The organism is Clostridium sp. UBA7503 (assembly GCF_002477055.1).
Classification (GTDB): domain Bacteria; phylum Bacillota; class Clostridia; order Clostridiales; family Clostridiaceae; genus Clostridium_J; species Clostridium_J sulfidigenes.
The window spans coordinates 115,344-161,212 of the sequence record NZ_DLNT01000006.1; the positions used below are offsets into that span (position 1 = coordinate 115,344).

Genomic DNA, 45,869 nt, shown 5'->3' on the forward strand with positions numbered 1-45,869 from the left:
AGCTCTTAAATTTCCCCTTTTCCTTACGTCTTTCCACTATTGATTCTATAACATTTATTCCAACATTTTTTATAGCTGAAAGACCAAATCTTATAGTGTTACCTTGTACTGTAAACTTACTAAAACTTTCATTTATATCTGGTGGAAGTACTTTTATTCCTATTTCTTCTGCAAACCTAATGTAGTATGCTACCTTTTCATTGTTTCCCATTATACTATTAAGCATGGCAGCTATAAATTCTGCTGGGTAATAATACATTAAATATGCTGTTTGATATCCAACTACTGCATAAGCTGCAGCGTGACTTTTATTAAAAGCATAGGATGCAAAATCCATCATCTGATCAAATATCTTATTAGCTGCTTCTTCTGTAATTCCATTTCGAATACATCCAGGTACTACAATCTTCCCTTCTTCATCTACTATTCCATGAACAAAGTTTTTTCTCTCTTCTTCCATAACCTTATGTTTCTTCTTCGACATGGCACGTCTCACAAGGTCACTTCTGCCTAGGGAATATCCTCCAAGATCTCTAACTATTTGCATTACTTGTTCCTGATAAACCATTACCCCATATGTCACATCCAGTATACCTTCTAATTGTGGAGTGACATACTCTACTTTGTCTGGATTTCTTTTTCCTTCAATGTATTTTGGAATTTCTGCCATTGGGCCTGGTCTATAAAGACTTATTCCTGCTATGATATCTTCAAGACAGTCTGGTTTTAAATCTCTCATGAAGGAAGTCATTCCTGCAGATTCTAGCTGGAATACTCCTACTGTTTTCCCTTCGCCAACCATTTGATAAACTTTTGAATCTTCAAAATCTATATGGTCTATATCTATTTTTATACCTTTATTTTCCCATATATTCTTAATAGCTTCATCCATTACTGTAAGGGTTCTTAACCCTAAGAAATCCATCTTTAAAAGTCCCAATTCCTCTAATGTACCCATGGTAAACTGAGTTACTATCATACCTTCATTTTTTTGTAATGGAACATATTCTACCAAAGGATGAGATGCTATAACTACTCCAGCAGCATGGGTAGAGGAGTGTCTTGGTAAACCTTCTAAATCTCTAGCTACATCTATAAGTTCACGTACTCTCTCATCTACATCATAAAGCTCTTGTAACTCACTATTCATTTCCAGTGCTTTATCTATAGTTATATTTAATACTGAAGGGATCATCTTTGCAATTTTATCTACCTCAGCATAGGAATAATTCATTGCTCTTCCCACATCCCTGATACATGCCCTTGGTGCCATGGTTCCAAAGGTAATTATCTGTGATACATTATTTTCTCCATACTTATCAACTACATAATCAATTACCATTTGACGTCCTTCATAGCAAAAGTCTGAGTCAATATCAGGCATACTTACCCTTTCTGGATTAAGAAATCTCTCAAAAATTAAAGCATACTTTATTGGATCTATTTTGGTTATTCCCAAGGTATAAGCAACTATAGCTCCTGCTGCTGAACCTCTTCCCGGTCCTGTAGGAATTCCATTTTCATTAGCATATTTTATAAAATCCCAAACAATTAGAAAATAATCAACATATCCCATTTTCTTGATTATTCCTAACTCATAATCTAATCTATCGCACAGAAGTTTTCCTTCTTCATTTTCTTCTCTTATTTTATTTACTTTTTCTTCATCCAATACTCCATTTAAAGCTGAGAATACCTCATATCTTTCAATAAGTCCCTTATAGCAATTTTCCCTAAGATATTCAAATGGATCTATCCCCTGAGGCAAAGGGAATTTAGGTAACTTAGATTCATGAAATTTATAATCAAAATCACACTTTTCTGCTATCTTTAGCGTGTTTTCCATAGCCTCTGGTATATAAGAAAAAGTCTCATACATTTCTTTAGATGACTTAAGATAAAATTGATTTGAAGGATATCTCATCCTAGTTTTATCTTCTACGGTTTTACCTGTTTGAATACAAAGTAATACATCGTGTGATTTACTATCTTCTTCATTTATATAGTGAGTATCATTAGTACATACTAATGGGATATCACATTCCTTAGACAACTCTAATAGCATTTCATTCACTTGTAACTGCTGGGAAATTCCATGGTACTGTAATTCTAAATAAAAATCATCTTTAAATATTTCCTTATATTTTAAAGCAACTTCCTTGGCCTTTTCTTTATTATCTCTAAGTAAATTTTTTTGAACCTCACCACCTAAGCAAGCACTAGTAGCAATTAATCCTTCACAATTTTCCTTTAAAAATTCATAGTCTACTCTTGGTTTGTAATAAAACCCCTCTATAGAAGCAGTAGATACTATTTTCATTAGATTTTCATAACCTACCTGATTTTTAACTAACAAAACTAAATGATAGGTATCATTGTCTTTTTGAGGTTCTTTAATGTACATTGATTTTCCTGCCACATATATTTCACATCCAATTATGGGTTTTATCCCATTTTCTATAGCTTCTTTATAAAAATCTACTACACCGTACATAGTTCCATGATCAGTAATAGCAATAGCTTTCATACCTAATTCCTTAGTTCTTTTAATAAGTTTAGATATTTTCCCTGAACCATCTAAGAGACTATACTCTGTATGCACATGCAGATGTACAAAATCCTTCATATTTTCACCCCCTGTATCCTTGGTAACAAAACTAATTTCTTTTAAAATACTTATTTTTATATTATCTTTCTAACTTACCTCTTACTATTAATCTGTCCTTACCATCATAAGTACATGTTACAAGAGTTATTGTTGCATCCTCACTTTTATCTAAAACATAGGTGTCTTCTGGAGCAACTGTAAAGCTCTCTGTAACTTTATAATTAAAGGTCTTATCATGAGTAGATACTATTATATCATCATTAACTTCTAATTTGTTTAGTCTTAGAAAAAATTCTCCTGTATCATAGTTTCTATGTCCTGCTAGTACAAAATTACCCATTTCACCTGGCATAGCAGTATCCTTAAAATGTCCTACTGCATATTTTATAATTTCATCCTCAGTGCCTTCTGCTACTACTACTTTCAAATTTATTTTTGGTATTTCTAAAACTGCAATTGGATTTACCATATCTATATAGGGAAGTTTTTCTTCCTTACTTTTCTTATTTTTTTCATGATTAACTTCTTGCTTTTCTTCTGATACAAATTTGTCATAAAGCTGATCTTGAACTTTTTTTGTTTCCCACTTTCCTCTAAAAGCAAACAATAATAATCCAATCCCCACTAAAATTAAAAGTATACTTATAATGTTTCTAATCTTCCCCTTCATTAAGACACCTCTTTACTTAAAATTATAAACTATTAAGTAATTATACACACATATGTTTTGTAACATTCTCAAAAATGGAATGTCTTATATAATTAATCTTTTTAGTCCCAGTAATTTATCTATAAAACTGAACTAAAAATTAATGATTTTGAGACATTCCATGATAAACAGAGTTGCTTTTTATCTTTAATATAGCACTTTATTTAATATAGTCAGCCACTTTAGAAACCTCAATATAAGGCTTAATTTTACCTAAAACTTCATTAACATGATATGGATGAATCTTATATTCATTCATATCATCTACAGAATCAAATCTAGTTATAAGACATACATCAAAAGATCTATCCGTATAAAGTTCATCTATTCCTACTTCTATCTCCTTAAGTTCAGGTATTTTTCCATCCATAGCTTTAAGAGTATTTGCTACAAACTTTACGTTTTCCCTTGTATTTTCTTTTAATTTAAATAAAACCACATGTGTAAACAAATTTTCCCCCCCTATACATTAACCTATTTTATTTAATTATTTTTTAGTACCTTAGCTGATAGCATAGCCTTTGCCATAATCTCTTTATTTTGATTATACATTGTTACTTCTACCTTTGAATAATATCTTCCTCTATCTATTACTTCAGAATATACATCAATTATTCTACCCATTTGAACTGGCTTAGTAAAATAAGATGTGAAACTATCTATAGCTACATTTGTAATACCATTTTGTCTTAACACCATAGTTCCCATAGTTGATAAAAGCATATTTAATGCATTCCATGATGCCGTACCTATAGAGTCAAGCATTTCAGGTACAATTTCTCCCCAGAAATGCATCTTATTTTTACTAGACTCAAATTCAAAATTCTTTAAAATTAAATCATCCATAGTATGCCCTACATGAGGCTGTCTTGTAACTATTTGTAATGCCTTTATTACATCTCCTCTGGAAATTATACCTATTAATTTCTTTTTATATACCACTGGGCATATTTGAATTCCATCCCAAGCCATGATATGTGCTGCATAGGCAACTGTGCTTGTAGGATTTAATACAATAGGATTCTTTGTCATAATGCTATTTATGATCTCATTGTCATCATGATTGTTTATTTGAGTTATACTTACAAGACCTATAACTCTAGATTCCTCATCTAAAACTGGAAATCTTTCATGCCTGGTTTTCTCTGATAATTCCCTTAATCTTTTAATCTTGTCCCATACATTTAAGTATTCTGGATTTTTATCCATAACATCTTCTACTAATACAATTTCCTTTTTAATATTATTTTCATATATAGCCTTATTTATCATGCTTGCAACAGTAAAGGTATCATAGCTACAGGATATTACAGGCAAATTTGTTTTATCTGCTAAAGTCTTTATTTCATCACTACATTGAAAGCCCCCAGTGATAAGCACAGCACATTGGTTTTCAAGTGCTAGTCTTTGAGCTTTTTCTCTATTTCCTACTATAAGTAATGAACCTGGGCTTATGTATCTCTTAATGGTTTCAACTTCCATGGCTCCTATTATAAATCTTTCAAGAAAATTACTCTCTCCGCCCTTGCCACCAATTAAGGTTCCATCTACCATGTTTACAATTTCCTTAAAGGATATCTTGTCAATATTCTTTTTTTCTAACTTTTCTACTCTTACTGTACCAACCCTAGGAATTGTATTGACAATTCCTATAGATTCACACTCCTTTATTGCTCTATATGCTGTTCCTTCACTGACACCTAATTTACTACTAATTCCTCTAACAGATATCTTAGTATTTATATCTAAGGATAGAATATATTTAATTATTTCCTCATGTTTTGACATGCCTATCTACCCTCTTTCCTAAGCTCATCAGCTATTTTTTCAATTCGTCTAAGACGATGATTTACTCCTGATTTTCCTACAGGTGGATTTAACATAGCTCCTAACTCCTTTAAGGATTCATCTGGGAAGGCAAGTCTTAATTTAGCTACTTCCTTTAAATTTTTAGGTAATCTATCAAGTCCAATTTCACTTTCAATAAGCTTAATACTTTCCACCTGTCTTACAGCTGCATTAACAGTTTTACTAAGATTTGCAGTTTCACAGTTAACAATTCTATTTACATTATTTCTCATTTCCTTCATGATTCTTATATTTTCAAGCTCTAGTAATGCATTATGTGCACCTATTATATTTAAAAGATCTACTATTTGCTCTCCCTCTTTTAAATATATTACAAAACTATTTTTCCTTTGTATTACTTTAGAATTAAGCTTATAACTGTTAATAAGATCACTAAGTTCATTGGCATAATCTTGATCATGAGTTACAAACTCCAAATGGTAAGTTTTTTCTGGGTTGCTAATACTTCCTCCCCCTAAAAAAGCTCCCTTTATATATGCTCTTTTGCAATTTTCATTTTTTATAACTTCAACAGGTACTCCGTAGTGTATATTAAATAAACCATCCTTTTCTATTATTCCCAATTCTTGAAGGAGTCCCTTTACATCTACTTCTTCTGGTATTAAAACCATATATATATTATTTTTCTTTAGCGAATTGCTTTTCTTTACCAATAATTTAGTGTGAATATCATAGAAATCTTTTAAATTTTTAAAAATCCATCTTGCTATAGCTGGATTTTCAGTTACTATCTTAAAGGTAATAGATCTGTTAAATCCAAAACCCAAGGTTCCACTTGACTTCATTATAGCTGATAATTGGGCAGCTATTTCATCTTTAGATAATTCACTATTTCTGCATACTTCATTTTTTACCTTTAGTGAAAATGACATTTCTCTACTCCCTATCCTTTTTTTCTCTTCTTAATCTCTGTGATAAATATATATATTCAAAAATTCTTTTCTCATCATTAATCATTTTTTTCTTTAATATAGTTTCTATAAGTATTTTAGCAAGTTTATCCTCATCATGTCTTATGAGCTCTTTTTTTATCTTTATCATATCAAACTCTATATACTTTACATTTAGCTTATCTTTGTCACCATGGTCAAGTTGAACAAAGGTTGAGCCTTTTTGTAAGTATCTTTCTTTTATATTTTCTTCTTCCTTTGAGAGCCCTTTATTTACAATAGCATAATCAATAGGCATACCTTGGCAGTGTTTCATTATAGCTCTTATATGATCTTGAACACTAAAGTTATCACTCTCACCTGGTTGAGTCATTATATTTGACACATAAATCTTTAACGCTTTAGTGGCCTTTACAGCCTCTCTTATATCACCTACCATTAGATTAGGGATTATACTAGTATACACACTTCCTGGACCTAATATAACTGCATCAGCATCTCTTATAGCCTCAACGGCCTCTTGAACTCCATTAGCATCTTTAGGCTCTATAAATACTCTATCTATAGGTGATTTTCTATTTAAGCTCTCAGTAGGTATTGAGGATTCTCCTTTTATTATGTCTCCATTTTTTAGTTTTGCATATAATTGCACATTTTCTAAAGTAACAGGCAGCACTTTTCCAGTTACTGCCAAAACCTCACTGGTTTTTTTAATAGCCTCTAAAAAATTATCGGAAATCCCATTCATAGCTGCTAAAAATAAATTACCAAAACTTTGATTCTCTAAAGAACCATCCTTAAATCTATACCTAAAGAGCTGTTCCATCAAAGGTTCAGTATCTGCTAAAGCTATTATGCAGTTACGAATATCTCCTGGCGGTAACATTCCTAAATCTTGCCTCAGTACCCCAGAACCACCTCCATCATCAGCCACTGTAACTACTGCAGTTATATTAGTAGTATATCTTTTTAGTCCGCTAAGCATATTTGAGAGCCCTGTTCCACCTCCAATAACTACCACCTTAGGACCCTTTACTAATATACTATTTTTAAAAAAATCATCACCAAAATTTTTCTTTCCCATAGAAAAATTCAACGCTTCAAACTTTATTATATCTATTACTTTTTTAGTATACTTCTCTAAACTTATATAGGTCAATACACACCCTAAAACTAGTATTGCTACGAAAAAGATTTTAATAGAAATACCTTCACACCATCTTCTTATAAGCTCAATTATAGAGTAGGAAATTAAAAATACACCTAAAATAATTTGACATATCCATCTCTTAATTCCCACACCAGGCATTAACCCGTCCTTAAGCTTCATCGCTTTCCAGCTCCTCTACTTACATCCTCATTTATATCTCTATGATCTATAGTTACACTATTACCATTATGATTTAAAGTCTCATATACTTTATTTGCAATAGCTACAGAACGATGTCTACCTCCTGTACAACCAATAGCAACAATCAACTGTCTTTTTCCCTCTATTTTATAATTAGGAATTAAAAATTTAAGCATATCTATAAATTTTTCTACAAATTGCTGTGTTTCAACTTTGGATAATACATAATCTTTTACTGGCTTATCTAATCCGCTAAAAGGCTTTAGATCAGCAATATAATATGGATTAGGAATAAATCTTACATCCATAACTAAATCCGCATCTAAAGGTATTCCATATTTAAATCCAAAGGATATTACATTAATAAGTAAAGGACTTTCAATTTGACCTTCATCTCCATAGGCCATAGTTATTTCTTCATTAAGCTCTTTATTAGTTAGTTTTGATGTGTTTATTATTTTACTAGCCCTTTCCCTTATTCCTTTTAGTTTTTTCTTTTCTATACTTATACCATTAATAATCCTTCCATCCGGTGCAAGAGGATGTTTTCTTCTTGATTCTTTATATCTTTTAACTAAGGTTTCATCTGTAGCTTCAAGGTATAATACTTCATATAGGTAACCTTCTTTATCAAGAGTTGACAAGCTACCTAATAAGTCATCAAAAAATGTTCTTCCTCTAATATCTACTACTATGGCAATTTTATCTATTTTACCTTCAGTTTTGAAGCACACTTCAGCAAACTTTATTATAAGGGTTGGTGGTAAATTATCTACACAGTAAAACCCTAAATCCTCAAGGGATCTTATTGCTTGTGTCTTACCTGCTCCTGACATACCTGTAACTATCAAAAATTTCATTCTATCACACCTCTTTTGCATATTTAATTCCAGTAAAACTTGTAAATTTAATCTTATTTTATTTTTAAATTATACATCTTTTAAATTAATAATTTTAATAAAAATTAACACTAATATCTATATATTATACACATTAATTATATCATATAGTAATTTATATTACTAAAAAAGATATAGGATAAATATTTATTTATCCTATATCTCTCACATAAAATTTTAAAATTAACAATATTATTTTAAATTAAAATATTTATTTTATAGACTCAATTAATGATTTAAATCCAGGTAAGGCATTTTCTATAGTACTATATGCTACACAATAAGCAATTCTAATATATCCTGGACAAGCAAAAGAAGTTCCAGGAACTATTAGAATATTATATTTTTTTGCCATATTACAGAATTCAATATCGTTCTCTATAGGTGATTTAACAAATAAATAGAAAGCACCTTCTGGTTTTATACAATTATATCCATAAGAAGTAAGTTCACTATAAAGTAGTTCCCGATTTTTATTATAAAAATCAATATTTACTTTATCATCTAAACATCTAGCTATCACTCTTTGGAAAAGTGATGGTGCATTTACATATCCTAAAATACGAGTAGCTACATTAGCAGCAGATACAACATTTTCAAAATCGGATACTTCATTTGGTATAACTAAATATCCAATTCTTTCTCCTGGTAATGAAAGAGATTTACTATAGGAATATCCAACAATTGTATTATCGTAATACTTTGTTAAATATGGCACTTGAATGTTATCGTATACAAGCTCTCTGTAAGGCTCATCTGATATTAAATATATGTCAGTTCCTAATTCCTTTTGCTTTTCTTTTAAAATATTAGTAAGTTTTATAATAGTTTCTTCTGAATAAACAACACCTGTAGGATTGTTTGGAGAGTTAATTATAACAGCTTTAGTCTTATCCGTAATTTTACTTTTAAACTCATCTAAATTAGGTTGAAAATCTATAGTGTTTGGTGATACTACTACAAGCCTTCCGTCATAGTTAGCTGCATAACTTCTATATTCACCAAAATATGGTGCAAATACTACTACTTCATCTTCTGGATTTAAAAGAGTTTTAAAAATCACATTTAAACCACCTGCTGCACCTACAGTCATAACTATATTCTTTTCTGTAAAACTTGTATTAAATTTTTTGTTAATTGAGTTGGCAATAGTTTCTCTAACATCCTCATAACCTGAGTTGCTCATGTAACCATGAACCATAGTATTAGGTTCATTATTTAAAATATCTACAATTGCCTCCTTTACAGTGCTTGGCGGTTCAAGATTTGGATTTCCTAAACTGAAATCATAAACATTTTCTGCACCATAAATTGATGCGAGTCTTTTACCTTCTTCAAACATAGCTCTGATTAATGAACTACCTTTAACATAATCAACCATTTTTTTTGAAATCATATCCCCATCTCCCTATTTTTTATATTAGGTTAAACTATCTTCACCTATAACTCTAACTTCAGTGTGTAATTCAACCTTAAATTTTTCATAAACTTTAGCTTTTACAAATTCAATAAGATCTAAAATATCCTTTGACGTTGCATTGCCTCTATTTATGATAAATCCTGAATGTTTTTCAGATACCTGTGCATCCCCAACGCTAGTACCCTTTAATCCTGAATCTTGAATAAGCTTACCTGCAAAATATCCTTCGGGTCTTTTAAATGTACTTCCTGCTGATGCATATTCTAAGGGTTGCTTACTTTTTCTTCTTTCTGCTAGATCACCCATTCTTTCCTTGATCAAAGCTTTATCTCCATGAGACAATCTCATCCTTGTTTCCAGAACTATATAGCCATACTTTAAAATTACACTATTTCTATATCCAAATTCTAGTTCCTCTTTACTCAATTCTCTAATGTTACCCTCATTGTCAATTATTAAAGAACTTTCAATTACTTTTGCCATTTCTCCGTCATAGGCACCTGCATTCATTGCAGTAGCACCTCCAATAGATCCTGGTATACCAGACGCAAATTCTAACCCTGATAAACTATTCTTTAAAGCCTGATCTGCAACTGAATATAACTTAGCTCCACATTGTGCAGATATTAAATTTTCATCTACTACTATTTTATTTATGTGTCCTAGTTTTATAACTACTCCTCTTATTCCTCCATCTCTTATTATGAGATTAGATCCATTTCCTAATATGAAATAATCCACCTTATTTTCCTTGCATATGTTAATTAAGTCTTTAACCATTTCATAATTAGAAGGATAAACTAATAGGTCAGCGGGTCCACCTACCTTAAAAGAAGTATGATTCTTCATTAGTTCATCTATTTTTACATTTTCATTCCCTGCTACATCTAAAACACTTCTTATAAAACTATCCTTTAATTTCATTGTATACCTCTTACTATATTATTATATATTAAGTATAAAATACTTACGTTATATATATCAACATTTATTATATATTTCTTTCATTTTAAGTATACTATTCTATTAATAGTATACACACTCTAATTCAATATTTTTATGCTGACATATGGTTATTAACTATTTTTCTTAAAATAATTAATTATACTTTCAGTAGCTTTCCCATCCATAGAAGGTGTAGCCATTAACTCTTCATAGGTAGCCTTTTTTATATTTTCAATACTACCAAATTTCCTTAGAAGTTCACGCCTTCTCTTTTCCCCTATTTTAGGTATTTCATCTAATATAGAATATAAAGTACGTTTATCTCTTAAAGTTCTATGATATGTAATGGCAAATCTATGAACTTCATCCTGAATCCTAGTTATTAAAAGCATAGCCTTGGAAGAGGGCTTTAATAAAATTTCTTTATTTTTATAAATAAGTCCTCTTGTTCTATGCTTATCGTCCTTTACCATACCACATACAGGTATAGTAATATTTAATTCCTCCAACACTTGAAGTGCTATATTAATTTGTCCTTTTCCACCATCCATCATAATCAAGTCAGGAAAAATAGAAAATTTACCCGACTTAAAGTCCATACCATTATTATTTATCTTCCTTATTTCTTCTAATCCATGGGTAAATCTCCTTGTTAATATCTCTCGCATAGAGCCATAATCGTCTGCACCTTCTACAGTTTTAATTTTAAATCTTCTATAATCACTATTTTTAGCTACTCCATCTTGAAATACTACCATGGTTCCTACAGAATCCATTCCCATGATATTAGATATATCATAAGCTTCAATTCTACTAGGCATATCTTCAATCCCAAGAGCCTCTTGAATTTCAGAAAGTGCCACATTATTAAGTTCCTTATCTACTTTATGTTTAATCTTAAACATTTCGAGAGCATGGCTAGCGTTTTTCTCTACCATATCAAGTGTCTTTTTCTTTTCTCCTTTATGTGGAACCTTTATAGTGACTCTATATTCCTTCTTTATAGATAACCATTGCTCTAAGATATCAATTTCATCACAATGACTTACATATACAGTCTTAGGTATAAAAGCAGTTCCACCATAAAAATTTTTAATAAATTCCTCTATGACATAGGCAGGCTCTTCTCCTCCAGTATTGTCTAAAATAAAATCTTCTCTTCCAACGATTTTGCCATCTCTTAAAAAAAATATCTGAATACAACTATCTTTTTCATCTTGAGAAATACCTATAAAATCTTCATTTTCAAAATTATTACTAATAATCTTTTGCTTTTCATTTATTTTATCTATAGCTATTAACTTATCTCTTAAAGAAGCCGCTCTTTCAAAATCTAATTTCTTTGATGCTTCTTCCATTTCAGTCTTAATATTACTTGTAATTTTTGTATCCTTACCTGTAAGTAAATCCACCACATCATTGATAATTTTTTTATATTCCTCTTTAGAAATTAATCCTTCACATGGTCCACTACATAATTTTATATGATAGTTAAGACAAACCCTTGTTTTAGGCCCATTTTCCTTTATAACTCTTCTACATGTTCTAAGAGGAAATACCTTTTTTATAAGTTCATTTATAGTATATACTGCACTTCCATCCGTATATGGTCCAAAATATTTAGATGAATCATTTCCATAATTTCTTGTAACTAATACCCTTGGAAATTCTTCGTTAGTAATTTTAATAAAAGGAAAATATTTATCATCTTTTAGCAAAATATTATATTTAGGACTATACTTTTTTATTAAATTACATTCTAGTATTAAAGCTTCTACTTCAGAATCGGTAACTATATACTCAAATTCACTTATATTCTTAACCATAGCTCTAACTTTTTCACTATGATTTTTAGAATTCTGAAAGTATTGTCTTACTCTATTTTTAAGATTTTTTGCTTTTCCTACATATATTACTTCTCTCAAAGAATTTCTCATTAAATAAACTCCAGGATTGTCTGGAAGATTTTTTAGATGATACTCAAAATTAAACATTAAATCACCTCACTTCTCATCCAAAGGTTGTTTCATCTTTAGTATAATACTTATTGAACTTCACTTTTAATGCAATGATAAATAATCATAAAGTATATTATATAATTATATTTCAAGAGTTCTAATATTAATTTGTATTAAAGTAAGATTTCATAAGCTCCTTTGCCATAGCGCTGGCATTAAAGCTATCATTTCCACCTTCTTCTGCAATTATAGCAAAGGCTATTTCTGGGTCATCATAACCTGCAAAACCTATAAACCAAGTGTGTGGCTCCTTATCTCCAGAGTCATGGTCTGCAGTTCCAGTCTTTCCTGATACTTGAATGTTCCATAACTTTGCTGCCTGGCCAGTCCCCTCATTGACTACAGCTTTCATATATTCCTTTACCAATGCTGCATTTTCAGGAGTTGTAACTGTAGCTGCTTCCTTTTGTTCATAGCTTTTAACTACTTTCCCTTCCGGACTTATGATTTCCTTTACTACATTAGGTTCCATCATTACACCATTATTAGCTATAGTACTAGCTACTAGTGCCATTTCTATTGGACTTGCTAATACTCCACTTTGTCCTATACCACTTTGAGCTATATTACCAACCTCATCACTTTTATATTTGGGGAAAATACTATTATCAATGGTAAGAGTTTCTGATGGAATATCTTTATTAAATAAGAACTTTTCCGATGTTGCCTTTAAATTATCATTTCCAAGTTCCATAGCTAAGGTACCAAATACCACATTACTAGACTTTAAAAAAGCTGTTCTAAGTCCAATGCTTCCATAAGCATACCCTTTGTAGTTTTCTAGGTATTCACTTTCATTAAAACTAATTTTCCCCTCATCATTAAAGATTCTATTGGTTATATCTGACATATTATCCAAAGCACTTATAGCTGTAATAACTTTAAAGGTTGAGCCTGGTGGGTAAAGACCTGAAACAGCTCTGTTCAAGAAAGGTGTATCCTCTTGTTGTGACAGTTTTTCAAAGTTTTCTTGTATTGTATTTGCATCAAAACTTGGTTTTGACACCATAGCAAGAACCTCTCCCGTCTTAGGATTTAATGCTACTATTGATCCCTTTCTGTTGCCTAAAATCTCAAAGGCTCTTTGTTGTAACTTAGAATTTAAGGTAGTCACTACATGATTTCCAATTTTATTCTCATCCTTTTTATTGGAAAATATATCCTTTATGGAATTCACTGATTGTCCTGAAAGTTCTTTATCAAACTTCTTTTCAATTCCACTAGCGCCATACTTAGCATCATTATAACCAACAACATGAGAAAAAGCTACTCCTCCAATATACTTTCTTGTTTGAGAAAACTCCCCTGTTTTTTCACCTGTAGTTAAAGGATTCATATCTCTGTCGTAAATAGTTCCTCTAAGAACTCTATTTTTCTCCGCCTGATTTCTTTTATTATAAACACTATCCAAAGCTATTTGATTTTTAAATAATGTACTATAACTTATATAAGAGATTAGAGCAATAAATAATAACAGAAATACAATCATTACATTTTTTATGTTCTTTTGTAGATTATTCATAATTACTACTCTCCTCTGATATTTTTTGTATTATACCTAATGAAAGATAACTTATCAGCATAGAACTTCCTCCATAACTAACAAAAGGTAAAGTTATTCCTGTAAGAGGAATAGCCCCAGTTACACCACCAATAATTACTAGAGTTTGGGATACCATCATAGTACTATATCCAACGGCTAATAGCCTTGAAAATCTATCCTTTATGTAAAGTGCAGCCCTTATACATCTATAGAATAGTAGAAAGTTTAAAATTATAACTGCAAACCCAATAAGTAACCCTAGCTCTTCACAAATAGCTGCAAATATAAAGTCAGATTCCACTACTGGAATATATCCTGGATATCCATTTCCAAGTCCTACCCCAAAGAATCCTCCATTTGCTATAGCTATAAGGGATTGAACAAGCTGATGTCCTTCATTATATCCATATTTCCATGGATCCCGCCATATCATAACCCTTATTTGAACATGATAAAATAAGTAATATCCTATGACACCACCAACTACAAATAACAGTAATGCTATTATTACATACTTTTTATTTGATGTAGCAATATAAAGCATAGTAAGTGCTATGGCAAAGAAAATTAGCGCTGAACCCAAGTCTGTTTGAGCTAACATAAATAGTAATGATATCATCATTACTATAGCAGGCTCCATTAAACTTATATATTTATATGAGCTTTCTTTCCTAAATCCAATTGCCCTTCCTATCTTAATCCAAAACTTCGAAGGCTTTTCATAGTCCTTTAATGCTGAAGCAAGGTAAGCTACTAAGGCAATTTTTCCAAACTCAGAAGGTTGAAAACCAAACCCAAATAAATTTACCCAGTTTTTAGCTCCAAACTGTTCCTTTCCAAAAAAGGTACCCATGGACATAAATAATAATGTTACTATTAGATATAAATATTTGTACTTACTAAATCTTTTTAAATCTGGAAGTATTACAACTACTAATATAAACATAGTCATACCTAAAGCAAAAAATATAATTTGCTTAGCTGTTAAAAAACTTCTAGTACCTTCCGCTATATAACTACCTCCTGATATGGGTAAATCCAACCTATATATCATAGCAATCCCTATAACAGCAAGAATATTTGAAAATAACAATATAAATTTATCCCCATCTGGATAAAATCTTCTTATTACAAAGTGGGAATAACATAATAAACCACATATTATTGCTCCTATAAATATTGCACCCTTATCAATAGTTGGAGTTAGAATTGCTACATTAAAAAACAGTGCCATTACAAGCAAATAAGTAAACCTAAGCACTCTTTTTTCTTGTTTTATACCCTTCATACTTGCCTCCTAATAACTACATAAATTTAAAGGTAGCAGTTCCCACCTTTATTATATCCCCTGACTTTAATATAAGGGAATTCTTTATTCTAATATCATTAACCTTAGTTCCGTTAGTACTCTCCAAATCTTCCAACACATACTCATTATTTCTTCTGAAAATTTTAACATGATGAGAAGAAACATATTTATCATCTAAGATTACTGTATTATCACTTTTTCTTCCCATAGTTAAGTTATCTACTATTGGTAGTATTCCTCCATTTTTTAGATTTGTATTTTCTCCAGCTACCATTATTTCTAGCCCAGAAGTAGCCTTTCTAGTTCTATTCCTTCTTTTACCCACTGATTTAGTATCTGTATACATTATTTTTAAAGCATAGATTATAATAAAATAAACTATGGCTATTATTCCTAAATTTAATGCAAATTTTAAAATATTCATAAGCAAAACTCCTTTATATATATATAACATAACTAGCATCATTATAAATTATGATGCTAGTTATAAGTAATTATATCATCTTTTTCAGGTACTGTCCCGTATATGATTTAGAACATTTAATTACATCCTTAGGATTTCCTTTAACTATAATAGTTCCTCCCTGATCTCCACCTTCTGGTCCTAAATCTATAATATAATCTGAACATTTTATTACATCTAAATTATGTTCAATCACTATTACTGTATTCCCTCCTTCTACAAGTCTTTGGAGAATTTTTATAAGTTTACTAACATCATCAATGTGTAATCCAGTAGTGGGTTCATCTAAGATATATAAAGTCTTGCCTGTACTTCTTTTAGATAATTCATAGGCAAGCTTTATTCTCTGTGCCTCTCCGCCTGATAACGTGGTTGATGGTTGACCTAATCTTATATAAGATAATCCAACATCCATAAGAGTTTTAAGTTTACTACTTATACGAGGTATATTTTCAAAGAAAGCTAACCCTTCTTCTACCGTCATATTTAAAACATCTGCAATGGTTTTTCCCTTGTATTTTACCTCTAATGTTTCCCTATTGTATCTCTTTCCTTTACATACTTCACATTCAACATAGACATCAGATAAAAATTGCATTTCTATCTTTATAATCCCATCACCTTTGCAAGCTTCGCATCTTCCACCTTTAACATTAAAACTGAATCTACCTTGTTTATATCCTCTACTTTTAGCCTCTGGAACTATAGTAAAAAGTTCTCTTATTAAATCAAACACTCCTGTATATGTAGCAGGGTTACTTCTCGGTGTTCTTCATATTGGACTTTGATCTATATTTATAATCTTATCAATCTGATCAGCGCCTATAATTTCCTCATGTTTTCCTGGTAGTTTCTTAGAACCATTTAATTTTCTATTTAACCCCTTATATAAAACCTGATTAACTAAAGTACTTTTCCCTGACCCTGAAACTCCTGTTACAGATGTAAATAATCCTAATGGAAATTCAACACTTACATTTTTTAGATTATTTTCCTTTGCACCTTTAACTTTTATAACTCTATTTTTATCCATAATTCTATATTTTCCCGGCACATCTATAGTTCTATGCCCACTTAAATATTGTCCTGTAATGGACTCTTTACACTTCATCACATGTTTTACTGTACCTGCAGCTACTATTTTTCCTCCATGCTCTCCTGCTCCTGGACCTATATCTACTAAGTAATCTGCCTCTCGCATAGTATCTTCGTCATGCTCAACTACAATTAAAGTATTTCCTATGTCTCTAAGATGCTTTAAAGTCTTTATTAATTTATCATTATCTCTTTGATGCAATCCAATACTTGGCTCATCTAAAATATATAAAACTCCCATCAAACTAGAACCAATTTGAGTTGCTAATCTAATTCTTTGCGCTTCTCCTCCTGATAAAGTACCTGATGCTCTACTTAAGTTAAGATAACTAAGTCCTACATCTTTTAAAAAGCTAAGTCTACTCTTAACTTCCTTTAATACTTGTTCTGCTACAATTTCATCCTTTTTAGATAATTTTAATGTGTCTACAAAATCAAGTTCTTCTATAATAGACATAGTACAAAATTCACTTATATTTTTACCACCTACAGTAACAGATAAAGCTTCTTTAGATAATCTTCTTCCCTTACACTTAGGACAAGGATTATCACTCATATACTCTTCTACTTCCCTCTTTATGTAATCTGAGTTAGTTTCCATATATCTTCTTTTTAAATTATTTATTATACCTTCATAAGCATAATTATATATACCAGTTTTAAATTCCTTAGTATACTCTATTCGTAATTTTTCTCCATTCGTTCCATATAAAACAGAATTTAAATTCTCTTCTGATAGTTCTTCTATAGGAGTATCTAAAGTAAAACCTCTTTTTTTAGCGAGAGATTCTAATATGGCACGAGTCCATGAATCTTCCTTTAGACTACCTTCACCTAACGTTAAAATTCCTCCACCTAATATGGATTTGCTTTTATCAGGAATTACTAAATCCTCGTCTATCTCCATTAAAGTCCCTAGCCCATCACACTCATCACACTTGCCAAAGGGAGAATTGAAGGAAAACATTCTAGGCTCAATTTCACCAATACTTATTCCACAACTTATACATGAAAACTTTTCACTCAAAAGTATATCTTCTCCATGAATAACATTTAGAATAGCTATACCTTCACCTATTTTTAATGCTGACTCTAAAGAGTCTGTAATTCTTGATTCAATTCCATCTTTAATAACTACTCTATCTATTACTATTTCAATGGTATGCTTTTTATTCTTCTCTAGTTTGATATCTTCATCTTCTAAATCTACTAGGACACCATCAATTCTAGCTCTAACATATCCATTTTTTTTAATGTTCTCAAGGATCTTTACATGTTCTCCTTTTTTTCCTGTAACTACAGGTGCTAAGATTTGCACCTTAGTTCTAGCCGGCAGAGCCATTGCCTGATCTACCATTTGATCTACAGTCTGCTGGGTAATCTCCTTGCCACATTTCGGACAATGGGGTACACCTATCTTTGCATAAAGAAGTCTTAAATAATCATAAATTTCAGTTACTGTTCCTACTGTAGATCTTGGATTTTTACTTGTAGTTTTTTGGTCAATAGATATAGCTGGTGATAATCCTTCGATATACTCTACATCCGGTTTATTCATTTGGCCTAAAAACTGTCTCGCATAAGCTGAAAGAGACTCTACATATCTTCTTTGTCCCTCTGCATAAAGAGTATCAAAAGCTAAAGAAGATTTTCCTGAACCTGAAAGTCCAGTAAAAACAACAAATTTATCTCTTGGTATTTCTAGGTCTACATTTTTAAGGTTATGTACTTTTGCACCTTTTATATAAATACTATTTCTCATAAATTTCTCCTTTACAAATTAAATTCTCTCTTCATACGTTCTATCTCATCTCTTAAAATCGCTGCTCTTTCAAATTGTAAGTCCTTAGCTGCTTCTTTCATCTCTTTTTCTAGTTTAGTAATATGCTTAGCCAACTCCTTCTTATCTAAGAGTAAATCACTACTTGCTTCACTGATATATGAAGCTTCCTCTTCTGCCACTGTAGAAATTTCTATAACATCTCTTATTTCCTTGATTATAGTCTTAGGTACTATATTATGATCATCATTATATTTTTTTTGAATACATCTTCTTCTATGCGTCTCATTTATAGTTTTTTCCATAGAGTTCGTCATATTATCAGCATACATTATTACTTTACTTTCTGAATTTCTTGCAGCCCTACCTACAGTCTGAATTAAAGATGTTTCACTCCTTAAGAATCCTTCCTTATCTGCATCTAATATAGCAACTAATGCCACTTCGGGAATATCTAACCCTTCTCTTAAAAGATTTATTCCAATTAGCACATCATAATCTCCTCTTCGAAGATCTCTTATTATTTCCATTCTTTCCATAGTAATTATATCAGAATGTAAGTAAGTAGTTTTTACTCCTAATTCCTTTAAATATTTAGTTAAATCCTCTGCCATCTTCTTTGTAAGAGTTGTAACTAAGGTTCTAAATCCTCTTTCAGTAGTTCTGTTAATCTCACTATATAAGTCATCAATTTGACCTTTTACTGGTCTTATTATAATTTTAGGATCTAAAAGTCCTGTTGGTCTTATTATTTGCTCTGCTATATTTGCAGAATGTTCATTCTCATAAACTCCAGGTGTAGCACTTACAAATAATACTTGATTTAATTTGTCTTCAAACTCTTCAAACCTAAGTGGTCTATTATCATAGGCTGATGGAAGTCTAAATCCATACTCTACTAAAGAAGTCTTTCTAGATCTGTCCCCTCCATACATAGCCTTAATTTGTGGTAGTGTAACATGACTTTCATCTATAAAGAAAAGAAAATCATCCGGAAAATAGTCAATAAGAGTTTGTGGTGGTGTTCCTTTTGCTCTTCCATCTAATATTCTAGAATAATTTTCTATTCCAGTACAATAACCTACTTCCCTCATCATTTCTATATCAAAATTGGTTCGCTGTTTTAATCTTTGAGCTTCTAATAACTTATCCTCATCCTTTAGCTCCCTTAATCTCTCTTCTAATTCAAATTCAATTTGAGAGATAGCTCTTTCTAAATTTTCCTTTGATGTAGCAAAGTGTGATGCTGGAAATATAGATACATGCTTTCTTCCACTAATTATATTGCCTGTTAATACATCAAATTCACGGATTCTGTCTATTTCATCTCCGAAAAACTCAACTTTTATCCCTTTATTAGTTGATGATGCTGGAAATATATCTAGCACGTCCCCTCTAACTCTAAAGGTTCCTCTTACAAAATTTATATCATTTCTTTCGTATTGAATATCCACTAGCTGACTAATAACACTATTTCTATCTTTAATCATACCTTCTCGTAAAGATACAGTAAGCTTTTTATAATCCTCTGGATTTCCTAGCCCATATATACATGATACAGAAGCCACAACTATAACATCTCGTCTTTCTATCAAGGCTGAAGTAGCTGAGTGTCGTAGCTTTTCTATCTCCTCATTTATTGATGCATCCTTTTCTATATAGGTGTCAGTTTGAGCCATATAAGCTTCTGGTTGATAGTAATCATAATAAGAAACAAAGTACTCAACAGCATTTTCCGGAAAAAACTCTTTAAATTCAGAGCATAATTGAGCTGCTAAAGTCTTATTATGAGCAAGAATTAAAGTTGGTCTTTGAACTCTCTCAATAATATTTGCCATAGTAAATGTCTTCCCTGATCCTGTTACTCCAAGTAAAGTTTGATATTTTTTATCTTCAAGAATTCCTTTAACTATACTATCTATTGCTTCAGGTTGATCTCCAGTTGGCTTAAATTTTGAATGAATCTTAAACTGACCCATGATACATCACCTCATCTTCTTTAAAATTAATCTTTATCGTTACTATCTTTTTTTTCTTTAATTTTATTTAGAATATCCGAAAAACTAGAACTGTTTGGTTTTGCTACAGTAGCCTGCTTTGGAACTTCTCTAGGAACTATAACAATTCCTAATTTTTCTTTATTGTTTTTTACTCTACATTCTAGTTCTTCCATAGATCCATTTTCTCTTCTAACCTTCATATTTATAATATCTGGAAGACATTCTAACATATTAAATATAATTTCATCCTTATATAATTTAATATTATTTATTTCTAATATTAGATCTCCCATTTTAACTCCCATATTTTTAGCTATTGAATTATGGGCTACATCTAGAACGCATACTCCCTCTTCATTACTCACATACTTTATTTTGCCTTTTTTTTCTGCTAAGCGATCAATATATAACATATATTCATGTAATACAGGCATCAATGTAAGAATTATCACATCTAAAATCTTATTTATATCCCCAAGAAAAGATAATAGAATTAATACAGTCCCATAGCCTAAAATTAATAGTCCTGAGAATATTGGCTTATTTTTTTTACTTTTTGTAAATGTTATGGTAGCATAATTAACTCCTGCAAAAATCGGTAGTGCACCAATTACCATAGTAGCAAAAATCAACATGTTTTTATTATGATTAATTATTGGCCACCACTCTGGAGTGTTTACACTTCCGCCCATGACTGTATTGGCGCTAGTAGCCTGTACCATTAATAATATTATCATTGGTAATATCCATTGTCTTCTATATGCGAATCCACCTATGATTTTTTTATCTCTTGATCCAAATACAGGTATAGCGCCTCTTTTCCCATCAAAGATTACTAATAACCCTTCAACAATATGCATTACTGCAACTAATACCAATAAATTAGTTATATCCATTTTTAGTACATCTAAACTTGGATTATACATAATTAATGATATAAAATACAGAAGTATTGATAATAGTCCCAAAATAGCCCCTGAATATGAAAGACAAACTAATTTTGGACTAAAGAACATTAACGCAACTGATAATATAAATATCAGAAATATATTAGAAGTTTCATAAAAAGTAATCCCCAAAAATGTAAGAATTAAACTAGCTACTACACCTCCTAATATTCCCATAACTATTTGTGACACAGTAAGTTCAAAAGCTGTTGATGAGTTTTTACCCATAATTAATCTTTCCATCACTGTAGTTTTTTTATTTTTCATATAGAATACGACAGCCATCATTATTAATATAAGCGCATAAGACGGCTCTACAATAGCATAAGACACCTGCTGCAAAGTATACTTTAAAAGTTCCATTATTTTTCTCCTTCTCATTATGTAACAAAGAGTAGATGTGCATAAGTAAAATTAAGTATCTATTATAATAGATACTTAATTTTACATCATCATTTATCTACTTGAAACTATAAAATTAATTTTATTAATTTTTCTATATGTTAACTTATTTTAATTAGTATTTATTATAATAAAAATACTAATATCTATTATAATACCCTATATTTTATTACTTAATCTTTTCTTTTGCCACTTCCAAAGCCTTTTCAAATTGAGGATCTACTGATTTATCATAGGATTTTCCCTTTAGTTCTTCTGGATACTCAACTAAAATATCTGGCTCTATTCCTATACCATGGATATTCTGCCCATTAGGAGTATAGTATTTTGATATAGTAACCTTCAATGCAGTTCCATCTCTAAATCCATCTCTATCCCTATAAAAAGTTGTTTGAACAACCCCCTTACCAAAAGTCTTAGTACCTACTAAAGTTCCTAACTTATAGTCTTTTATAGCTCCTGTAAATATTTCTGAAGCACTTGCACTCCCCTCATCTATTAATATAGTAAGTGGTAATCCTTCAGCAATTCCACCTACAGAATTATAATCCTTCCTACTTCCATTCTTATCTTCCGTATAAACTATATTCTTATTCTTAGGAATAAATTGTGAACACATATTCACAGTTTGATCTAATAATCCTCCTGGATTTTCTCTTAGGTCTACTATTAAACTCTTCATTCCTTTTGAGTTTAAATCTTTAATTGCGTTTTCAAAATTGCTAGATGTGTTTTCATCAAACATAGTTACCTGAATATATCCTACTTGACTATCAATCATTTCTTTTTTTACAGTTATCATTTCTATTTCATCTCTTACAGCTTTAACATTAAAAGAACCTTTATTTTCTCTAGCTAAAGTAAGTTCTACAGCTTCTCCTTTTTCACCTTTCATAGTTTTCACTGCTTTTTCCAAGTCCTTGCCTTCAACCTTTGTACCATTTACACTTTCAATTATATCTCCTGAAAGTATTCCCACTTTTTCTGCAGGTGAATTTTCAAAGGTAGCTACTACAACTATCTTATCTTCCTTAACTCCTACCTGTATTCCTAGTCCGACATAATTTCCTTCTGTTTGTGAATAGAAGTCTTTAAACTCTTCGGCATTCATATATGTTGTATATGGATCTCCTACAGCTTCTGTCATTCCCGCTGCTGCTCCATCTATAAGTTTATCAATATCAATTTCACCTAAATAATATCTATCTAATTTATCTTTTATAGTATATAACTTTTCAAAGTCCACTACATTTTCATATGTTTTTCTACTAACTATAACTTTACCATCTGGTAACTTAAAAGATATATAGTTAGATAATCCTAAAGTAATTAAATTTGTCACTATTAAAAGAGACACTATACCCGTTACTCTTTTCCATTTATTTTTCTTACCATCCATAAAAATCACCCTCTCATTATCATATATTTATTATTACTTTTTATCCCCAATAATAATACTATGAAATTAAAATTATTTTATTAATCCTTTCTATTACCAATATATTATATTATACACAAATAAGACTAAGAAATAAATTCTTAGTCTTATTTGTTCTTTATAATTTAAACTTTTAAGAATTTTCTCATGGATATTATACTTCCAATAGCGCCTATGAAAACTCCGCATCCCAAGAATTCCCAAATAATCACCTTTAATATATATGAAATACCTACTAAATCAAATCCAAATAGTGTATCAGCACTTAAATTATTAATTATAATAGCATATATAAAACCTAGTGCTACTACCGATATGACTGCTCCAAATATTCCAAGTATCATACCTTCTATTATAAACGGCCATCTAATAAACCAATCAGTAGCACCTACATACTTCATTATTCCTATTTCTTTTTTTCTAGTAAACACTGTAATTTTTATGGTATTTCCTATCAAGAATAGAGATATCATAATAAAAACTACAAATGCTACTGCAGCGCCTATTTTAAATGAATCTGTAAGCCTAGAAATTTTTGCAATTATAGATCTCGCATCTTTTATCTCATCAATACCATTCATATCTTTAATACTACTTACAACTTTATCAACCACTAGTGGCTCTTTAACATTTACCGTAAAGGAAGCTGGGAATGGATTATTATCCTCAAATCCAGATGTTAACTGACCTAATTCATCATTCATTTGTTCCTTTACATCCTTCAAAGCATCTTCCTTGCTTTGAAAAGTTATCTTATCTATACCCTCTACTTCTTTAATTTTATTCTCTATAGCATTTTTATTATTATCACTTATACTCTCTTTTAAGTAAATTTTTACCTCAACCATGGATCCCAATTGCGTAATTAATTTATCTACATTAGCTACTCCTAGTGTTATAGCTCCTAATAAAAAAAGTGTAGCTGTTACCGTAGCTATAGATGCTATACTTAAAGTTTTATTTCTTTTTATACTTTTAAGCGCTTCCTTAAATGAATATTTAAAAGAATCAAATTTCATAACCATATTTCCCCCTTTCCTCATCTCTGGCAATAACACCCTTCTCAATAGCTATAACTCTCTTTTTCATAGAGTCAACTATGTCTCTTGCATGGGTTGCCATAACAATGGTAGTTCCTGCTCTACTAATATCACTTAAAATATCCATAATTTCTAATGAAGTTTCAGGATCTAAGTTACCTGTTGGCTCATCAGCAATTAATAATGATGGACTATTTACTATAGCTCTAGCTATAGATACTCTTTGTTGTTCTCCACCTGATAACTCCGTAGGTAAAGCATCTCTCTTTTTTGATAATCCTACCATTGAAAGCACTGCTGGAACCTTCTTTTGTATATCCTTTTCGCTTGATCCTATAACTCTTAGTGCAAAAGCTACATTATCAAATACATTTAAACTTTGTATCAATCTAAAATCTTGAAATACTACTCCAATTTTTCTTCTATAATAAGGTACTTCTTTCCTTGTTAGCTTTGTTAAATCTGATCCTGTAACTATAACTGAACCCGCTGTTGGATCAACTTCTTTTAATAACATCTTTATAAAGGTAGATTTTCCTGCTCCACTTGGGCCTACTAAGAAAACAAATTCACCTTGGTCAATATGTACATTTAAATTAGATAAAGCTAGTACATTGTTATTATAAACCTTAGTAACATTTTTAAAATCTATCATAATTATTAACTCTCCTCGACTTTTTACTTTTTATCTGTGTATATTATAACATAAAAATTTAAAATGCAAGTCCTACATAAGTTAAAAAATAATAAATTATTATTTTTCTCCAAGAAAAAAGAGTGGAAATATATATATTTTTTTCCACTCATGTTTCTTTATGTATTTTAACTACACATATAAGTTGTGAATTAATATATCATATACTAAGAAATATGTTGCTAATAATGCAAAAGTACAGAATATAGTTCCTACTAAACCAAATTTATGAAGATATTGTCTCCAAGTTTTCTCATAGCTTAAAGGTCTCAATAACTTTGTCGGTTGTAAAAATGCTAATGCTGATACAAATAATCCTCCACAAGAAAATATAATTCCTGTATTTCTTATTCCCTTAAGTATTCGATAAAGTTCCATAGCTTGACCTTTAATTAATAGATATATGCAACTAATAACTATACCTAAAACTACAGGTATAATGACTAATTTTAAAGACAATTTAAAACAAAAGATTACATCATTCATATATCCTTTAACATCTTGTTTCATCTATAACGCTCTCCTTACTAAATCGAATTTTCAAATTATTTATAAATTATATCATAGGCTATAAAAAAAAGAAACCTAAGTATCCTTAGATTTCTTCCCTATTTAATTTTATTATTTATTTCATACTAATTCCAGTTTTAACCGCTTTAACTATATCTACTGCAGTTAATCCATAAGCTTTTAATAATTCTGCTGGCTTACCACTTTCCCCAAAAGTATCTTTTATTCCAACTCTTAAAACTGTAGCTGGACAATGTGTAGTTACTACCTCTGCTACTGCTGAACCAAGACCTCCTATGATACTATGCTCTTCTGCTGTAACTATAAGATTTGTTTCTCTTGCAGCTTTTGTTATCAATTCTTCGTCTATAGGCTTTATTGTATGTATATTAATAACTCTAACTCTTATCCCTTCTTCAGCCAAAATATTGTATGCTTCTAATGCTGCCTCTACCATAATTCCAGTTGCAACTATAGTAGCATCTTTCCCATCTCTTAAAGTTATTCCTTTACCAATTTCAAACTTATAATCTTCATTATCATTTATTATAGGTACTGCACTTCTACCAAGTCTAACATAGCAAGGACCTTCATATTTTGTTATAGCTTCTATTGCTGCTTCAGCCTCAATTCCATCACTTGGACTAATTACTACCATATTAGGTATACTTCTCATTAATGAAATATCTTCTACAGATTGGTGAGAAGCACCATCTTCTCCTACTGTTAGGCCAGCATGAGTAGCACATACCTTTACATTTAGTTTAGGGTAACATATAGAATTTCTTATTTGTTCAAAAGCTCTTCCTGTTGCAAATATAGCAAAAGTAGATGCAAAAGGAATTTTCCCACAAGCTGCCATCCCTGCTGCCACAGTCATCATATTACCTTCAGCAATTCCCATATTAATAAATCTTTCTGGGCATACAGCCTTAAAATCAGCAGTTTTAGTAGACTTAGATAAGTCTGCATCAAGAACTACTATATTTTCATTTTCTTTACCTATTCTCGCTAATGCTTTTCCATAGGCTTCTCTAGTTGCAACACTTTTCATTATTCTTCTCCCCCAATATCTTTTAATGCTATTTCACACTGCTCTTTACTTGGAGCTGAACCATGCCAACCTGCTTGATTCTCCATAAAAGATACACCTTTTCCTTTAATTGTTTTACAAACTATCATCGTAGGCTTATCTTTTACTCCTTTTCCAGCTTCTATAGCATCTTTTATCTTAACCAAATCATGACCATCTTCTAAATAAATCACGTTCCATCCAAATGCTACAAATTTATCTGCTATAGGATTAGGATTCATAACCTTATCAATATCTCCATCTATTTGAAGTCCATTATAATCTACAAAGGCCGTTAAATTGTCTAGTTTGTAATGAGCTGCACACATAGCCGCTTCCCAAACTTGACCTTCCTCTAATTCTCCATCTCCTAGTAGGGTATATACTCTATATGAGCTATTATCAAGCTTTCCTGCTAGTGCCATACCTACCGCAGCGGAAACTCCTTGACCTAATGAACCTGTAGACATATCTACTCCTGGTATGTAATTCATATTTGGATGACCTTGTAACATTGCTCCAGTTTTTCTTAATTTCATAAGTTCTTCTTTATTAAAGAAACCCCTCTCCGCAAGAGCTGCATATAAAACTGGTGCAGCATGACCTTTTGATAATACAAATCTATCTCTATTAGGATTCTTAGAGTCTTCTACACCAATATTCATTTCATTAAAATATAATGTAGTAATGATTTCTACAGCTGATAGCGAACCGCCTGGGTGACCAGATGCTGACTCTGTTACCATCTTTATAATATCTTTTCTTAAAACTTTCGCTATATTCTCTAATGCTATTAATGACTTTTCCATTGCTTATCCCTCCCTGATTTTCTTCTAAACTCATTATATCAATAATTTATTTATTCTCAACTATTTAGTTGAAATTTTACTTTTATCAATACAATCTCCAATAATTATTAATATATTATTTACCTTGCATTTCAATTAAATACAACTATTCTTCTATGATTATAAAAGTAATAAATACTTTATATTTTTTGTCCATCTAAAGATTTAATTTAAAAGGAGCTATTTCAAAATAATTCACTACTCTTTACAAAGTGTTAAGTTTCACTAAAATATTGTTGTTAGTGCATACTCCACACCCAATTAAGATTTAGTGTATTTTGAAACAGCCCCTTAATATTAACTTTATTTTTACATTTTTAAATCTAAACTAATTTTAAGAGCAACATCAACTTTAATCATATCTTCATCGGTCATATGACCTATCTTTTCTTTTAATCTTCTTTTGTCTAAAGTTCTAACTTGCTCTAGCAAAACTACCGAGTCTTTATTTAATCCGTATTCTTCAGAAGAAATCTCTACATGAGTTGGAAGTTTTGCCTTATTTATCTGAGAGGTTATAGCTGAAACTATCACAGTTGGACTATATCTATTTCCCACATCATTTTGTATAATTATTACAGGTCTTATTCCACCCTGTTCTGATCCAACCACCGGGCTTAAATCAGCATAAAATATATCGCCTCTCTTTANNTAACAATTGTCATTAGGCATTCACACTCCTAAAGGCTAGCTTCATATTCACTTAAGTCATTAATATAACTCTCAAAGCCATATTCTGATAATTCTAAATTTAATTCTCTCATAGCTAAATATCCTTGTTTCATTTTCTCTATATAGCTATTACTATTATAGCCTTCACTATATACTATTCCATAATCCATAATTAATTTACTATTTGTTATAAATTGTTTTCTATCTACATCATTAAATTTTTCGCAAAAACTACCACCAAAATTCAGAATAAATTTCTTTGAGCTACCCATGGATTTCATTACCTCCAATTTAAATAACAACTTTATGTACAACTTAATTATAAATCATCAATTGTTATTATGTCAAAGAAAATATCCTTAATTTCTACTTTTTACAACATTTTTTTATACTTTTTACTATACGTAGTTTCTTATGCTGAAAATTTTTCCTTTTTTTGTATATATTCTTGGAATTCTCTTACTTATATCACAAATTATTTCATAACTGACTGTACCTATAGATTCTGCTACATCATCTGCTGTTATAACATTCCCTATATTATCTTTTCCAATTAATATAACTTCATCCCCAATTTTCACATCAGGTACATCTGTTACATCTATCATACATTGGTCCATACAAATACGACCCACAACAGGTACTACTTTACCATTTACAATTACTTTAGCCATCCCTGTTAATGCCCTTGAAATACCATCCGCATATCCTATAGGAAGAGTTCCAATTATCCGTTCTGCAGGTGCTTTATATAACCTACCATAACTTACATAATCACCTTCCTGTATTTTTTTCAAATGAACAATTTTACATTTTAACGACATAACAGGTATTAAGTTAACATTATTTTTATTAACATACTTAGACGGATAATATCCATAAAGCATAATACCAGCTCTAACTCCATCATATGGTAAGTCAGGAAAATCTATTATAGCAGCACTATTACTTACATGTTTAAATGGTATAATTACACCCAATTCCTCAATATATTGATTAAATATATTAAATTTTTCAATTTGAGAATTAGCATAAGTTTTATCTTTCTCATCAGCAGTAGCAAAATGAGTAAATATTCCTACAATTCTTACTCCTTTTAACTTAGTTATCCTATGTACTTCTCTAGCCTGCTCCCTTGTTGTTAAAAATCCAATCCTCCCCATACCTGTATCTACAGCTATATGAATTTTAGCTATTCTATTCTTCTTTATAGCTATGTCTGAAAGTATTTTAGCATCTTCATAATCATATATAGTTTGTTCTAGGTTTAAATCAATAACTTCATCATAAAATTCCTTTGGTGTATATCCCAATATAATAATAGGAATTTCCACACCAGCTTTTCTTAATTCTATAGCTTCTGTAACAATAGCTACTGCAAATCTATTTATACCTTCATCCATCATAGACTTATATATATCTATAGCTCCATGTCCATATCCATCAGCTTTTATTGTAGCAATTATTTCCTTACCCTCTGAAACCCTTTTTACTTCCCTTACATTATTCCTTAAAGCATCTAAATCTACTTCTGCCCAAGAGGGTCTTATCTTTTTTCCCATATTACTCACCTTGCTCACCTTTCCAGTTGTCAAGAACTACCTCATAGTAAATACTAGATTCGTTCTTACTGTTTTGTATCATTGTTATAAATCTAACTCCACATCTTCAACCTTATCAGTCCAGTTAAAGTTTTCATAAGTATATATAATTCTTTCTCTACCCTTATTATCATAGATTATTATTTTCTTTGGCCTATTATTTTTAATATCATAATACAAGCTACCTTGAAAAATATTGTTATTACTTCCAGGAATAACTGTTGTTATCACAAAGTATTCACCATTATTTATTGTTTCAGTTTCAAATTTTAATTCTTCATTTGTATATATTAATCCTATATATTCACCAATAAATCCATATTTAAATACTTCATCAAACCCTTTATCTAAGCTATACTCTTTGATATTCTCTTTATCTTTAACAAGTATCTCATCGCCTTTAAAAGTAAAAGATCTCTTATCCTTTAAATCCAGTTTATATCCTATATCTTTTTTATAGGTTTGAAACCCTTCATACTTATTTGTTTCTCTGTCATTTATAATTTCTATAGTTATATCACTCTTATAGGCTTTAATCTCGCTTAAGGAATCAATTGCATTATACTCATCTAAAATCCTTGTTCTTCCTTTAATCAACAAAGCCACTGCAACGGTTAGGCATATAGCTATAATGAATAGTGTATAAGTTAGTCTTTTTTTCATAAATTCCTCCAATTACTTATTACACTATATGTTTATTATAGTTTTCTTCTCTCTATAACCATATTTATTTTATTATAATCCACAGTTATTTCTATGTATCAATTACTATCCAAAATTTCTTTTATACCAAAAGGTAATTCTTCTATAATATGGGTAGCATTGACACAGAACATATTCTCTGCTAGTCTGTCACCACAATATCCATGTATAAATGTAGCAATGCATGTAGCTTCTAGAACTTCATATCCCTGAGCAATAAACGAAGTTATAATTCCTGTCAAAGTATCTCCCATTCCACCTGATGCCATTGCACTATTTCCTGTAGTATTCTCAAAAACCTGTGTTCCATCAGTTATTACAGTTCTATGGTCCTTTAATAAAACTATTACATCATACTCATAAGCAAAATTTCTTGTTACTTCTACCTTATTTTCTTTTATTTCATCAACAGATAATCCAGTTAGCCTTGCCATCTCTCCATAATGCGGTGTTAATATAATGCTATTATTTTTGCTATGAAGCAATTCAAGTTTTCCCTGTAGTACATTTAGTCCATCTGCATCAATTACAATAGGGCATTCTGCATTTTCAATCATACTTTTCACTATATTAAAAGTTAACTTAGTATTCCCCATTCCTGGTCCAATAGCAATACAATTAGACTTGACCATAATATTGCCTATTTTTTCACTTTGTTCAAAATTGATTGTCATAGCCTCATTTAACTTTACGCTCATTATCTCCTGTATTTCTTTAGGAATGCAAAGGGTCACTAATCCAGCGCCACTTCTTACTGCACTTTGAGTGGTAAGATATGCAGCACCGGAAAAACCCATAGAGCCAGCTATTATAAATGCTTGTCCATAATCTCCTTTGTAGGTATCATCATCTCTAGCTTTTAATATATTTTGTATCATTTCCTTATCCATTTGTATGGCCCTATGTTTAAATCCTATAAACCCTAATCTATTACTTTTTAATTTATCAAAAGGATTTACCATATTAAACGACCTCCAAAACAGCATAGGCAATAGCACTATCGCATCCATGAGAAATACTCAGATGGATAGTTGTATTCCCATTCTTGTTAGCAATATTTTTTGCCTCCCCTTCTAATGTGACTGTAGGTTTACCAAGAGTAGTACTATCTACTATTATATCTCTGAAGTTAAATCCTCTAAATCCTGTTCCTAGTGCTTTTGAGACTGCTTCCTTTGCAGCAAATCTGCCTGCTACATATTCCGGTCTTAAATTCCTAGTTTTCAAGTATTGTATCTCGTTATTTGTAAATATTTTTTCTAAAAACTTTTCATTTTTTCCCATTATATCTTCTATACGTCTTATTTCAACTATATCTACTCCAACTCCTACTATCACCATCTCACCTCCAAACCTAAATATTTCATATACTTACAATTAAATTATAAACATATTTTTACATCTTCAATTTTAATAAATAAATAGGTTAATATCAACTATAACTTATATATATATGAAAATATATGATGATAATATTTTAAATTATCTCATTAATTAAGTTTAATTTTATAAACTACTCATATAAATAATAATAGTTATAATTAATTTGCTATTGCTTGTACAAGTTCGTCAAAATCAGCATAATATGCCTCTATATATTCTTCTATAATATCTATAAGATGTATTGGTGAGACCACATTATTTTTTAATAATCCCAGCAGTTCACTTCCCTTGTATTTATTAGGAGTTATGCATTCTACATGTTCTTTGTATTGCTTTACATGTTTGCCTTTATTTTTCACTTCACTTTCTATTTCTACACCATATACATCTATAACCCTTCTTTCACCATTCATATGGACCTCTAATTCTGATTGAATTAAATTATAAGTGTATTCTATAGTATTCTCTTCACATACCATGTTAGATTTTAATGTCTCAATTATCATAAAAGCACCACCAAATAATGTAAAACCATTTATAGCAATAAAATTACACTATTTTATCGCCTAAAGAAATTGTATCACTATATAAAAAAATAATGTGTAAATTCTTGTAGTCAACAATAATATATTCCCCCTCAAAATTTACACCTTATTTCACAAAATTACTTATTCTTTACAGTTATACAAGACTATTTGTAATTGTTAATATATTAGTGGATAAAATGTTAATATTATGTGAGTTTTCTTGTCTTTTAATGTAGATTAATTTTTCTTGTTAATATTTTATATTTTTATTAATGTTATCCACATACTTTTCCACTTTTTGTTCATAAGACTTGTTTATAATATGTGTGGAAAACTTTGCTTCATTATACATATCGGTAACTTCATCAACTTCCATACAGTTATCAACTTTTATCTTAACAATATTACCAAGTTGTCTTGGAGTCATATATGTCTTAAAAATTTCTTTTTTATTCGCAACTTCTACAAACTCACTATACTTATATAAAACTTCTTCCCTAGGTGTACCCTTCTTTCTAAATATTTTTTTGATTTTATCTATAGCTTTTTTATAACCAGAATCCTTTTGTTCAATCTCTTCAATTATTTCAGTATAGCCATCATCTCTATTTAAATTAGTACCCTTTATTATTCTTTTTATGATGCTACTTACAATTAATATTAATATTATTGTTACTATAACCTTCATTATAAATATAAATGTTGGACTTGCTGTTACCATTTCTGGCGTTATTTCTTTTATATTTTGGGGATTTTTACTACCTTCATCTATTCTTCCAAATATATCTTCTAAAGCTCCTCGTCTTTCAGTAAATAATTTTTGTAAAGCATTAAAAATCCAAGTCATTGGAACTCCAATAATTTTTACTATTACATCTATTATAAATTCAGTTATAAATTCAATTCCTACATATAAAATTGTAACTATCTTAACAAATATATTGTAAAAAAATTCCTGTGTAGTTAATAATGCCAATGAAATTAGAGATATATCTATAATTTTATTGACTTTTGAACTTTTTATATTATAGCAATACCCCATAGTCTCTCTCATAGTAATAACCATCAAAATGAGATATATAATTATACCTCTAAATACAATTTGTGCATAAATAGGCTTGAATATACTACAGATGATTGATGCTATAAAAATATAAGAAATTCCATTTATAAAAATATTTTTATATCTATCATAGTTTATATTTTCATTAGTTTCTCTAAGTAAAACAGCACTGATTAACGCTACGAATATTATATCTACAATGGCAACTACTATTTCTTGAATAAATATTTCGTAAACAATAATTGGGATTAAAGAAACCGCAATACAAATCTCTACCTTCTTACCTTTTCTTAGTAAATATTTACTAGTTAATATAGATATCATCATTAAAATGAAAATAGAAAATTTCATATCCTTAGAAAATATAAGAGCTGTTGCTATCATCCAAACAATAGATGTTAGCATACTAAATGTTATATCATAATAAAGCCTAACTTGTTCAGACCAGCTCATTACTTCATCTCCCCCTTATATGAAATTTTATCAATTCCTTTTATATTTTTAATTTTGTTTTCTCTAGAAACATCTATAATCTTTATTTTATAGCCATTTGCCACTAGAATATTTAAAATCATAATATCTTTTTCATTTAAATAAGTAGTAATTAATACATAGGTACAACTTTTATCAAAATAAGGCATTCTACTCTTTAAGTATTCATTAAGTTCATATTTCACAGCAAGATATATTCTAGTACAAAACTCTAATATCCTATTAAAACTTCCTACCTTCGGCTCAATTTCATTTATGGAATTTTCATTACAATAAATCAAATGTGCATTGCTCCAAATACCTGTTGGGATACTTTCCTTAGATGCCTTTGCAGCTAATGCAACTGCAATATCTATAGATGTTTCTATAAGCTCTTCATCTATATAATTACAACAAGGATCTCCACATTGTGTATTAATGATTATAACCATCTGTTGTTCTGAAGTATAATCATAGTCCTTAACCATAAGCTTATCTGCCTTTAAAGAAGTTTTCCAATGAATATCCTTCATTCTATCTTCAACGTTATACTCTCTTACCCCTTTTATATACAAAGGATCCTTATGTATCCATCTTCTTACTGTATTGTCTCCTAAAAAATTTGTCACATCAAATCTAAAGTTTCCTATGGATTTTACCTTAGGATAAATTAAAACTTCAATATAATCATTCTGCTCTCTACTTTTAATATTTAGTCCCAACATATCCCCTATAAAAATATTCATGCACTTTATTATGTAAGCTCCTCTTTTTTTTCCTACTAAAGTATAGGTTCTACTTTTCCTTTGAAATTTACCCATTACATACTTGCATATGTGCCAATTATCATTTCCATATTTGTAAGTAGAAACTTCTCCAACAAAGCTTAATTCAAAAGGTATTCTTTCTTCCACCACCAAGAATAGAACAGGCATTCTTTTATTGTTTTCTACTTTCATAGATATTGTAAATTCTTCGCCCACAGTTACCCTATCTGGTTTTATTTCCCTATACACCTTTAAGTTTTCATATCCTTTTTCAGTAATAAAACTCATTATATTTACCAGTATAATTACAATTGCTGCAAGAACAAATATTTGAAGTATCATAATACACCTCTATTGTCTATCTATTGGAGTTTCTATAGTTGCGAGAATGTTTTGTATAACTCTTTCACTCTTCTCACTGCCACTATTTATTTCACTTTTCAAGATAATCCTATGACTCATTATAGGTACTGCAAGCTCTTTCACATCTTCAAGAATCACATAATCTCTTTCTCTAATAGCAGCTAATGCTTGACAACCTTTCATAAGATTTAATGTAGCTCTAGGACTACATCCTAATTCTATTTCACTGTTAGTTCTAGTAGCATTGACTAAATCTACTATGTATCTTCTTATTTCATCACTAACATGAACTTTATTATAATTCTCTTGAACATAGTTTATTTCTTCTATAGTTATAGCAGCCTCTAGGGAGTCTAGTGGATCTTTTCCTATAAACCTGTCCATCATTTTTATTTCTTCATCATAGCTTGGATATCCCATAGATAGTCTCATAAAAAATCTATCTAATTGAGCTTCTGGTAACGGGAATGTACCAAATTGTTCTACTGGATTTTGAGTTGCTATAACAAAGAATGGCCTCTTTAACTTTATCGTATTTCCTTCTACTGTTATCTGTCTCTCTTCCATACACTCAAGTAAAGCAGATTGTGTTCTTGGCGTAGCTCTATTTATTTCGTCAGCTAAAACAATTTGACTTAGAAGAGGTCCTTTTCTAAATTCAAATTCTTTTGATTGTTGATTATAAAAATATATTCCTGTTAAGTCCGAAGGTAATAAGTCTGGTGTAAATTGAATTCTTTTAAAGCTACAATTCATAGTTTTTGACAATGTTTTGCACATCTTAGTTTTCCCAAGTCCTGGAACATCTTCTAATAATACATGACCAGAAGTTATAAATGACACTATTATTTTATCAATTATATGCTCTTTACCAATTATAACTTTAGATATGTTTTTCATTGCTTTTTCTCTAAATATTTTAAATTTTTCAAGCTCCATAATAAACTCCTTTACCTTTATATTTTGCTTAACTTTAATCTATATTTCACCCGCAAAATTTACCATTTTTAATAAGATTAAAGTTTTGCCTTACGAATTTATTATACTATTAATATGGCTATTATCCAAATATTTTTAATATACTACCCTATGACTTTTTAATAAATAAATATTTTTTTACTTATTATTAATTAATTTAAAAAAGCCTACTCTATTGTCATATTACAATAGAATAAGCTTTACTGATTAAAAATATTGTTTATATTGTTATACATATATATGCAATTTACTAAAATAACAATTTAAGTCATGTGGATTTAACCAATTTCTTCTTTAGGCTTCTTAGTATTCATGAACTGAAATTCATCTGCTATAACTTCTGATATGTACTTTTTCTGTCCATTTTCACCTTCATAATGCCTACTTTGAAGTCTACCAGTTACACTAATGATACTTCCTTTAATTAGATATTCATTAACAATTTCTGCTTTCTTTCCTCTTAATACTACTGGAATGAAATCTACATGTTTTTCTCCCGATGCAGTTTTATAAGGTCTATCTACAGCCAAAACCAATCTAGTAAAAACCTTACTACTATCTTCAAAAACTTTAATTTCAGGGTCTCGTGTCAATCTACCAACTAAAACTATTCTATTCATCATATACCTCCAAAAAAACATATCATTTTTTGTAATTTTACCCATGAATATATTTTTTAAACATATTATTAAAAATATCTTAACCATTCTTTTAATGTATAAAAAATAAAATACTATTGGAATAACTACCCCAATAGCATTTTAAATATTCTTATCTATATATATCTGAAAACTCAATTTTTATTCTTTCTAAATTATATTTATCAGCATGATAAAGATTTGTTGAACAAAATTGATTTTTAGAAAGAATGTTTGGAAGTTCTACAATAAATTCACTTCCTCCATTAACAATACTTTTTACATATGTCTTTCCACCATGATTTTCAACTATAGATTTTACTAGGGACAATCCTATTCCACTCCCCTCGTGAGATCTGGTAAATAAATCCTCACCTTGCACAAATCTATCAAATATCTTTTCCTGAAGTTCTTCTGGAATGCCAATTCCATTATCCTTCACTGAAATTTGAATCTTGTCCCCTAAATCATGAATAGATACCATAATAGTTCCGTCATCCTTAGAAAATTTAACTGCATTTGATAATAGGTTTAATATTATTCTTTCTATATTTTCTCTATCAATTCCTATAATTTTTTCTTCAATATCAGTATCGAATATTAAAGTCATACCTTTACTTTCCACATACTCTACTGCAGCCATAGTTATATCCTCTACTATAGCTACTATATCATAATTGCCAAAATTCATTTTTAAGTTACCTACATCAATTCTAGTAACATCTATTAAGTTATTTATTAATCTTAATAATCTATAGCTATTTACTTTCATTAAATCTAGATATCTATCCAATTGCTCATCATTTTTATCTTTATAATTGTATTGCAATACTTGTACAGTACTTAATATTATATTCAATGGTGTTTTTAACTCATGGGACATGTTAGATATAAATTCAGTTTTTAACTTATCATATTTTATAGCTTGTTCCAATTTGACTTTATTTAATTGAGCCTTTTTGCGTTCTGTAACTTCTTGAATTAAAAACACTACAGATCTTCCATAACTAAAATTTATTCCAAAACTTGCAATCTCAGCATCTATTAATACTCCATATCCCCTTCTCACTTTAACTTCCTTAAACTCTGTAGATTTTCCTCTAAATTGAGCATCAAAATACATTTCTTTAACTACATCTTTATATTCTTCATCTACTATATCTATATAGGATAAATTTTTTAATTCATCTATTCCATTAAGTCCTAAAATATTAACTAAAGCCTCATTACCTATTTCAAGCTTACCATCAGAATATATAACCATACCAAAGGGTAAGAGTTTAAGAAGTTCAACATAATTATCCCTATTGCTTATTACAGCTTCCTCTACTTTTATTCTTCTTGTTATATCCCTAATTAAAAATATAGAATATATATCATTATCATTCACAAAACACATGGGCGTAACTTCACAATACACAATGCTCCCATCTTCTCTAATAAACTTTCTTTCTACTATGTTCAAACTAGAATTATATTTAGAATACTGTTTTTTCAAAAATTCATCATTATATTGTATAGAATCTAACTTAATTATTTCAAAAATACTTTTGCCTAAAAAAGTATCACTTTTAGAGTCTCCAATTATATCCATAGCAACTTTATTTATATAACTAATTCTATTTTCCTTTTCTATTACAATTCCAGTGGTACTATTAGCAAAAATAGCTTTATAAAAATTTGTATTTAAGTCTATTTCTTTTGTTGAGATGAAGGCTTCATCTTCATCTTTATCTACTACAATATATTTAAATTCTTCATGCTCCTCTAATTTGCTACTGTCTTTATTGATATCTTCTGATTTAAAATGGAGATTATTGCTTGCTATATTTTTCAACAACATTAAGGTGCCTTCATTATTACCAACCTTTATACTTCTAAAAACTAATTCTATTTCTATTTCTTTGTATATTCTTGTATCTATACTTGCACGAATTCTCTCACTTCTATCATTTTTTATAAAATCCTTTACATCAAAGACACCACTCTTCAACGTAGAGAACTTTATCATTGCATTTATATCCAACTCTTCAATTGAATCTATACTTTGAACTCCTAAAAATTCTAACGCTCCTTCATTGCAGTATTTAATTTCATTATTACTATCTATAACTATAATAGGTTCCGAAATGTTGTTGTAAAACTCCAAATCTTCCTTATTTTTAAACTCCATTATTTATCCTCCAATTTTAACGTTACTCAATGTACCACTTAATCATTTTACACTAAAATTAATACTTTTTTTACTACATTTTTCTACTATTATTCTACATTTTTTTCTTGACAGGTTAATGAGAATAAGTCTCTGTACCTCTTCTGAGTAAAAACAATAAAATTTGATATACAAAATAAAAACTGATATATATCATTGGAATTATATACCAGTTTTTATATACTATTATTAAATTATATATGCTTTAAATTAAATTTTTCTTCCAAAAAATTTTTAAAATTATCTTTCAAATCTTGTCTTTTTAAAGCAAATTCTACTGTTGCTTCTAAAAATCCTAATTTATCACCTACATCATATCTTCTACCTTCAAAAATATAAGCATGCATGCTTTCCTTTTCCATTAGAGTTTTTAAACCATCAGTTAATTGTATTTCATTTCCTTTTCCTGGCTTAGTATCTTCTAGTATGTCAAATATTTCAGGAGTTATAATATATCTACCTAAAATAGCCACATTAGATGGCGTTTCTTCAACCTTTGGCTTTTCCACTAAATCCTTAACTACATACTCCCTATCATTAATTTTATCGCCTTTTACAATTCCATATTTATTTACATTTTCTTTGGCTACCTCTTGAACTCCTAAAATTGAAGTACCATGCTTATCATAAGCATCCATTAATTGCTTTAAACAAGGAACTTCACTATCTACTATGTCATCTCCTAGCATAACTGCAAAGGGTTCATTTCCAACAAAAGCTTTAGCACAACTTATGGCATGACCTAACCCCTTTGGATTCTTTTGCCTAATATAATGGATATTAGCCATGTTAGTTGACTTATGGACTAACTCTAAAAGTTCCTTCTTCCCATCTCTCTCAAGATTCATTTCTAGCTCTACAGCTCTATCAAAATGATCTTCTATAGCTTTTTTATTTCTACCTGTTATTATAAGTATTTCTTCTATACCTGAAGCCACAGCTTCTTCCACTATATACTCTATAGTAGGTCTATCTACAATAGGAATCATCTCTTTAGGCACTGCTTTTGTAGCTGGTAGGAATCTAGTTCCTAAACCTGCTGCTGGAATTATAGCCTTTCTAACCTTCATCTCATACCCTCCATTACCATTGACCTTATATATTCTACATCATTGTCATTCTTCTTCATTATCTTAACACAATATTACAAATAATTAAACTAAACATTCTCATAAGTGTTAATATTAAACATGAATTTCTTATATTTTGAAGTTATTTTCTTTATCATACATTAATAACGCATTCAGTTCTCCTCCTAATAAAATTGTAGTAGATGTTATTTGTAACCAAACCATCAAAACAATAACCACTCCTATGCTTCCGTAAATATCAGTATATTTCCCATAGTTGTTTACATAAAATGCAAACCCCATTGATAAGATTATCCAAGCAATACTTGTGAATATAGCCCCTGGCAAGGCCTCTCTACATTTTATTCGTCTTGAAGGTATAAGCTTATATATAGCTGTAAATATAACTATCATACCTGTAAAACCAATTGGGTACCTTAAATATCGTATAAAATAAAATAACTTAATATCAAGATCTAACCATTGAACCAATTCTAAACTTATCATCTCTCCAAAGACTAAAAAACCTAGTATAAATATTATCATAAAAGATGTCACTATCATAAATAAAACGGAGAGTACTATTAACTTTATCTTGTTTTTATCTTCCTCTTCATTATATGCTCTGTTTAACCCGTATCTTATGGCTCTAAAAGCTCTAGATGCTGTATAAAGGGAGAACATTAATGAAAAAGATAATAAGTTTCCATTTCTAGTTTGTAACAATTGAAGAGCTAAAGTAGATACTAATTTGTATAATTCCTCTGGCATTATATTTTGTAAACTTCCGATCACTTCTATGGGATCTACATTTATAAATCCAACTAGAGTTAATAATAAAATCAAAAATGGGAAAAATGAAAACAGCATATCAAAAGCTAACTGTGAAGCTAATGAAGATATATGATGGTTCTTATATCTCAATGCCATTTTCACTGTGTTTTCAGTTATTTTCATAGGCAATACCCCTACCTTTTACATTATTCTATTGTCTATATATTATAATATTTAAATCTTATCTAAGCAGTATATAGATAGTATAAAGAATTTATGAACTCAATTAAAAATTTACCTATTATTGGAGTTAAGTCTCCCTTAATTATACCACTTTCTTTAACATAATTAAATAAATCACCCTTCATATAATTTGGTATTAACTTTCTTATAAAATAATAAATTTCTTAGGATTATTATGAATAATAACTTTAAAATATATTATAATTAGTAATATAAGGGGTGATATTGTGAAAATTGGACTGGTACAGAATAATATTTTATGGGAAAATAAGCAATTTAACTTATCAGCAAGCAAAGAATTTTTTAAAAAGGCTAAAGAGTTGAAAATAGACTTACTTTTATTTCCTGAACTATCCTTTACTGGCTTTACGATGCACATAGAAAAATTAAAAGAATTTGATTTTTCTACGGTTTCCTACATTGCTAGTTTATGCAAAGGTTATTGCATTAATGCAGGAATTGGTTATATTCAGGGTATTACTAATGATATAAAAGTAAAAAATAATTATACAATAATATCTTCTAATGGAAATATTCTATGTAACTACTCTAAAATACATCCTTTCTCCTATGGCGAAGAAAGTAAATACTACATCGGTGGTGAGGAAATATGCTTTGCACAAATTGATAAAATAACCCTCTCACCTTTTATATGCTATGACTTAAGATTCCCTGAAATCTTTCAAATAGCTTCAAAAAAATGTGATTTAATTACTGTAGCTGCTAATTGGCCTGAAAATAGAAAAGAACACTGGATAACCTTGCTTAGAAGTAGAGCTATTGAAAATCAATGCTATATTGCTGGAGTTAATAGAATTGGTATTGGTAATAATATAAACTATAGTGGAAATTCTTTAATTATAGACCCTTTAGGTAAAATTATAGGTAGTACAGAGGAGGGTGTGGAGGATATTCTCATAGCAGACATAGACAGATCTTTAGTCAGCAGGGTTAGAAATTCCTTTAAAGTAAAAGATGATAGACGAGAATCCCTTTATAATAAATTACAAACAATAGATAAAATATAATATTGTTGATATTTTTATCAAAATATCATATAATAAATATTATTAAATAACTATAATTATTAAAAGAGGTGTTAAAATGGTAGATAAAGTTTTAGAAGTACTGAAAAATTCATCTGAGCCATTAAAAGCTGGAGAAATTGCTGAAAAGGCTGGTATTGACAAAAAAGAGGTGGATAAAGCTATAAAATCACTTAAAGCAGAGGATAAAATAGAATCTCCTAAAAGATGCTATTACGCTGCAAAATAGTTACTACCTTATAATTAAAACAAATTAATCCTAAACTAAATTGAGCCTTCACTGATATTCTTAAAGTGAAGGCTCTAATATTTATTATTTTTTTGTATATTCTCTAAAAGTTATACCTATAGAACTATCTAAATAACCTTATACTATAATGTAATATAATTATAAATAACTTCTATTCCTTCTTCTATGTCTTTATAATTAACCATTTCCATATTTGTATCCTTATATCTTACAGGATAAACTAAAGTACCAGTCTTAACTCCTACTCCCTCCTTATGGATTGTTTTACCATCCCCTTGAGTTTCACCAAAGATATAATGTGGCTTTTTATCCATTTTCTCATAAACTTTTTCCAATTGTTCTTTCACTTCATGATGCATTAACAAAGTTCTATCCATGAACTTTATTCCTATACCCTTTCCTAAAGAAAATTTTCCACTTCCCTCTAATGTATCTCCAGCATTTTCTCCATCTACAACTAAAGCATACATAGGATTTATTTCATAAGTAGCTGCTCTTGCTCCTCTTCCTCCTACAGTGTTTTGAGTTGAAAACACAAAATATATTTCCTTATCTAACTTCTCTAGTAACTCTTTATTCTCTATAAGCTTTTCTACAGATTTTAGTGACATGTAACATCCTACTCTATTATCTAAAGCAGGCGCAATTATATTTTTTTCTTCCTCTATAACATTAGATGTAATAATACATACATCTCCTTCTCTTACTAGTTCCAAAGCCTCTTCTCTACTTTCTACTCCTAAATCTATATACATGTCATCTATTTTAGGACTATCTTTAGTTCTACAAACTCTTCCTGAATTTCCGTTTTCAAATTCTACCATATTATTCACAAAGGCAGCTTCATCAAATTCTCCTACTTTTCCAATTCTCAAGAAACCATTATCTTCAATATACATAACTATAAATCCCATGGTATCCATATGAGAAGAAATCATAATTTTCTTTTCTTCTTCTCCATTACTTTTACCTATTTTAGCTATAACATTTCCCATATTATCTACCTTATTTTCAACTTCTAGTGAATTTAATTGATCAACAATTACACTTCTAACTTCTTCCTCATGTCCACTAACTCCAAATGCTCCTACTAAATCTTCAAATAATTTATTCATCACAAATACCTCCAAAATCTATAGTGTTTTTAAGTATTCTACTAATAATTTAACTGTGTTCTTTATGTCTTCCTTTGATGCTACTGAAATTGAAGAATGGATATATCTACATGGAACTGAAATAGTAGCAATCTTTGCCCCACATCCTGTGCCATGGAAAGTAGCTGCATCATTTCCTCCAGCTATAGCTTTTCTTCTTTGATATGGAATATTTAAATTATTTCCTACTTCCATAATGTCATCAGCCACATCAACATTGAATATACTAGTTAAATCCATTATTGATATAGCTGGTCCTCTGCCAACTTCAGTAGCTCTTAAGTGCTTAGGAACACTTGGCATATCTGCACATATTGTACCCTCTAAAGCAATTCCTAAATCTCCCTTTAAATTTAAAGACGAAATGAAAGCACCTCTTTCTCCAACTTCTTCTTGAACTGCAAACACTCCATATAGGTCTACATCATAATTTTCTTTTAATGCCTCCATAAGTACAAAGCATCCTACTCTATCATCAAAGGCCTTTCCCTTTACAAGACCTTCTCCGAATTCATCATACTCTGTATCAAAAACTACATACTCCCCTAGATCTATAATCTCCTCACTTTGTTTTCTAGACGTAGCTCCTATATCAATACAGCAATTACTATAATTTAGACCCTTTTCTCTCTCCTCTGCTCCTTGAAGGTGAATTGGTTTTGCTCCAATAACCCCTGGTATTTTATTAGGCCCTATAAGTACAGTCTTAGAAGGTATTATCTTAGCATTTATTCCTCCTAAAGCACTAAATCTTAAGCTTCCATCCTCATTGTAGCCAGTTATTATAAAACCTACCTCATCCATATGAGCATCAACTATTACTTTTTTTCCTTTACCCTTTTTATGAACAATAATATTTCCCATTCTATCTATAAAAATCTCATCTACATAAGGGGTAACCTGTTCTTTAATAAAACCCCTTACTTCTCCCTCAAATCCTGAAGGACCACTTAAAGAAGTCAATTTATCTAAAATACCATTCTTTTGAAGAATCTCATCTAAAAACATACTAATTCCTCCAACTCTTCACCCTTTATGCTCTCTATTAACTTCGACATCATATATCCTGTGTTTTTTATATCATCCATATTTACAGTTTCCACTGAAGTATGCATGTATTTTATAGGAATTGATATGAGAAGTGTAGCAACCCCTTCACCAGCTACTTGAATATCCCAAGCATCCGTTCCTGTATTTCCAGCTTCCACTTCTAATTGAAATGGAATATTATATTCTTTGCAAACCTTTATAAGATGCTTTCTAACCTTAGGATGAATATTAGGACCTATACAGATTACTCCACCCTTACCTAGTTCAGTATCACCATGTTCAAGACCATACATTCCACAATCGAAGGTAACATCTACAGCAATACCTATATCTGGATTAATTCTATTAGTAGCAGTTTTAGCACCTCTATGGCCTACTTCCTCTTGAACTGAGCATACAAAATAAACATCCATATCGTGTTCTATATTTTTAAGTTCCTTAGCACATCTATATAAAGCTACAACTCCACCTCTATCGTCAACAGTTTTAACACTTACATTATTATTTAAAAGTTCTTTATAGTTTCCTTTAACAGTAACATAATCTCCTGGTTTAACTATGTCCTCTAAAAACTCCTTAGAATACCCTGTATCAATCAATAAAGAATCTATATTTGCTGCTTTTTTTCGTTCTTCATCCTTCATTAAGTGAGGCGGCTTAATTCCTATAATACCGTGAATAGCTTCTTTCCCATGGATTATAACCTCTTTAGAAACTAAAGTCTTAGGATCAATGCCATTACCTTTAAATGCTAAAAATCCATTCTCTTTTACCTCTGTTATAATCATAAATACTTCATCCAAGTGAGCCATAAGCATGATTTTACCTTCACCCTTACCCTTCTTATGAATAATTATATTATTTAAATTATCCCTAGTAACTTGTCCAAATTCTGAAAATATGTCTGTCACATAATCTCCAAGCCAGTGTTCTCTTCCACTAGGTCCATGAGACATACAAAGTGTTTTTAGTAACTCTTTATCCTCCATAATTATAAGACTCCCCTTCTAATCCAAAATACATTTATCCGATGGCTACCAGCTCTAATACTCCCA

General features: G+C 30.1%; 40 protein-coding genes and 1 pseudogene (1 of these 41 only partly in view). 2 read left to right on the top strand and 39 right to left on the bottom strand.

What is annotated here, in order from left to right; all coding sequences use genetic code 11:
- The 36 genes and pseudogenes from B3630_RS01105 to B3630_RS01280 form a co-directional block, all read right to left on the bottom strand.
- Positions 1-2,626, bottom strand: partial view of a DNA polymerase III subunit alpha gene (locus B3630_RS01105; protein ID WP_346894741.1) — the 5' portion only. Its footprint begins 938 nt before the window's first position; only the first 2,626 of its 3,564 coding nucleotides appear in the window; its start codon is at positions 2,624-2,626; the stop codon falls past the left edge of the window.
- Between the two features lie 61 nt (positions 2,627-2,687).
- The gene (locus B3630_RS01110; RefSeq protein ID WP_346894743.1) at positions 2,688-3,278 is read right to left on the bottom strand and encodes a class D sortase; all 591 of its coding nucleotides are present in this window, start codon (positions 3,276-3,278) and stop codon (positions 2,688-2,690) included.
- Between the two features lie 199 nt (positions 3,279-3,477).
- On the bottom strand, positions 3,478-3,768 hold the full coding sequence (locus B3630_RS01115) for a Dabb family protein (RefSeq protein WP_346894745.1): 291 nt from the start codon (positions 3,766-3,768) through the stop codon (positions 3,478-3,480).
- 32 nt (positions 3,769-3,800) lie between these two features.
- A complete protein-coding gene (locus tag B3630_RS01120; protein WP_346894747.1) occupies positions 3,801-5,105 on the bottom strand; it encodes a DRTGG domain-containing protein in 1,305 nt (434 codons plus the stop codon).
- Between the two features lie 2 nt (positions 5,106-5,107).
- Complete coding sequence (gene whiA, locus B3630_RS01125) at positions 5,108-6,058, bottom strand: DNA-binding protein WhiA (protein ID WP_346894749.1); 951 nt, start codon at positions 6,056-6,058, stop codon at positions 5,108-5,110.
- Positions 6,059-6,062: 4 nt separating this feature from the next.
- Positions 6,063-7,406 carry a gluconeogenesis factor YvcK family protein gene (locus B3630_RS01130; RefSeq protein ID WP_346894751.1) on the bottom strand — a complete coding sequence of 448 codons (1,344 nt, stop codon included), beginning with the start codon at positions 7,404-7,406 and terminating at the stop codon, positions 6,063-6,065.
- The gene (gene rapZ / locus B3630_RS01135) at positions 7,403-8,287 is read right to left on the bottom strand and encodes an RNase adapter RapZ (RefSeq protein WP_346847672.1); all 885 of its coding nucleotides are present in this window, start codon (positions 8,285-8,287) and stop codon (positions 7,403-7,405) included. Before rapZ ends, B3630_RS01130 begins: the two co-directional genes overlap by 4 nt.
- A gap of 250 nt (positions 8,288-8,537) precedes the next feature.
- Positions 8,538-9,722: a pyridoxal phosphate-dependent aminotransferase gene (locus B3630_RS01140; RefSeq protein WP_346870001.1), complete on the bottom strand. Its 1,185-nt coding sequence runs from the start codon at positions 9,720-9,722 to the stop codon at positions 8,538-8,540.
- A 24-nt stretch (positions 9,723-9,746) separates the two neighbouring features.
- Positions 9,747-10,670, bottom strand: coding sequence for a UDP-N-acetylmuramate dehydrogenase (murB, locus tag B3630_RS01145; protein ID WP_346894753.1), 924 nt, complete (start codon positions 10,668-10,670; stop codon positions 9,747-9,749).
- 152 nt (positions 10,671-10,822) lie between these two features.
- Positions 10,823-12,685, bottom strand: a complete 1,863-nt coding sequence (gene uvrC / locus B3630_RS01150; RefSeq protein ID WP_346894755.1) for an excinuclease ABC subunit UvrC — start codon at positions 12,683-12,685, stop codon at positions 10,823-10,825.
- 127 nt (positions 12,686-12,812) lie between these two features.
- The gene (locus B3630_RS01155) at positions 12,813-14,231 is read right to left on the bottom strand and encodes a peptidoglycan D,D-transpeptidase FtsI family protein (RefSeq protein WP_346894757.1); all 1,419 of its coding nucleotides are present in this window, start codon (positions 14,229-14,231) and stop codon (positions 12,813-12,815) included.
- The gene (locus B3630_RS01160; protein ID WP_346894759.1) at positions 14,224-15,540 is read right to left on the bottom strand and encodes an FtsW/RodA/SpoVE family cell cycle protein; all 1,317 of its coding nucleotides are present in this window, start codon (positions 15,538-15,540) and stop codon (positions 14,224-14,226) included. The genes B3630_RS01155 and B3630_RS01160 overlap by 8 nt, the downstream gene beginning before the upstream one ends.
- A 16-nt stretch (positions 15,541-15,556) precedes the next feature.
- The gene (locus B3630_RS01165) at positions 15,557-15,985 is read right to left on the bottom strand and encodes an FHA domain-containing protein (protein ID WP_346869996.1); all 429 of its coding nucleotides are present in this window, start codon (positions 15,983-15,985) and stop codon (positions 15,557-15,559) included.
- 70 nt (positions 15,986-16,055) lie between these two features.
- A pseudogene (gene uvrA, locus B3630_RS01170) lies at positions 16,056-18,881 on the bottom strand (excinuclease ABC subunit UvrA).
- 11 nt (positions 18,882-18,892) lie between these two features.
- Positions 18,893-20,878 (bottom strand): excinuclease ABC subunit UvrB, encoded by a 1,986-nt coding sequence (uvrB, locus tag B3630_RS01175; RefSeq protein WP_346894761.1) that lies wholly within the window; start codon positions 20,876-20,878, stop codon positions 18,893-18,895.
- Positions 20,879-20,904: 26 nt separating this feature from the next.
- Entirely contained in the window at positions 20,905-22,209 is a 1,305-nt protein-coding gene (locus tag B3630_RS01180) for a hypothetical protein (RefSeq protein ID WP_346894763.1), read from the bottom strand.
- Between the two features lie 208 nt (positions 22,210-22,417).
- Positions 22,418-23,647, bottom strand: a complete 1,230-nt coding sequence (locus B3630_RS01185; protein WP_346894765.1) for a S41 family peptidase — start codon at positions 23,645-23,647, stop codon at positions 22,418-22,420.
- 164 nt (positions 23,648-23,811) lie between these two features.
- Entirely contained in the window at positions 23,812-24,705 is an 894-nt protein-coding gene (ftsX, locus tag B3630_RS01190) for a permease-like cell division protein FtsX (RefSeq protein WP_346894767.1), read from the bottom strand.
- Positions 24,695-25,381 (bottom strand): cell division ATP-binding protein FtsE, encoded by a 687-nt coding sequence (ftsE, locus tag B3630_RS01195; protein ID WP_346869990.1) that lies wholly within the window; start codon positions 25,379-25,381, stop codon positions 24,695-24,697. The genes ftsX and ftsE overlap by 11 nt, the downstream gene beginning before the upstream one ends.
- 171 nt (positions 25,382-25,552) lie before the next feature.
- A complete protein-coding gene (locus B3630_RS01200; protein WP_346869989.1) occupies positions 25,553-25,930 on the bottom strand; it encodes a hypothetical protein in 378 nt (125 codons plus the stop codon).
- A 115-nt stretch (positions 25,931-26,045) separates the two neighbouring features.
- On the bottom strand, positions 26,046-26,984 hold the full coding sequence (locus B3630_RS01205) for a transketolase family protein (protein ID WP_414632626.1): 939 nt from the start codon (positions 26,982-26,984) through the stop codon (positions 26,046-26,048).
- Positions 26,984-27,811: a transketolase gene (locus B3630_RS01210; RefSeq protein WP_346894769.1), complete on the bottom strand. Its 828-nt coding sequence runs from the start codon at positions 27,809-27,811 to the stop codon at positions 26,984-26,986. The genes B3630_RS01205 and B3630_RS01210 overlap by 1 nt, the downstream gene beginning before the upstream one ends.
- Before the next feature lie 348 nt (positions 27,812-28,159).
- Positions 28,160-28,522, bottom strand: a complete 363-nt coding sequence (locus B3630_RS01215) for a type II toxin-antitoxin system PemK/MazF family toxin (protein WP_346894771.1) — start codon at positions 28,520-28,522, stop codon at positions 28,160-28,162.
- An 8-nt stretch (positions 28,523-28,530) separates the two neighbouring features.
- Positions 28,531-28,803, bottom strand: a complete 273-nt coding sequence (locus tag B3630_RS01220) for a CopG family transcriptional regulator (RefSeq protein WP_346894773.1) — start codon at positions 28,801-28,803, stop codon at positions 28,531-28,533.
- Between the two features lie 117 nt (positions 28,804-28,920).
- Entirely contained in the window at positions 28,921-30,084 is a 1,164-nt protein-coding gene (alr, locus tag B3630_RS01225) for an alanine racemase (protein WP_346894775.1), read from the bottom strand.
- A gap of 84 nt (positions 30,085-30,168) precedes the next feature.
- Complete coding sequence (locus B3630_RS01230) at positions 30,169-30,786, bottom strand: germination lipoprotein GerS-related protein (protein WP_346894777.1); 618 nt, start codon at positions 30,784-30,786, stop codon at positions 30,169-30,171.
- 98 nt (positions 30,787-30,884) lie between these two features.
- Positions 30,885-31,787 (bottom strand): NAD(P)H-hydrate dehydratase, encoded by a 903-nt coding sequence (locus B3630_RS01235; RefSeq protein WP_346894779.1) that lies wholly within the window; start codon positions 31,785-31,787, stop codon positions 30,885-30,887.
- A gap of 1 nt (position 31,788) precedes the next feature.
- Positions 31,789-32,163 (bottom strand): holo-ACP synthase, encoded by a 375-nt coding sequence (gene acpS / locus B3630_RS01240; protein WP_346894815.1) that lies wholly within the window; start codon positions 32,161-32,163, stop codon positions 31,789-31,791.
- 203 nt (positions 32,164-32,366) lie between these two features.
- The gene (locus B3630_RS01245; protein ID WP_150841633.1) at positions 32,367-32,714 is read right to left on the bottom strand and encodes a DUF6514 family protein; all 348 of its coding nucleotides are present in this window, start codon (positions 32,712-32,714) and stop codon (positions 32,367-32,369) included.
- A 271-nt stretch (positions 32,715-32,985) separates the two neighbouring features.
- Entirely contained in the window at positions 32,986-34,251 is a 1,266-nt protein-coding gene (locus B3630_RS01250; protein ID WP_346894781.1) for a hypothetical protein, read from the bottom strand.
- Positions 34,251-35,378, bottom strand: coding sequence for a DUF58 domain-containing protein (locus B3630_RS01255; protein ID WP_346894783.1), 1,128 nt, complete (start codon positions 35,376-35,378; stop codon positions 34,251-34,253). The genes B3630_RS01250 and B3630_RS01255 overlap by 1 nt, the downstream gene beginning before the upstream one ends.
- Before the next feature lie 9 nt (positions 35,379-35,387).
- The gene (locus B3630_RS01260) at positions 35,388-36,338 is read right to left on the bottom strand and encodes a MoxR family ATPase (RefSeq protein ID WP_346894785.1); all 951 of its coding nucleotides are present in this window, start codon (positions 36,336-36,338) and stop codon (positions 35,388-35,390) included.
- A 317-nt stretch (positions 36,339-36,655) separates the two neighbouring features.
- The gene (locus B3630_RS01265) at positions 36,656-36,997 is read right to left on the bottom strand and encodes a single-stranded DNA-binding protein (RefSeq protein WP_346894787.1); all 342 of its coding nucleotides are present in this window, start codon (positions 36,995-36,997) and stop codon (positions 36,656-36,658) included.
- A gap of 151 nt (positions 36,998-37,148) precedes the next feature.
- Positions 37,149-39,188: a PAS domain-containing sensor histidine kinase gene (locus tag B3630_RS01270; RefSeq protein WP_346894789.1), complete on the bottom strand. Its 2,040-nt coding sequence runs from the start codon at positions 39,186-39,188 to the stop codon at positions 37,149-37,151.
- A gap of 233 nt (positions 39,189-39,421) precedes the next feature.
- Positions 39,422-40,297: a UTP--glucose-1-phosphate uridylyltransferase GalU gene (gene galU, locus B3630_RS01275; protein WP_346894791.1), complete on the bottom strand. Its 876-nt coding sequence runs from the start codon at positions 40,295-40,297 to the stop codon at positions 39,422-39,424.
- Positions 40,298-40,426: 129 nt separating this feature from the next.
- On the bottom strand, positions 40,427-41,254 hold the full coding sequence (locus B3630_RS01280) for a YihY/virulence factor BrkB family protein (RefSeq protein ID WP_346894793.1): 828 nt from the start codon (positions 41,252-41,254) through the stop codon (positions 40,427-40,429).
- Between the two features lie 287 nt (positions 41,255-41,541).
- Between B3630_RS01280 and B3630_RS01285 the strand changes: the two genes are divergently transcribed.
- Together B3630_RS01285 and B3630_RS01290 are read left to right on the top strand one after the other, a co-directional pair.
- Complete coding sequence (locus tag B3630_RS01285) at positions 41,542-42,342, top strand: nitrilase-related carbon-nitrogen hydrolase (RefSeq protein WP_346894795.1); 801 nt, start codon at positions 41,542-41,544, stop codon at positions 42,340-42,342.
- Between the two features lie 76 nt (positions 42,343-42,418).
- The gene (locus B3630_RS01290; RefSeq protein ID WP_084178217.1) at positions 42,419-42,589 is read left to right on the top strand and encodes an HTH domain-containing protein; all 171 of its coding nucleotides are present in this window, start codon (positions 42,419-42,421) and stop codon (positions 42,587-42,589) included.
- Between the two features lie 143 nt (positions 42,590-42,732).
- Here the strand turns inward: B3630_RS01290 and B3630_RS01295 are convergent, their stop codons facing one another.
- Genes B3630_RS01295 through B3630_RS01305 form a run of 3 tightly spaced genes read right to left on the bottom strand, consistent with a single transcriptional unit; the run spans position 42,733 to position 45,803 of the window.
- Positions 42,733-43,725, bottom strand: a complete 993-nt coding sequence (locus B3630_RS01295; protein ID WP_346894797.1) for a hypothetical protein — start codon at positions 43,723-43,725, stop codon at positions 42,733-42,735.
- Positions 43,726-43,743: 18 nt separating this feature from the next.
- Complete coding sequence (locus tag B3630_RS01300) at positions 43,744-44,772, bottom strand: M42 family peptidase (RefSeq protein ID WP_346894799.1); 1,029 nt, start codon at positions 44,770-44,772, stop codon at positions 43,744-43,746.
- On the bottom strand, positions 44,763-45,803 hold the full coding sequence (locus B3630_RS01305; protein ID WP_346894801.1) for a M42 family metallopeptidase: 1,041 nt from the start codon (positions 45,801-45,803) through the stop codon (positions 44,763-44,765). Before B3630_RS01305 ends, B3630_RS01300 begins: the two co-directional genes overlap by 10 nt.
- Between the last annotated feature and the right edge of the window lie 66 nt (positions 45,804-45,869).

Bases quoted from the DNA above. Each gene is read 5' to 3' on its own strand.
- B3630_RS01205 (WP_414632626.1), bottom strand. From the start codon at position 26,984: ATGAAAAGTGTTGCAACTAGAGAAGCCTATGGAAAAGCATTAGCGAGA.
- B3630_RS01305 (WP_346894801.1), bottom strand. From the start codon at position 45,803: ATGGAGGATAAAGAGTTACTAAAAACACTTTGTATGTCTCATGGACCT.
- B3630_RS01295 (WP_346894797.1), bottom strand. From the start codon at position 43,725: ATGAATAAATTATTTGAAGATTTAGTAGGAGCATTTGGAGTTAGTGGA.
- ftsE (WP_346869990.1), bottom strand. From the start codon at position 25,381: ATGATAGATTTTAAAAATGTTACTAAGGTTTATAATAACAATGTACTA.
- B3630_RS01155 (WP_346894757.1), bottom strand. From the start codon at position 14,231: ATGAATAATCTACAAAAGAACATAAAAAATGTAATGATTGTATTTCTG.
- B3630_RS01270 (WP_346894789.1), bottom strand. From the start codon at position 39,188: ATGGAGTTTAAAAATAAGGAAGATTTGGAGTTTTACAACAACATTTCG.
- murB (WP_346894753.1), bottom strand. From the start codon at position 10,670: ATGAAATTAAAGGATAGTTTTATAAGAAGTGTTTTAGATGTAGCAGGG.
- B3630_RS01245 (WP_150841633.1), bottom strand. From the start codon at position 32,714: ATGATAATTGAGACATTAAAATCTAACATGGTATGTGAAGAGAATACT.
- galU (WP_346894791.1), bottom strand. From the start codon at position 40,297: ATGAAGGTTAGAAAGGCTATAATTCCAGCAGCAGGTTTAGGAACTAGA.
- B3630_RS01280 (WP_346894793.1), bottom strand. From the start codon at position 41,254: ATGAAAATAACTGAAAACACAGTGAAAATGGCATTGAGATATAAGAAC.
- B3630_RS01120 (WP_346894747.1), bottom strand. From the start codon at position 5,105: ATGTCAAAACATGAGGAAATAATTAAATATATTCTATCCTTAGATATA.
- B3630_RS01235 (WP_346894779.1), bottom strand. From the start codon at position 31,787: ATGGTAAATCCTTTTGATAAATTAAAAAGTAATAGATTAGGGTTTATA.
- alr (WP_346894775.1), bottom strand. From the start codon at position 30,084: ATGGGAAAAAAGATAAGACCCTCTTGGGCAGAAGTAGATTTAGATGCT.
- B3630_RS01180 (WP_346894763.1), bottom strand. From the start codon at position 22,209: ATGGAACTTTTAAAGTATACTTTGCAGCAGGTGTCTTATGCTATTGTA.
- B3630_RS01265 (WP_346894787.1), bottom strand. From the start codon at position 36,997: ATGAATAGAATAGTTTTAGTTGGTAGATTGACACGAGACCCTGAAATT.
- B3630_RS01130 (WP_346894751.1), bottom strand. From the start codon at position 7,406: ATGAAGCTTAAGGACGGGTTAATGCCTGGTGTGGGAATTAAGAGATGG.
- B3630_RS01250 (WP_346894781.1), bottom strand. From the start codon at position 34,251: ATGAGCTGGTCTGAACAAGTTAGGCTTTATTATGATATAACATTTAGT.
- uvrB (WP_346894761.1), bottom strand. From the start codon at position 20,878: ATGGGTCAGTTTAAGATTCATTCAAAATTTAAGCCAACTGGAGATCAA.
- B3630_RS01185 (WP_346894765.1), bottom strand. From the start codon at position 23,647: ATGGATGGTAAGAAAAATAAATGGAAAAGAGTAACGGGTATAGTGTCT.
- B3630_RS01160 (WP_346894759.1), bottom strand. From the start codon at position 15,540: ATGAAGGGTATAAAACAAGAAAAAAGAGTGCTTAGGTTTACTTATTTG.
- ftsX (WP_346894767.1), bottom strand. From the start codon at position 24,705: ATGAAATTTGATTCTTTTAAATATTCATTTAAGGAAGCGCTTAAAAGT.
- B3630_RS01220 (WP_346894773.1), bottom strand. From the start codon at position 28,803: ATGAAATCCATGGGTAGCTCAAAGAAATTTATTCTGAATTTTGGTGGT.
- B3630_RS01255 (WP_346894783.1), bottom strand. From the start codon at position 35,378: ATGATACTTCAAATATTTGTTCTTGCAGCAATTGTAATTATACTGGTA.
- B3630_RS01210 (WP_346894769.1), bottom strand. From the start codon at position 27,811: ATGGAAAAGTCATTAATAGCATTAGAGAATATAGCGAAAGTTTTAAGA.
- B3630_RS01290 (WP_084178217.1), top strand. From the start codon at position 42,419: ATGGTAGATAAAGTTTTAGAAGTACTGAAAAATTCATCTGAGCCATTA.
- B3630_RS01200 (WP_346869989.1), bottom strand. From the start codon at position 25,930: ATGAAACAAGATGTTAAAGGATATATGAATGATGTAATCTTTTGTTTT.
- B3630_RS01110 (WP_346894743.1), bottom strand. From the start codon at position 3,278: ATGAAGGGGAAGATTAGAAACATTATAAGTATACTTTTAATTTTAGTG.
- B3630_RS01230 (WP_346894777.1), bottom strand. From the start codon at position 30,786: ATGAAAAAAAGACTAACTTATACACTATTCATTATAGCTATATGCCTA.
- B3630_RS01260 (WP_346894785.1), bottom strand. From the start codon at position 36,338: ATGGAGCTTGAAAAATTTAAAATATTTAGAGAAAAAGCAATGAAAAAC.
- B3630_RS01300 (WP_346894799.1), bottom strand. From the start codon at position 44,772: ATGTTTTTAGATGAGATTCTTCAAAAGAATGGTATTTTAGATAAATTG.
- B3630_RS01140 (WP_346870001.1), bottom strand. From the start codon at position 9,722: ATGATTTCAAAAAAAATGGTTGATTATGTTAAAGGTAGTTCATTAATC.
- rapZ (WP_346847672.1), bottom strand. From the start codon at position 8,287: ATGAAATTTTTGATAGTTACAGGTATGTCAGGAGCAGGTAAGACACAA.
- B3630_RS01165 (WP_346869996.1), bottom strand. From the start codon at position 15,985: ATGAATATTTTAAAATTTGCATTAAATTTAGGAATAATAGCCATAGTT.
- uvrC (WP_346894755.1), bottom strand. From the start codon at position 12,685: ATGTTTAATTTTGAGTATCATCTAAAAAATCTTCCAGACAATCCTGGA.
- whiA (WP_346894749.1), bottom strand. From the start codon at position 6,058: ATGTCATTTTCACTAAAGGTAAAAAATGAAGTATGCAGAAATAGTGAA.